Annotated in this window: 35 protein-coding genes; 16 read left to right on the top strand and 19 right to left on the bottom strand. The window is 72.2% G+C overall.

What is annotated here, in order from left to right:
• Positions 1-600 precede the first annotated feature (600 nt).
• Both GRC12_RS09565 and ptsP read left to right on the top strand, forming a co-directional pair.
• Positions 601-1050, top strand: a complete 450-nt coding sequence (locus GRC12_RS09565; protein ID WP_133044767.1) for a PTS sugar transporter subunit IIA — start codon at positions 601-603, stop codon at positions 1048-1050.
• A 78-nt stretch (positions 1051-1128) separates the two neighbouring features.
• Positions 1129-2799: a phosphoenolpyruvate--protein phosphotransferase gene (gene ptsP, locus GRC12_RS09560; protein ID WP_208778763.1), complete on the top strand. Its 1671-nt coding sequence runs from the start codon at positions 1129-1131 to the stop codon at positions 2797-2799.
• 68 nt (positions 2800-2867) lie between these two features.
• Here the strand turns inward: ptsP and GRC12_RS09555 are convergent, their stop codons facing one another.
• On the bottom strand, positions 2868-3761 hold the full coding sequence (locus GRC12_RS09555) for a hypothetical protein (RefSeq protein ID WP_208778762.1): 894 nt from the start codon (positions 3759-3761) through the stop codon (positions 2868-2870).
• A gap of 22 nt (positions 3762-3783) precedes the next feature.
• Positions 3784-4992: an MFS transporter gene (locus GRC12_RS09550; protein WP_208778761.1), complete on the bottom strand. Its 1209-nt coding sequence runs from the start codon at positions 4990-4992 to the stop codon at positions 3784-3786.
• Between the two features lie 111 nt (positions 4993-5103).
• Here GRC12_RS09550 and GRC12_RS09545 point away from each other — a divergent pair, with 111 nt between their 5' ends.
• A complete protein-coding gene (locus GRC12_RS09545) occupies positions 5104-6423 on the top strand; it encodes a GntR family transcriptional regulator (protein ID WP_208778760.1) in 1320 nt (439 codons plus the stop codon).
• Between the two features lie 3 nt (positions 6424-6426).
• Here GRC12_RS09545 and GRC12_RS09540 read toward each other — a convergent pair whose 3' ends face one another.
• Complete coding sequence (locus tag GRC12_RS09540) at positions 6427-8394, bottom strand: acetoacetate--CoA ligase (protein WP_208778759.1); 1968 nt, start codon at positions 8392-8394, stop codon at positions 6427-6429.
• A gap of 213 nt (positions 8395-8607) precedes the next feature.
• On the opposite strand from GRC12_RS09540, the gene GRC12_RS09535 reads away from it, so the two are divergent.
• Positions 8608-10986: a glycoside hydrolase family 31 protein gene (locus GRC12_RS09535; protein ID WP_208778758.1), complete on the top strand. Its 2379-nt coding sequence runs from the start codon at positions 8608-8610 to the stop codon at positions 10984-10986.
• Here the strand turns inward: GRC12_RS09535 and GRC12_RS09530 are convergent.
• Complete coding sequence (locus tag GRC12_RS09530; RefSeq protein WP_208778757.1) at positions 10977-11513, bottom strand: NUDIX domain-containing protein; 537 nt, start codon at positions 11511-11513, stop codon at positions 10977-10979. The two genes, GRC12_RS09535 and GRC12_RS09530, sit on opposite strands and share 10 nt — an antisense overlap.
• Positions 11514-11560: 47 nt before the next feature.
• Positions 11561-12370: a M15 family metallopeptidase gene (locus GRC12_RS09525; protein ID WP_208778756.1), complete on the bottom strand. Its 810-nt coding sequence runs from the start codon at positions 12368-12370 to the stop codon at positions 11561-11563.
• A gap of 98 nt (positions 12371-12468) precedes the next feature.
• Here GRC12_RS09525 and GRC12_RS09520 point away from each other — a divergent pair, with 98 nt between their 5' ends.
• The 4 genes from GRC12_RS09520 (at position 12469) to glpK (ending at position 17782) form a co-directional block, all read left to right on the top strand.
• On the top strand, positions 12469-12894 hold the full coding sequence (locus GRC12_RS09520; RefSeq protein ID WP_208778764.1) for a Zn-ribbon domain-containing OB-fold protein: 426 nt from the start codon (positions 12469-12471) through the stop codon (positions 12892-12894).
• On the top strand, positions 12891-14081 hold the full coding sequence (locus GRC12_RS09515) for a lipid-transfer protein (protein WP_208778755.1): 1191 nt from the start codon (positions 12891-12893) through the stop codon (positions 14079-14081). Before GRC12_RS09520 ends, GRC12_RS09515 begins: the two co-directional genes overlap by 4 nt.
• A 134-nt stretch (positions 14082-14215) precedes the next feature.
• Positions 14216-15865, top strand: a complete 1650-nt coding sequence (locus GRC12_RS09510) for a GGDEF domain-containing protein (protein ID WP_208778754.1) — start codon at positions 14216-14218, stop codon at positions 15863-15865.
• A 405-nt stretch (positions 15866-16270) separates the two neighbouring features.
• Positions 16271-17782 (top strand): glycerol kinase GlpK, encoded by a 1512-nt coding sequence (glpK, locus tag GRC12_RS09505; RefSeq protein ID WP_208778753.1) that lies wholly within the window; start codon positions 16271-16273, stop codon positions 17780-17782.
• A gap of 77 nt (positions 17783-17859) precedes the next feature.
• Here glpK and GRC12_RS09500 read toward each other — a convergent pair whose 3' ends face one another.
• Genes GRC12_RS09500 through GRC12_RS09480 form a run of 5 tightly spaced genes read right to left on the bottom strand, consistent with a single transcriptional unit; the run spans position 17860 to position 25848 of the window.
• Complete coding sequence (locus tag GRC12_RS09500) at positions 17860-18465, bottom strand: GTP-binding protein (RefSeq protein ID WP_208778752.1); 606 nt, start codon at positions 18463-18465, stop codon at positions 17860-17862.
• On the bottom strand, positions 18446-22063 hold the full coding sequence (locus GRC12_RS09495; protein ID WP_208778751.1) for a hydantoinase B/oxoprolinase family protein: 3618 nt from the start codon (positions 22061-22063) through the stop codon (positions 18446-18448). The genes GRC12_RS09500 and GRC12_RS09495 overlap by 20 nt, the downstream gene beginning before the upstream one ends.
• Positions 22064-22087: 24 nt before the next feature.
• A complete protein-coding gene (locus GRC12_RS09490; RefSeq protein ID WP_133044779.1) occupies positions 22088-22483 on the bottom strand; it encodes a DUF742 domain-containing protein in 396 nt (131 codons plus the stop codon).
• A 9-nt stretch (positions 22484-22492) separates the two neighbouring features.
• Positions 22493-22927, bottom strand: coding sequence for a roadblock/LC7 domain-containing protein (locus GRC12_RS09485; protein WP_208778750.1), 435 nt, complete (start codon positions 22925-22927; stop codon positions 22493-22495).
• A complete protein-coding gene (locus GRC12_RS09480; RefSeq protein ID WP_208778749.1) occupies positions 22924-25848 on the bottom strand; it encodes a sensor histidine kinase in 2925 nt (974 codons plus the stop codon). The genes GRC12_RS09485 and GRC12_RS09480 overlap by 4 nt, the downstream gene beginning before the upstream one ends.
• 418 nt (positions 25849-26266) lie before the next feature.
• Between GRC12_RS09480 and GRC12_RS09475 the strand changes: the two genes are divergently transcribed.
• A complete protein-coding gene (locus GRC12_RS09475; protein WP_244372505.1) occupies positions 26267-26797 on the top strand; it encodes a hypothetical protein in 531 nt (176 codons plus the stop codon).
• Between the two features lie 80 nt (positions 26798-26877).
• On the opposite strand, the gene GRC12_RS09470 is transcribed toward GRC12_RS09475, so the two are convergent.
• The 4 genes from GRC12_RS09470 to GRC12_RS09455 form a co-directional block, all read right to left on the bottom strand.
• Positions 26878-31503, bottom strand: a complete 4626-nt coding sequence (locus GRC12_RS09470) for a hypothetical protein (protein ID WP_208778747.1) — start codon at positions 31501-31503, stop codon at positions 26878-26880.
• Between the two features lie 36 nt (positions 31504-31539).
• Complete coding sequence (locus GRC12_RS09465) at positions 31540-32430, bottom strand: hypothetical protein (protein ID WP_208778746.1); 891 nt, start codon at positions 32428-32430, stop codon at positions 31540-31542.
• A gap of 31 nt (positions 32431-32461) precedes the next feature.
• The gene (locus GRC12_RS09460) at positions 32462-33988 is read right to left on the bottom strand and encodes a hypothetical protein (RefSeq protein ID WP_208778745.1); all 1527 of its coding nucleotides are present in this window, start codon (positions 33986-33988) and stop codon (positions 32462-32464) included.
• 145 nt (positions 33989-34133) lie between these two features.
• The gene (locus GRC12_RS09455; RefSeq protein ID WP_208778744.1) at positions 34134-34835 is read right to left on the bottom strand and encodes a GntR family transcriptional regulator; all 702 of its coding nucleotides are present in this window, start codon (positions 34833-34835) and stop codon (positions 34134-34136) included.
• Between the two features lie 130 nt (positions 34836-34965).
• On the opposite strand from GRC12_RS09455, the gene GRC12_RS09450 reads away from it, so the two are divergent.
• Genes GRC12_RS09450 through GRC12_RS09430 form a run of 5 tightly spaced genes read left to right on the top strand, consistent with a single transcriptional unit; the run spans position 34966 to position 39397 of the window.
• Positions 34966-36261 (top strand): MFS transporter, encoded by a 1296-nt coding sequence (locus GRC12_RS09450; RefSeq protein ID WP_208778743.1) that lies wholly within the window; start codon positions 34966-34968, stop codon positions 36259-36261.
• Positions 36258-37103 carry a putative hydro-lyase gene (locus GRC12_RS09445; RefSeq protein ID WP_208778742.1) on the top strand — a complete coding sequence of 282 codons (846 nt, stop codon included), beginning with the start codon at positions 36258-36260 and terminating at the stop codon, positions 37101-37103. Before GRC12_RS09450 ends, GRC12_RS09445 begins: the two co-directional genes overlap by 4 nt.
• Before the next feature lie 55 nt (positions 37104-37158).
• The gene (locus GRC12_RS09440) at positions 37159-37917 is read left to right on the top strand and encodes a LamB/YcsF family protein (protein ID WP_208778741.1); all 759 of its coding nucleotides are present in this window, start codon (positions 37159-37161) and stop codon (positions 37915-37917) included.
• Positions 37914-38531: a 5-oxoprolinase subunit PxpB gene (gene pxpB, locus GRC12_RS09435; protein ID WP_208778740.1), complete on the top strand. Its 618-nt coding sequence runs from the start codon at positions 37914-37916 to the stop codon at positions 38529-38531. The genes GRC12_RS09440 and pxpB overlap by 4 nt, the downstream gene beginning before the upstream one ends.
• Complete coding sequence (locus GRC12_RS09430; protein ID WP_208778739.1) at positions 38528-39397, top strand: biotin-dependent carboxyltransferase family protein; 870 nt, start codon at positions 38528-38530, stop codon at positions 39395-39397. The genes pxpB and GRC12_RS09430 overlap by 4 nt, the downstream gene beginning before the upstream one ends.
• A gap of 119 nt (positions 39398-39516) precedes the next feature.
• Here GRC12_RS09430 and GRC12_RS09425 read toward each other — a convergent pair whose 3' ends face one another.
• The 5 genes from GRC12_RS09425 to GRC12_RS09405 all read right to left on the bottom strand — a co-directional run bounded on the left by GRC12_RS09425 (position 39517) and on the right by GRC12_RS09405 (position 44948).
• On the bottom strand, positions 39517-40362 hold the full coding sequence (locus GRC12_RS09425) for an SGNH/GDSL hydrolase family protein (RefSeq protein WP_208778738.1): 846 nt from the start codon (positions 40360-40362) through the stop codon (positions 39517-39519).
• The gene (locus GRC12_RS09420) at positions 40359-41516 is read right to left on the bottom strand and encodes a glycosyltransferase (protein ID WP_208778737.1); all 1158 of its coding nucleotides are present in this window, start codon (positions 41514-41516) and stop codon (positions 40359-40361) included. The genes GRC12_RS09425 and GRC12_RS09420 overlap by 4 nt, the downstream gene beginning before the upstream one ends.
• A complete protein-coding gene (locus GRC12_RS09415; RefSeq protein ID WP_208778736.1) occupies positions 41513-42649 on the bottom strand; it encodes a glycosyltransferase family 4 protein in 1137 nt (378 codons plus the stop codon). The genes GRC12_RS09420 and GRC12_RS09415 overlap by 4 nt, the downstream gene beginning before the upstream one ends.
• Positions 42650-42835: 186 nt before the next feature.
• Positions 42836-44254, bottom strand: coding sequence for a HEAT repeat domain-containing protein (locus tag GRC12_RS09410; protein ID WP_208778735.1), 1419 nt, complete (start codon positions 44252-44254; stop codon positions 42836-42838).
• 301 nt (positions 44255-44555) lie between these two features.
• Positions 44556-44948, bottom strand: a complete 393-nt coding sequence (locus GRC12_RS09405) for an ankyrin repeat domain-containing protein (RefSeq protein WP_208778734.1) — start codon at positions 44946-44948, stop codon at positions 44556-44558.
• A gap of 258 nt (positions 44949-45206) precedes the next feature.
• On the opposite strand from GRC12_RS09405, the gene GRC12_RS09400 reads away from it, so the two are divergent.
• Together GRC12_RS09400 and GRC12_RS09395 are read left to right on the top strand one after the other, a co-directional pair.
• Entirely contained in the window at positions 45207-45401 is a 195-nt protein-coding gene (locus GRC12_RS09400) for a hypothetical protein (protein ID WP_208778733.1), read from the top strand.
• Positions 45402-45441: 40 nt separating this feature from the next.
• Positions 45442-46891, top strand: a 1450-nt coding sequence (locus GRC12_RS09395; RefSeq protein WP_208778732.1) for an ATP-binding protein, incomplete at its 3' end; no start/stop codon positions are given.

Below are 46891 nucleotides of genomic sequence, written 5' to 3'. Positions count from 1 at the left end.
CCGCCAGCGTTCGTCCTGAGCCAGGATCAAACTCTCCGTGAATGTTTTCCCGTGATCGGGAGCAACACCACGAGAGCGGAACCACCGGAGGAATGATCCAGTGGTTCACAGCGTCCTCGCTGTGTTTGTTTCAAAGGAACCTCGCCCCGGACCGAAACCGGCCGGGAACGGGGTATCAACATATCTGGCGTTGATTTTTGGCACGCTGTTGAGTTCTCAAGGAACGGACGCTTCCTTCGTACTCACCCTTCCGGGCTTTCCTCCGGGCGCTTCCCTTCGGTGTTCCAAACTCTATCAGCGTTTTTCCGTCCCCCTGACCACTCTCCTGCGGGCATGCAGAAGGCGACCCCGAGATAGGATCTGACGAGTTTGGTTACTGCTGATCAAGCGCGCTCGTTCGCGTCGCTCGGCCTCAAGCAGGAGTACGACTGTACACGGGGCCTCGAAGGGCGTGCAAATCGATAGGGTTGGTGGTCTAGACCTCTACCCGGTACCTTCATGCGGAACCGTCACTTCGTCTGACATACGCTGCTGCACAGCGTGCCGTCAGGGACGGACAGTGACGGCCCCTGTATGCAACTCCACTCCGGGAGGCTTCCCATGACCACCGTGACGTCCCCGCTGGCCGGACGCGCCATCGGACTGGCGGCAGTGCCTGATCCGGTCTTCTCCGGGGCCATGGTCGGCCCGGGCACCGCCATCGACCCTGTCCGTGAGCCCTCCGAGGCCGTCGCCCCCGTGGACGGGGTCATCGTCTCCCTCCATCCGCATGCCTTCGTCGTGGTCGACGAGCAGGGGCACGGCGTCCTCACCCACCTCGGCATCGACACCGTGCAGCTCAACGGCGAGGGTTTCGAGCTGCTCGTGAACAAGGGGGACACCGTCACCCGCGGTCAGGGTGTCGTGCGCTGGAACCCGGCCGCCGTCGAGGCCGCCGGCAAGTCAGCGGTGTGCCCGGTCGTGGCGCTGGAAGCCACGGCGGAAGCTCTCTCCGATCTTCGTGACAGCGGCGAAGTGAAGGCCGGCGACAGTCTCTTCCTCTGGAAGTGACGTCAGTGCCGTCCCATGACGGCGAGTAGGACAACCACCGCGGCGGCGGGACCCGCCGCACTATCGGAGACGGGTGAGATGGAGACAACGCTGCGAGGCGTCGGCGTGAGCCACGGTGTGGCGATCGGCGAGGTTCGGCACATGGGAACGGCGGTGCTGGAGCCGCCTGCCAAGCAGATCCCGGCGGAGGACGCGGAGCGGGAGCAGGGGCGGGCCCGCCAGGCGGTGGAGGCTGTGGCGGCCGATCTGATCGCGCGCGGCAATCTGGCGGGCGGTGAGGCTCAGGCGGTGCTCGAGGCCCAGGCCATGATGGCGCAGGACCCCGAACTGATGGCGGACGTCGAGCGGCGCATCGCCGTCGGCAGCACGGCGGAGCGGGCGGTGTACGACGCGTTCGCCGCCTACCGTGCCCTGCTGGCCGGTGCCGGCGAGTACCTCGCCGGTCGCGTGGCCGACCTGGATGACGTGCGGAATCGTATCGTCGCTCGGCTGCTGGGAGTGCCGATGCCCGGCGTCCCGGACAGCGACGAGCCGTACGTCCTGATCGCGCGTGATCTCGCGCCCGCGGACACCGCGCTGCTGGATCCCGCCCTGGTCCTCGGTTTCGTCACCGAGGAGGGCGGGCCGACCAGTCACAGCGCGATCCTCGCGCGGGCGCTCGGTGTGCCGGCCGTGGTGGCACTGCCGGGGGCCGGTGAGCTCGCCGAGGGGACGTTGGTCGCCGTCGACGGCAGCACCGGTGAGATCTTCGTGAACCCCAGCGAGGAGAAGAAGGCGCAGTTGGAGGCCGCGGCCGCCGAGCGGAAGGCCGCGCTGGCCGCCGCCACCGGGCCGGGTGCCACCTCCGACGGTCACAAGGTGCCGCTGCTGGCCAACGTCGGTGGCCCGGCGGACGTGCCGGCCGCCGTCGAGGTGGGCGCCGAGGGCGTCGGTCTGTTCCGTACGGAGTTCCTCTTCCTGGACGACAGCAAGAACGCCCCGTCGGAGGAGAAGCAGGTCGAGGCCTACCGGCAGGTTCTCGAGGCGTTCCCCGAGGGCCGTGTCGTCGTACGTGTCCTGGACGCGGGGGCGGACAAGCCGCTGGACTTCCTCACGCCGGCCGATGAGCCGAACCCCGCGCTGGGCGTACGGGGCCTGCGGACGCTGCTCGACCACCCGGAGGTGCTGCGTACGCAGCTGACCGCGCTGGCGAAGGCCGCCGAGGGTCTGCCGGTCTACCTCGAGGTCATGGCTCCGATGGTGGCTGACCGTGCCGATGCCAAGGCTTTCGCTGACGCGTGCCGTGAGGCGGGGCTGCGGGCGAAGTTCGGGGCGATGGTCGAGATCCCGTCGGCCGCGCTGCGGGCCCGGTCGATCCTGCAGGAGGTGGAGTTCCTGTCGCTGGGGACCAATGACCTCGCTCAGTACACGTTCGCCGCGGACCGTCAGGTGGGTGCGGTGTCCCGGCTGCAGGACCCGTGGCAGCCAGCGCTGCTCGACCTGGTGGCGCTGTCGGCGGAGGCGGCCAAGGCCGAGGGCAAGAGCTGTGGTGTGTGTGGTGAGGCCGCGTCCGATCCGCTGCTCGCGTGTGTGCTGACCGGTCTGGGTGTCACCTCTCTTTCCATGGGTGCGGCGTCGATTCCGTATGTGCGGGCGGCGCTGGCGAAGTACACGCTGGCCCAGTGCGAGCGGGCCGCCGCGGCCGCCCGGGCCACGGAGAGCGCCGAGGAGGCGCGCAACGCGGCTCAGGCGGTGCTGTCGGGCGAGTAGCCGGGCCGGGTCGGTCGCCGGCTGTCGGCGAGGGGCGCTTCACCTGTGGGTGGGGCGCCCCTCACCTGTCAGTGGTGGTGACCCGGTGTCTGTCCTTCCTCTCCGAGGTCGGGCGGTACGCAGTAGTCGACGTCGGATTCCGGGGAGATGATGTCGCCGGATTCGATGTCGGTGCAGTAGGCGTCGAAGACCTCGCCGGCGGTGAGGGGGCGCAGACCGTCTCCACGCAGGCGCCAGCCGTAGACGCGGTCGGTGGTGCCGGGGCCGCTGGTGCGGATGACGAGTCCGCCGGGGCTCTGGGTGGCGATGCCGAGGGCGAGGACGGTGGTGAACTCGAGCGCTTCGGCCTCGTCCAGTTGGAGGGCGCCGTGCTCGTCCTCTTCCGCGTGGAGAACGGAGACGAGCGTTTCGGCCGGTGCCGAGACGCTGCACACGAGGTGTCGGTTGCCTCCTCCGGCGGTGTCGAGGATGCGGACGAGCAGGCGGGACGCTCGTGTGAACGCGGCTCGGCCGATGTCCTCGCCACAGGAGGAGCAGGCTCCCAGTCGGGCGAGGAGCGTCGAGGCGTACTCCCAGGTGGCCTGGCGTACGGCTTCGTCGACGAGGGCGGGGACGAGGTCGGACAGGGGCTGGCCCTCGTAGGGAAGGACGGGGCCCGTGCTCGCCGATTCGGCGGTGAACCGGGTGCGGCTGGACGGGATGTCGGGGTCGAGGTCCGCGTCCGCGCAGAACTCAGCGTATTCCTGCGGGTCGAACAGGGCCACCGTGGTGTGGCTGCCTTGGGAGGCGCGGACCTTGAGAAGCGCCTCGACCTGTTGGAGATAGGTCTGGTGGTCGTCGAAGGTGAAGCTGCGGTACCGCCGCATGGCGCGGAAGTCGTGCTCGTCGGTCAGCAGACCGATGGTGCCCGCGATTTCGCGGCGCAGGACGCGTCGCATGGTCTGGTGGTCGGTGTGCGCCATCTTTCCCCCTGTGCACGGTCGATCAATGCTCACTCACAGTAACGGGCGGCACTGACAACGGGGTCCGAGCAAGACGATCGCGGACCAGGCGATGCTGGATGACGCAGGTCAGCGCGATGAAAGTGCCGAAGGCGGTCCAGCCGACCGGGCCGGTGGCGATGGCCGCGGTGACTGCGAGTGGCCCGATGCTGCGCTGGGCGGACTGGGCCAGGCCGTGGACGCCGAGGAAGGCGCCCTGGGCGGCGCCGGGTGCGAGGGCGACGGACAGTTCCCAGGAGACGGTGGCGTGCAGCATCTCGGCCAGGGTGAAGGCGGCTGCGGCGGCGATCAGCAGGAGGGTGGCGGTGACGGCTCCCCCGCCGGCGGAGAGGGCCATGGCGATGCCGCCTGTGGCGAAGGCTGCGGACAGCGGGAGCAGCAGCCTGCGGGCGGCTGGGGTCGTGGTGCCGAACCGGGCCAGCGGGACTTGCAGGACGACCACCATCACGTTGTTGAGGACGATCAGCAGGGGCGCGAGGCCGTGCGGTGCGTCGGTCGCGTGGGCGATCCACAGGGGCAGCCCGACCTTGAAGACCGCGTCGTCGAGGAAGAGGACGGTTTCGGTGGCGACGTACGCGAGGTAGGTGCGGTCGCGCCAGGGGGTGGCCGGCCTGGTCGAGGGTGCGGCGTGCCGCGAGGTGGTGACGACGCGGGAGGCGGACGGGGGTTCGCCGCAGCGCAGGGTGAGGAGCGCGGAGGCGAGGAAGGACAGCGCGTCTCCGGTCAGGAGCCACTGGTAGGCGGTGGTGGTGCCGAGGGCGAGGGCGGCCGCCGCGGCGAGACCGCCCAGGGCCCAGCCGGCGTTGGCGACGGTGCGGTGGATGGCCTGGTAGTGGACGCGGTCGGGTCCTGCGACGCGGGTGGCGTAGAGCCTGGTGAGGACGCTCGCCGCGCGGTCTCCGAGGCTGCCGACGGCCGAGAGGGCGAGGAGGAGGGCGTAGTCGCCGGTCGCGAGCAGTCCCAGGGAGGAGACGGCTCGTAGGAGTTGGACGGCGATCACGACGCGGGTGAGGGGAAATCTGTCGGCGATGCGTCCGGCCAGGGGCGCCCCGGCGATGCCGATGGCTCCGGCGGTCGCGACGAGGGTGCCGACCTGGGCGATGGAGAGGTGGGAGACGTAGGTGAAGTACAGGACCGAGACGGACGCCCACAGGCCGCTGCCGACGCGGTCGACGAGGGCGATCGCGAGCATTCTGCGGCCGTCCGGCCCTCCGGGTATCCGGTCCGACCATGTGGCTGCGCGGCGCATCGGATGCACTGCTCCCCCTTGCCTTCAGTTATGTACTGATACATACTTTCCGACGTGGCAACACAATATGGGATCACTGGTACGACGGCCAAGGGAATTGCGGCGTCCGTCGAACGGGCCGTGGCGGAGGGTGCGCTGGGCCCCGAGGCGGCCCTGCCTCCGGTGCGCCGGCTGGCGGAGGACCTCGGGGTGAGCCCGGGCACTGTCGCGACCGCCTACAAGGAGCTGCGCGCCCGCGGGATCGTCGTCACACGAGGTCGTGGCGGGACGGTGGTGGCGCCGGCTCCCTCGGTGGCGTCTCGGCGGCCGCCCAGGGTCCCCGAGGGGCTGCGTGATCTGTCCGGCGGCCACCCGGATCCCGCGTTGCTGCCCGCTCTCGTGCCGCCGTCGCGCCTCTCCCCCGGCGTCCGCGCCCACCGCTCGACACCCAGGCTGCCGCGACTGGAGAAGGCCGTACGGGACTGGATGGGGCCGGACGGGGTGCCCGTGGAGCAGGTGACCTTCGCGCACGGAGCGCTGGATCTGATCGGCCGGCTGCTGTCCGTGGAGCTGCGGCAGGGGGACGCCGTGGCCATGGAGGATCCCGGATACCACCATCTGCTGGACCTGGTCACGGCGCTGGGACTGCGCAGCGTGCCGGTGGCCGTGGACGAGGAGGGGATACGTCCCGAGTCGCTGCGCGGGGCGCTGCGTGCCGGGGTGCGGGCCCTGGTGTGCAGTCCGCGGGCACAGAATCCGTACGGCGGCTGCTTCTCCGAGGCGCGCCGGGACGCGCTCGTGGAAGTGCTCCGGGAGGAGCCGGACGTGCTGGTCGTGGAGAACGACCACGCGTCCGCCGTCGCGGGTGTCCCGCTGCGCACGCTGACGGTCGGCGGCCTGACCCGCTGGGTGCACGTCCGCACGGTGAGCAAGTTCCTCGGCACGGACCTGCGGTGGGCCGCCGCGGCGTGCGACGCGACCACCCTGGCCCGCCACGACGGCCGGCTGCTGCTGACGTCGGGCTGGGTCAGTCATCTCCTTCAGGAGATCGTCCACGGCCTGCTGACCGACGACGGCACGCGCGCGTTGACGGCCCGGGCGCAGGAGGCGTACGCGTTGCGCCGCGGCACGCTCCTCGCTGAGCTCGCGGACCGCGGGATCGGCGCGCGGGGTGCGAGCGGGATGAATCTCTGGGTTCCGGTGCGGGACGAGTCGGCCGTCGTGAACGGTCTGCGGTCGTACGGCTGGTGGGTGGCGGCGGGGGCCAGGTTCCGGCTGTCGTCGGCACCGGGCGTACGGATCTCCGTGGCCGAGTTGGAGCCCGCCGACGCGGCACGGCTGGCCTCGGACTTCGCCGCGGTACTGGGTGAGTCCGAGGCCACCTACGGGGGCTGACCGTCAGGCGCGCTTGCGGGCGAGTTCCTCGTAGAAGTGCAGCAGGTCGAGGTTGTCGATGGAGCCCGGGTTGACTGCCTTCTCCATCGGGGTGCCCTGCAGGAGGCGCTTGACCGGGACCTCGATGCGCTTGCCGGTGAGGGTGTGCGGCACGCCGGGCACCTCGATGATCTCGTCCGGCACGTGGCGTGGGGAGAGCTGTTCACGGATGGTCTGCTTGATACGGCCCAGAAGGTCCTCGTCCAGGGTCGCGCCGGGCACCAGGTGCACGAACAGCGGCATCCAGTAGCCGCCGTCGGGCTGCTCGATGCCGATGACGAGGGACTCCCTGATCTCCGGAAGGCGCTCGACAGCTTCGTAGATGTCCGCGGAGCCCATGCGCACACCCTGGCGGTTGAGCGTGGAGTCGGAGCGTCCGTGGATGACGACGGAGCCCCGGGAGGTGACCGTGATCCAGTCGCCGTGCCGCCACACACCGGGATACGTGTCGAAGTAGCTGTCGTGATAGCGGCTGCCGTCGGGGTCGTTCCAGAAGTAGATCGGCATGGACGGCATGGGATTGGTGACGACGAGCTCGCCGACCTCGTCGATCAGGGGCTTGCCGCTCGGGTCCCAGGACTGCAGATCGGTGCCGAGGCCGGGGGCCTGGAGTTCGCCGATGTGGACCGGGAGGGTGGGTACGGCCCCCGCGAAGCAGGAGCACACGTCCGTGCCACCGCTGACGGATGCGATCCACAGGTCGTCGCGGACCTCGTCGTGCAGCCAGCGGAAGCCGTCCGGCGGCAGCGGTGATCCGGTAGTGGCGACGCACTCGACCTGGGAGAGGTCGAAGTCGCGCGCGGGGTGCACGCCGGCTTTTCTGCAGGCCATGACGTACGCGGCCGAGGTGCCGTAGAGGGTGGCGCCGGTGCGTTCGGCGATCCGCCACTGGGCCGCCGTGTCGGGGAATCCGGGGCTGCCGTCGTAGAGCACGATCGTGGTGCCGGTGAGCAGGCCGGAGACGAGGAAGTTCCACATCATCCAGCCGGTCGAGGTGTACCAGAAGAAACGATCCTCGGGGCCGAGGTCACAGTGCAGGCCGAGCTGCTTGAGGTGCTCGACGAGGATGCCGCCCTGGGACTGGACGATGGCCTTCGGCAGACCGGTCGTGCCCGAGGAGTAGAGCACCCACAGCGGGTGGTCGAAGGGGACCTGTTCGAAGACGGGTTCGGTGTCCGCACCCGTCAGAGCCGACCACTCCAGGGCGCCCTCGGGCGCGTCGGTGCCAAGGAGCGGGATGTGGACGACGGCACGCAGCGTGGGCAGTTCGCGGCGCAGCTCGGCGACGACCTCCCGGCGGTCGTGCTCCTTGCCGCCGTAACGGTAGCCGTCGACGGTGAACAGGACGACCGGTTCGACCTGCTGGAAACGGTCCAGGACGCTGCGGGCACCGAAGTCGGGGGCGCAGGACGTCCAGACGCCGCCCACGGCCGCCGTGGCGAGCAGGGCGACGACGGCCTCCGGGATGTTCGGCAGATAGCCGCTGACGCGGTCTCCCGGGCGTACACCGAGGGCGCGCAGCTCGGCGGCCAGGGAGCCGACCTCGCGGCGGAGCTGCGACCAGGTGACGGGCCGTGCTTCGTGGGTCTCGTCGACATACAGGAGGGCCGGTTCGTCCGCGCGGGTCGCGGAGGCGCGCAGGGCGTGCTCGGCGTAGTTGAGGCTCGCCCCGGGGAACCACTGGGCGCCAGGCATCGAGCGGTCGCCGAGCACGCGCGCGTAGGGCGTCGAGAAGCGGACGTCGAACCACTCCGTGACGGCCTGCCAGAAGGTCTCCAGCTCGGCCACGGACCAGCGGTGCAGCGCCGCGTAGCCGCCCTCTGCCGGAGCGCCGTGGCGTTCGGCCGCCCAGGCCTGGAACCTGGTGACCTGTGCCTGCTCGATACGTTCCGGATCCGGCTGCCAGAGCGGCTGGGGGTTCACGGTCGACATGGGGCGGCTCCAGGACTGTGCGCGTCGTGTGCGTCGGTCGCGCACGGGCTGGGGTGTGCGCGTGACGCGGCTGACAGGGACGATGCCATGTGATCGACTTCTACACCAGGGTGCGCCCCACATAGTCCGTGTCGTAAAGATGTGCTCCCAGCACGGGTGAACGGCAGTTGAACGGCACGCGCGCGTGGGGTGGTCAGTGGCAGGGTGAGCAGCATGGACGGTCGTGACCTGGTGCGTTCGATAAGGGTGGTCGGTTCGGTGGGGGCGTCCCAGGGGTTGCGGGCCGTGAAGGCGGCATGGCGCAGGAGGCGCGCGGACGCCACCGCGCTGCCCCCGCGGGGTGCCGAGCGCGCGCGGGTGCCCGGCCGCGTGCGGGAGGTGGAACCGGCTGCGGGTGGCGGTGTCGTGCGGTTCGGCCGCTCGGAGCTGAGGATCGTGGTGACCGTCAACGGGGCGGTGTTCTGGGGCTGGGACGGGGCCGGTCCTGAGCCGTCGTACGCGCTGGCGGGCCGCTGTCCGGAGCCCGATCCCCGGGCGGTCCTGGAGCCCGACAAGGACGGTGGCTGGCGGGTGGTGGCCGAGCGGGTGACGGTCGTCGTCTCGCGGCACGGCGCGGTCGAGGTGCGTACGCCCGGCGGGGTGACCCTGCGGCGGGATCTGCCGCCCCGGTGGTGGGAGCCGGTCGATGGCGGGCCCGCGCGCTGGATGCAGCGCTCGGAGCTGCCGGCGGACGCGCGGTTCTTCGGGCTGGGGGGCCGCTCGTCGGGGCCGCGGCTGCGGGAGGGGACGTACCGGCTGTGGAACACGGACCCGGGCGGCAGCTTCGCTCCCGGGGACGATCCGCTGTACATCACCATGCCGGTACAGATGGTGGTGTCCGACGCGGCCACTCATCTGGTCTTCCACGACTCCTCCTGGGACGGCACGGTGTCGCTGCGGGAGGGCGAGGAGGGCGCCGGTTCCGGGCACGACCGGCCGGGCATGAGCGAGCTGCGGATGGACGGCGGTCCGTTGCGCTGCTGGGTGATGGTGGGCACCCCCGCGCGCGTGCTGCTCGCCTGGGCGTCGTTGACCGGCGCGCCGGCGTTGCCGCCCGCGTGGGCGCTGGGACATCACCACGCGCGCTGGGGCTTCGGCAGCGAGCAGGAGGTCCGGCGGATCGTCGCGGGCTACCGAGAGCGCGGGCTGCCGCTGGACGCCGTCCACCTGGACATCGACCACTACGACGAGCACCAGGTGTTCACCGTCGACCACGAGCACTTCCCCAAGCTGCCGGTGCTCGCGGAGGAGCTGCGCCGGGAGGGGATCAGGCTGGTGTCGATCGTCGACCCTGCCGTCAAAGCGGAAGAGGGCAACGCCGTGTACGACGGCGGCACGGCCGAGGACGCGTTCGTCCGGGACGCCTCGGGACGGGTCGTGCACGGAGTCGCGTGGCCGGGGGAGGCCGCTTTCCCGGACTTCACGCACGCGCGCGTGCGTCAGTGGTGGGGCGGACTCTACGCGGAGCGGCTGGCTCAGGGGTTCGCGGGTTTCTGGCACGACATGAACGAGCCCACGTCGTTCACCGCGTTCGGGGAGAAGACGCTGCCACGCTCGGCCAGACACTCACTGGAGGGGCGTGGCGGCGATCACCAGGAGGCGCACAACGTCTACGGCCTGTGCATGGCCAGGGCGGGCTACGAGGGTCTGCTGGAGCTGGCTCCGGGTGAGCGGCCGTTCCTCTTCTCGCGCTCCGGCTGGGCCGGCCTGCAGCGCTACGGTGGCACCTGGTCCGGCGACGTGGCCACCGGCTGGCCGGGACTGCGGGCCTCGCTGTCGCTGGTCCTGGGACTCGGACTGTGCGGGGTGCCCTACTCCGGACCGGACATCGGCGGCTTCGACGGAAGCCCGTCTCCGGAGCTGTACCTGCGGTGGTTCCAGCTGGGCGCGTATCTGCCGCTGTTCCGTACGCACGCCAGTCTGCGCGCGGGGCGGCGGGAGCCCTGGGAGTTCGGTCCGGAGGTGCTGGAGCACGCGCGCGTGGCGCTCGAGGAACGCCGGCGGCTGCTGCCGTACCTGATGACGCTGGCGCATCTCGCGCGGCGCACCGGAGCACCCTACGTACGGCCTCTGTGGTGGAACGCGCCCGAGGACCGCGCGCTGCGTGACTGCGAGGACGCCTTCCTTCTGGGCGACTGCCTGCTGGTGGCACCGGTGCTCGACCCGGGCACGGACCGGCGTGCGGTTCAGCTGCCGCGGGGCCGCTGGTACGACGCGGTCACCGAGCAGGTGTACGAGGGGCCGGCGCAGGTGCTCGTCGACGCCCCCCTGTCACGGATCCCGGTGCTGGTACGCGCGGGTGCCGTCCTCCCGGTGCGCGGCAGCGACGGCGGGCTGGAGCTGGAGGCATGGGCGCCGGCGCAGGGTCGCACGGGCGGCGGGCTGGTCGTGCCGGACGCGGGTGACGGGTGGGACGAACCGGAACTGGAGCGCTACGTCACCCGTTGGCAGGGACGCGGGCCGGTGGTCGAGCTGGAGGGTGAGGGCGGCCCGTCCGAGCCGCCCTATCCGGTGCGTGTACGTGGCCTCGGGGAGGCCGGAGCTCAGACGTAGCGGCCCTCGAACCAGGCGCGCACCGCCAGCGTGTGCAACGGGAAGGCGAGTTCCTCCGGCCGGCGCAGGAGGTGCCAGCCTTCCGTCTCGTCCGTGGCCGCCGACTGCGGCAGCCCCTCCGCGGGCCGTTCGGGGAGCAGACCGAACAGCAGCAGATGGCCGTCGGGCGAGCTCATGGCGTCGACGAGGCGGACGTCGCGGCCGGCCGCGTCGATGCCGGTCTCCTCCTTGAGCTCGCGCACGACGGCCTGCCGCCAGTCCTCCCGGTCGTCGATGAACCCGCCGGGCAGGGCGATACCCCCGCGCGCGGGAGCGACGGTTCGGGTGATGACGACCAGGGCGGTGCCCTTGGTGTCGTACACGGGCTGGAGTGCGACCGCGACCGGCAGCGGGTTGCGGTAGGCCACGGTGTGGCAGGCCGGGCAGGTGCGCGGCCAGCCGGAGACGCCCTCTCCATAGGGCGCTCCGCAGCTCGAACAGTGTGAGTCGGGCGCGGAGTTGGCGGTGGAGGCTTGAGTTTCGGACACGAAGCGGAATGTATCCGATCGGGGGAACGGCGTCTCGCGGAGGTTGCTCAACGGCGGCCGACGAGCGACTTCCAGGACACGGGGAAGTTGAAATAGGTGTCCGGGTAGGGCTCGGGCCGGTACGTGTAGTGCCACCACTCCTCGGCGAGGTTGACGAAGCCGAGGCTCTCCATGGTGCTCTTCAGCAGCAGACGGTTGGCGCGCTGTCGGCCCTGGACACGCGGGTCGAGGGTGTGCGCGAGGGTGTCGAAGCAGTCGAAGCCGGTGCCCATGTCGACGGAGTTGTCGGGGAAGCGTTCGTCCTTGGGTGCGAAGCAGGGCACGAGCGGCTCTCCAGGGTGGTAGGGCCGGGTGGGCCTCGCCGGGAGCCTCACGATGGTGAGGTCCATGGTCGAGCCGCGGCTGTGGCCGGACTTCTCCGCGATGTAGCCGTCCGCGAACAGCCGGGTCTTGTCGACGTTCGGATAGAACTCGCCCTTCGTCGCCTGATCGTCGAGGTCCTCGGCCCAGCGCACGAAGTGGTTCACGGCGCGCTGCGGCCGGTAGCAGTCGTACACCTTGAGCGTGTAGCCCTCGCGCAGGAGCTTTTGCTGGACCTTGTGGAGGGCTTCGGCGGCGGGGCGGGTGAGGATGCACACCGGTTGCTCGTAGCCGTCGATGCGTTCGCCGACGAAGTTGTGCGGGGTGAAGTAGCGCATCTCCTGGATGATCGTCGGGTCCACGCTTCTCAGGGCCACGAAGTCCTTCGGCGCCTTGGGGTCCGTCTCGGCCCGGACGGGTGCGGAGGCGGCGGTCACGGCCAGCAGGGCTGCGAGGGCGGTGACGAGACCGCGTACTGCACTGGTGAGTCGTGTCATGTCTCCTGCACTGCCCAATTCCGGACGCGCGTGACACACTTCTGACGTTCCGTCAGATTCGGCGTCGGGGAGGGATTGTGACTCGAGCACGAACACCTGTGGTCGACGGATGGTTCACCGGGGACGGTGACGACTTCAGACTCCTCGGCACCCGCTGCGCCGCCTGCGCCTCGGTGTTCTTTCCCCGTGAGGACGGCCACTGCCGCAATCCCGGGTGTCCCGGCGGAGACCTCGAGGAGGTGCCCCTCTCACCGCGCGGGCGGATCTGGTCCTACACGGACAGCCGGTACCGGCCCCCGTCACCCTATGTGACGAATCCGGAACTTCCCTGGGAGCCGTACGCGTTGATCGCTGTGGAGCTGGCGGCCGAGCGGATCGTGGTGCTGGGCCAGGCGGTTCCCGGGATCACCGTCGCCGATCTGACGGTGGGCATGGAGGTGGAGGTCGTCCCCGGTGTGCTTCACGAGGACGCGGAGACGGCCTGGACGACGTGGCACTGGCGGCCGACGGGGGGTGGGGCATGACGGGCGAGGTGGCGGTGCTCGGAGCGGGGATGCATCCGTGGGGCAAGTGGGGGCGCAGCTTCGTCGAGTACGGGGTGGCGGCGGCCCGGGCGGCGCTCGCCGACGCGGGGATCGACTGGCGTGACGTCGGCTCCGTGGTCGGCGCGGACACCGTGCGCGGCGGCTATCCGGGCCATGTGGCCGGGGCGACCTTCGCGAAGGCGCTGGGCTGGCAAGGAGCGCGGGTGACGAGCGTGTACGCGGCGTGCGCGTCGGGAGCGCAGGCCGTCAACACCGCGCGGGCGCAGATCCTCTCGGGCCTGGCCGACGTGGTCCTCGTGGTGGGCGCGGACGCTGCGCCCAAGGGGTTCTTCCGGCCGGCGGGCGGCGACCGGCCCGACGACCCCGACTGGCTGCGTTTCCGGGTCCTGGGCGCGACGAACCCGACGTACTTCGGGCTGTACGCGCGTCGGCGCATGGCCGTGCACGGGGACACGCCCGAGGACTTCGCGCAGGTCAAGGTGAAGAACGCGGCGTCGGGGGCGCTCAATCCGAACGCCCGCTACCGCAAGCGGGTCACCGCCGAGGAGGTCGCCGCCTCCGCGGTGGTGGCCGATCCGCTGCGGCTGCTCGACATCTGCGCGACGTCGGACGGCGGGGCGGCCCTGGTGCTGTCCAGCATGGAGTTCGCGCGGCGGCACGGGGTGGCGGAGCCGGTGCGGATCAGGGCGGTGTCGACGGTGACGCCGCGCTACCCGAGCACCGTGCTCGATCTGCCGGACATCGCGACGGACTCCGCGGTGGCCGTCGAACCGGCCGCCGAGACCTTCCGGGCCTCGATCGCCCTCGCCGCCTACGAGGAGGCGGGCATCGGACCGGAGGACCTCTCCCTGGCCGAGGTCTACGACCTGTCCACCGCGCTGGAGTTGCAGTGGTACGAGGACCTGGGGCTGTGCGGTGAGGGCGACGGCGCGAAGCTGCTGCGGGAGGGCGCGACGGCCCCGGGCGGTCGTATACCGGTGAACACGAGCGGCGGTCTGGCCTCCTTCGGGGAGGCGGTACCGGCTCAGGCGATCGCCCAAGTGTGCGAGCTTACCTGGCAGTTGAGGGAGCGAGCCGGTGACCGCCAGGTCGCGGGGGCCCGCGTCGGGATCACGGCCAACCAGGGGCTGTTCGGGCACGGGTCGGCGGTGATCGCTGTGCGCTAGCAGGCGAGCCGCGAGTGCCGGCGGTGAGGCCGGACGCAAGCCCTGTCTCGCACGCTGCGTGATCACCCCGGAAGCCTGCGTGAACGTCTCATGAACTGGGCTTGGGCGTGCGCCGGTGGAGTCATCATGCTGCCGTGCGCTCCTGGACGGACACTCTGCGCTTCGCCTTCCAACCAGTGGTCAACTTGGCGACCGGTGGAGTCGCGGGGTTGGAGATACTCGCCCGCCCGGAGACTGGGGACATCCTGGCCGAGGCCCGTCGCGATCCCGAACTCGACGGCCGTCTCGCGGTGTTGGCGATCCGCGCGGCGGCGAGCAAGGAAACACTGCTGCCGCTGCACGTCAACGTCTTCGCGGGTACCCTCGCCGACCTCGGCGGCCTGACCCCGCTGCACGACGCGGTGCGCCAGGCGGGACGGCTGCCCTGGGAGGTGACCATCGACGTCGGACCGCCCTACACGCACGTGCCCCAGCCGGCCCTGCTGGAGGCGGTGGGCGCGGTTCGGGCCCAGGGCTTCCGGATCAGCGCCGACGGCATCGGGGACGGGGACGTACCCCTGCGGCTGCTCACCGACCTCGCGCCCGAGCTGGTGAAGCTCGACGCCTCACTGCTGGTCCGGCCGGCGGCCGTGCGGGCGATGCGGACACTGTGCGAGGAGCTCGGGGCCCTCCTGTCCGTCGAAGGCGTGGAGACGGAGCTGCAGTTCGCCGCCGCGGTGACGGCCGGTGCCCAGCTGGCCCAGGGCGACCTGTTCGCGCCGCCGACGAGGCTGCCCGCAGCGGACGTATACGTTCCGCCCCGCTCCCCCGGCGCCGTGGCGGTGCCGCGGTCCGGCCCTTCGGTGCGCGAGTTCGTGCGGCCGGCCGCCCTGCTGCCCGCGACCGCGACCGCGGGCCAGGTACGGGCGCTGCTGACCGGGGCTCCCGAGGTGTCCGGGGTACTGCTCGTGGACCCGCACGGCGTCCCGGTCCGCTCGGTGCACCGCTCACGCTTCCTGCTGTCGATGTCGGGCCGCTACGGACACGCCCTGTACGCCGACCGTCTCGCCGCCAAGCTCGGCGATCCCCCGCGGACGGTGGGCGTCGACGCCACCGCCTGGGAGGTGCTGGACGTGGTCGCCGTCGGCGCCCGTGACCGCACGTCGGACGACGTGGCGGTGGTCGACCGGTACGGGCGGTGCGTGGGCGTCGTACGCCTCGCCGACCTGGTGCGGGCACTGGCCGAGAGCCGAGTCGAGGAGGCCGCCGGGCTCAATCCGCTGACCCGGCTGCCCGGGTCGGACGTGATCACCTCGGAGGTGGACCGGCGCATCGCGGACGGCCGGGCGTTCGCGCTCAGCTGGCTCGACGTGGACCACTTCAAGCAGGTCAACGACGGGGCCGGGTTCGCGGCGGGCGACGAGCTGATCCGGTCGGTGGGAAGGGCACTGCAGCAAGCGGCGACCGGCAGCACGCGCGTGGGCCATATCGGCGGCGACGACTTCCTGGTGCTCGCCGATCCCGAGCGGCTGGATCCGCTCGCCGCAACCGTGCTGGACGTGCCGTGGTCAGCGGGCGGGCGACCCGTCACGCTGTCCCTGGCCACGGTCCTGTGCCCGCCGGGCAGCGTGGCGGACCACCGGCAGGCCGCGGCCGCCCTGGCGCCACTGAAGAAGGCCGCCAAGGCGCTGCACGGGGCCAGCTGGGTGCTGGGGCAGGCGGGCCTGCCCGGTCATGAGATCGTGCGCGGCACGGGGGCGCCCGCCCCGGCGGGCTGCGCGGTGGCGGAACCCGGCCTAGGCTGATCTGGTGTCGCCTCGCCGAAGCGTCTGCCGTACGGACGTTCAGGCGGCTGTCACCGTTGGTGTCCGCGACCTTGACGCTCTCTGGGCGCCGGTGAACACTTCCGGTGTCGGCCGACATCGCCGTACATAGACGGTGTAACCAGGCACACGCCGCGCGGGCCCCGCCTGCAGAACAGGCCCATTCCCCCACGGGCGATTCGGCTGCGACGGCACGCTCGTCACCGCACCCTGCGCGCAGGGCCGGGGCCTAGGAGCCGACATGAGCAACGGAAACGCGGTCGTACCGAGCCACTGGGTCGTCATGGCGTGCGACCGGGGCTTCGGGGCGCCGACCCGTGCACTGGCTCATCCTCCGCGCAGCCTTCTCATCGAGCAGCCTCCTGAAGGAACGACGAAGGGGACGTCATGACGGACAAGTTCGTCGCCGCTATCGACCAGGGCACCACCTCGAGCCGTTGCATCGTCTTCAACCAGGACGGCGCGATCGTCGCCGTCGACCAGCGCGAACACCGCCAGATCTTTCCCAAGCCCGGCTGGGTCGAGCACGACGCGACCGAGATCTGGTCGAAGGTGCAGGCGGTGGTCGCGGGGGCGATCGCCAAGGCCGGACTCCGTGCCGACCAGCTCAGCGCGCTCGGCATCACCAACCAGCGCGAGACCACGCTCCTGTGGGACCGCGCGACCGGCAAGCCCGTGCACAACGCGATCGTCTGGCAGGACACCCGCACCGACGCGCTGACCAGGCAGCTCGGCGGATCGGACGGGCAGGACCGGTTCCGCGAGCAGACCGGACTGCCACTCGCCACCTACTTCTCCGGCCCCAAGGCGGCCTGGCTGCTCGACAACGTGCCCGGTCTGCGGGCGCGCGCGGAGAACGGCGAGATCGCCTTCGGCACCATGGACTCCTGGCTCATCTGGAACCTGACGGGCGGCACCGACGGCGGGCAGCACGTCACCGACGTCACCAACGCCGGCCGGACGATGCTGATGAACCTGGAGACCCTGCAGTGGGACCAGTCCATCCTCTCCGCGATGAACATCCCCGAGGCCGTCCTGCCCGAGATCAAGTCCTCCGCCGAGGTGTACGGCACCGCCGTGGGCCAGCTCGCCGGGGTGCCCGTGGCCTCGGCGCTCGGCGACCAGCAGGCGGCCGTGTTCGGACAGGCCTGCTACGACGTGGGCACGGCGAAGAACACGTACGGCACGGGCTCCTTCCTGCTGCTCAACACGGGCAACCGGCCGGTGGCGTCGAAGAGCGGCCTGCTGACGACGATGGGCTACAAGATCGGCACCGAGGCGCCGGTCTACTGCCTGGAGGGCTCCATCGCGATAACGGGCGCGCTCGTCCAGTGGTTCCGCGACCAGCTCGGGATCATCCGCACCGCGGACGAGATCGAGCCGCTGGCGGCGAGCGTCGAGGACAACGGCGGCGCCTACATCGTCCCCGCCTTCTCCGGCCTGTTCGCGCCCTACTGGCGCTCCGACGCCCGCGGTGTCGTCACCGGTCTGACCCGGTACGTCACCAAGGCGCACCTCGCGCGGGCCGTGCTGGAGGCGACGAGCTGGCAGACGCGCGAGGTCGTGGACGCCATGTACCAGGACTCCGGGGTGCACATCACCACCCTGAAGGTGGACGGCGGCATGACCAAGAACAACCTGCTCATGCAGCACCAGGCCGACGTGCTCGACGTTCCGGTGGTCCGTCCGAAGGTCTCCGAGACCACCTGTCTCGGCGCCGCCTACGCCGCCGGACTCGCCACGGGCGTGTGGAACGACCTCGACGAGCTGAAGGCCCACTGGCAGAAGGACGTCGAGTGGACGCCCTCCATGGACGCCTCCGTCCGCGACCGGGAGTACCACAACTGGCGCAAGGCCGTGGAGAAGAGCTTCGGCTGGCTGGAGGACGAAACGAACTGAGCACCCACGCGCGCGCGTGCCCGTGACTACGGCCCGTACCCCGGTCGGCGGGGGTACGGGCCGTACCCGTGACCGTCTCAGGTGGTGACGGTCTGTCGTCGCTCGGCGGCGTGGTCCATCGCGTGCCGGACGACGCCGATGAGGATCTCCTTGACCGACTCGCGGTCCCGGGCGTCGCACAGCAGGAGCGGCACGTCGTCGTCCAGGTCGAGCGCCCGGCGGATGTCCTCGGCCGGATAGCGGGCGGCGCCCTCGAAGCAGTTGACACCGACCAGGAACGGTATGGAGCGCCGCTCGAAGTAGTCGACGGCGGCGAAGCAGTCCTCCAGGCGCCGCGTGTCGGCCAGCACGACGGCCCCGAGGGCGCCCTCGGACAGCTCGTCCCACATGAACCAGAACCTTTCCTGCCCGGGCGTGCCGAACAGGTACAGCACCAGGTCCTCGCGCAGGGTGATACGACCGAAGTCCATGGCCACCGTGGTGGTGCTCTTGCTCTCCACACCGCTCGTGTCGTCGACCGGACGTCCGGCCTCCGTGAGCAGTTCCTCGGTGCGCAGCGGCCTGATCTCGCTGACCGCGCCGACCAGGGTGGTCTTGCCCACGCCGAATCCGCCGGCCACCAGGATCTTGAGCGTGACGGGCTCGACCGGGGGCTTGCCGCGCTCAGAACGCCCGAAGATCATCGATCTGTTCTCCTGCTTGATGGGGGTGGGGCGCCGGTGGGCCGTAGCCTCCGCCGCCAGGGGTTTCGACGACCAGTACGTCGCCGGGAGAGACGTCCGCCGAGTCGCTGCCGGCGAGGACGGTGACCGTGCCGTCCGCGCGCTCCACGCGGTTGGCGCCCAGCGCGCCGGGTTCGCCGCCCGCCATGCCGTAGGGCGGAACTCTGCGGTGCTGGGAGAGGGTGGAGACCGTCATGGGCTCGTGGAAGCGGATCCGGCGTACGGCGCCGTCCCCGCCGCGCCACCGCCCGGCGCCTCCGCTGCCCCGGCGGACGGCGAACTCGTCGAGTTGCACGGGCAGCCGCCACTCCAGGACCTCGGGGTCGGTGAGCCGCGAGTTGGTCATGTGGGTCTGTACGACGGGGGCGCCGGGGAATCCGTCGCCGGCGCCGGACCCGGAGGCGACGGTCTCGTAGTACTGGTAGCGGTCGTTGCCGAAGGTGACGTTGTTCATGGTCCCGGAGCCCTCGGCCTGGACGCCGAGCGCCGCGTACAGGGCGCCGGTGATGGCCTGCGAGGTCTCGACGTTGCCCGCGACCACGGCCGCCGGTGGCTCCGGCGCGAGCAGGGAGCCGCGCGGCACGACGATGTCCAGGGGGCGCAGACAGCCGTCGTTGAGCGGGATGTCGTCGGCCACGAGGGTGCGGAAGACGTACAGGACGGCCGCGTTGACCACGGCGAAGGGGGCGTTGAAGTTGCCGGCCAGCTGGGGTGACGTGCCGGTGAAGTCGACGGTGGCGGAGCGGTTCTCACGGTCCACGCGCACGCGTACCCGGATGACGGCGCCGGAGTCGGTCTCGTAGGCGTACTCGCCGTCGTCGAGGGCGTCGATGACCCGGCGCACCGCCTCCTCGGCGTTGTCCTGGACATGCTTCATGTACGCCTGGACGACGTCGAGTCCGAAGTCGTCGATCATCCGGGCGACCTCGTCGACGCCCTTCTGGTTGGCGGCGATCTGGGCGCGCAGGTCGGCGAGGTTGGTCGCGGGGTTGCGGGAGGGATAGGGCGCCTCGGTGAGCAGGCGTCGGGTCTCCTCCTCGCGGAAGCGGCCGTCCTCGGCGAGGAGCCAGTTGTCGAAGAGGACGCCCTCCTCGTCGATGGTGCGGCTGTTGGCGGGCATCGAGCCGGGGGCGATGCCGCCGATCTCCGCGTGGTGGCCGCGGGAGGCGACGTAGAAGAGGATCCGGTCACCCTCCGTGTCGAAGACGGGGGTGATCACGGTGACGTCGGGCAGATGGGTGCCGCCGTGGTACGGGTCGTTGACGGCGTAGGTGTCCCCGGGCCGCATCGACGGGCCGCGCCGCCTGATGACCTCCTTGACGCTGGTGCCCATGGAGCCCAGGTGGACGGGGATGTGCGGGGCGTTGGCCACCAGGTTTCCGTCCGGGTCGAAGAGGGCGCAGGAGAAGTCCAGGCGCTCCTTGATGTTGACGGACTGCGCGGTGGACTCCAGCCGGGCGCCCATCTGTTCGGCGATCGACATGAAGAGGTTGTTGAAGACCTCGAGCAGAACAGGGTCAGCTGCTGTGTCGAGATCGGAACTCTGCGTAATCGCCGCACGTTCCATGACCAGATGCCCGTCGTCTCGCGCCACGGCCCGCCAGCCGTCGTCGACGACGGTGGTCGCGCCGGCCTCGGTGATGATCGCCGGGCCGGTGACGGTCTCGCCGGGAGGGAGGTCCTCCCGGCGGTGGAGGGGTACGTCGCGCCAGGCGCCGCCCGTGTGGAGACGGACGGTGTCGGTGGCGGCGGGTCGGCCTTCGTACGGGGCGAGGGCGGAGAGATCGGGGGGTTCGGTGATGCCGGTGGCTTCCACGGAGAGGGCTTCGACGACGATCGGGCGGTCGAGCGTGAAGGAGTACGTGGCGCGATGACGCTCTTCGAAGGCGTGACGCATGGTGCCGGGCTCTGTCAGCTCGACGGTGAGGGTGGTGTCGGTGCCGTCGTAGCGGAGCTGGGCGCGGCGGGTGACGCGGATGCGGGTGTCGGGGACGTCCTCGGCGAGGAGTTCGGCGCGGGCCGCCCCTTCGAGGTCGTCGGCCGTCTTGAGGACGGCGGGCATGGAGGCGGGCTCCAGGGGCGCCTCGACGGACTGTTCACGCATGGCGGTGGTGTCGGCGAGGCCGATGCCCAGGGCGGACAGGACGCCGGCCATGGGCGGGACGAGGACGGTGCGGATGCCGAGCGAGTCGGCGACCATGCACGCGTGCTGGCCGCCCGCACCACCGAAGGTGGTGAGGGCGTAGCGGGTGACGTCGTGGCCCTTCTGGACGGAGATCCGTTTGACGGCGTTGGCGATGTTGGCGACGGCGATCTGCAGGTAGCCCTCGGCGACCTGCTCGGGTGTGCGCTCGTCGCCGGTCCGCTCGTGGATCTCACGGGCGAGCGCGGAGAAGCGGTCCCGGACCAGTTCCTCGTCCAGGGGCTGGTCGCCTTCGGGGCCGAACACCCGGGGGAAGTGGCCGGGTTGGATGCGGCCGAGCATGACGTTGGCGTCGGTGACGGCGAGCGGGCCACCTCCGCGGTAGCAGGCGGGCCCGGGGTCCGCGGCCGCCGAGTCCGGCCCCACGCGGTAGCGGGAGCCGTCGAAGTGGAGGACCGAGCCGCCTCCGGCCGCGACGGTGTGGATGTCCAGCATGGGCGCGCGCAGCCGGACACCGGCGATCAGGGTCGTGAAGACCCGCTCGTACTCGCCGGCGAAGTGCGAGACGTCGGTGGAGGTGCCGCCCATGTCGAAGCCGATGACGCGGTCGAAGCCGGCCAGCTGCGACATGCGGGCCATGCCGACGATGCCTCCGGCGGGCCCGGACAGGACGGCGTCCTTGCCCCGGAACTGTCCGGCCTCGGCGAGACCGCCGTTGGACTGCATGAACATCAGCCGCACGTCCTCGAGTTCGCCGGCGACGTGCCGCACGTAGCGGCGCAGCACGGGCGACAGGTAGGCGTCGACGACGGCGGTGTCGCCGCGGGGTACGAGCTTCATCAGCGGGCTGACCTCGCTGGAGAGCGAGATCTGCGGAAACCCGATGCGGGCGGCCAGTTCGCCGACGGCGTGCTCGTGGGCGGGGTGCAGATGACTGTGCATGCAGACGACGGCGACGGCGCGGATCCCGTCGTCGTACGCCTCCTGCAGGGGCCCCGCGAGGGCTCCCAGGTCGGGGGCGCGCAGGACGGTGCCGTCCGCGGCGATGCGCTCGTCGACCTCCACGACCCGCTCGTGGAGCAGTTCGGGGAGCTCGATACGGCGGGCGAAGATGTGCGGCCGGTTCTGGTAGGCGATGCGCAGGGCGTCGCGGAAGCCGCGGGTGACGACCAGGAGGGTGCGTTCGCCCTTGCGCTCCAGGAGGGCGTTGGTGGCGACCGTGGTGCCCATCCGGACGGCGTCGATCGGCTCCCGGGAGCCGTCCAGCAGGGCGCGTACGCCCGCCACGGCCGCGTCGGAGTACCGCGCGGGGTTCTCCGACAGCAGCTTGTGGGTGAGGAGGCGGCCGTCCGGGCGTCGCGCGACGATGTCGGTGAACGTACCGCCCCGGTCGACCCAGAACTGCCAGCCAGTCACGTCAGTACCCCGCTTCCGCGCCGCTCACAGCGCCCGGAGGCCGTTGATCACGTCGCGCAGAATACTCTCGTCCACCAGCTCGGCAGGGGGTACGGGCCGGTTCACATGGACGAATTCAGCCGCCACGAGGTCGCCGACGAGGACCCGTACCACTCCGATGGGCAGATCGAGCCCGGCGGCGAGCTCGGCGACCGACTGGGGGGCGTCACGGCACAGGTCGACGATGTCGACGTGCTCGGGGGACAGCGTCGCGTCGGCGTCCGGGTCGTCCGCCTGGGGTTCGGCGACGACCACCGCGATCAGGTCGAGGCGGTGCTGGCCGGGACTGGAGGTACGGCCGCGCGTCATCGCGTACGGACGGACGACCGGTCCGGCCTCGTCGTCGAACCAGTGGCTTCTTCCCTGACCGTCTGCGCTCATGACATCCCACTACCCGCCTGCGGGCAGATCGGTGCGCGGGGCGGTGCCCAGATGCACGCCGACCCGCTTCACGAGCAGCGTCATCTCGTACGCGACCTGGCCGACGTCCGAGTCGGCGTCCGAGAGGACGGCGAGGCAGCTGCCGTCGCCGGCGGCCGTCACGAACAGGAAGGCGTCGTCGAGCTCGACGACGGTCTGCCGGACGTTGCCCGCCTCGAAGTGCCGGCCGACGCCCTTGGCGAGGCTGTGGAAGCCGGAGGCGACGGCGGCGAGGTGCTCGCTGTCCTCCCGGCTGAGGTCCTTGGACACACCGGTCGGCAGGCCGTCGCCGGAGAGCACGAGGGCTTTGCGGATGCTCGCGACGCGTTCCACCAGTTCGTCCAGGAGCCAGTTGAGCTCGCCGGAGTTGGTCGCGGTGTGGCCGGTCGCCTTCGGTGCGGTCATCGACCGTCCCCCTTTGTCGTTCCGTGTGGTGCTGTGCCGCTGTGGGCGTCATCGCCCGCGGCGTTCTCCTCGCGGCCGCGCTGCCAGCCGCGCTGGAGCGAGGCCATGCGGCTGCGTACCTCGTCGGCGTCCCGCTCCGCGAAGTCCGTGCTGTTCTGCTCGGGCCGGCCGGCGCTCTGCTTGAGCTGCGGTGCCAGATTGGCCTGGCGTACCCGCCGGGGCAGCGGGCCGATGCCGCCGCCCGAACCGCCCGGCGGTCGTGCACCGGGCCGCCTGCCGCTGGTGTCCGCCCCGCCCGGGGTGATGGATGCGGGACGGGCGTGTGCCGGGAGGACGGGGGCCTGCGGTGCCTCACCGATGCCCTGGTCGTCGGGTGTCTGGGCCGCGCCCGTCTCGCCGAACCCCTCGGAGCCACCCACGCCCGGGCGCAGCGGTGAGGCACCGCGTCGACGGGTCGGCAGCGGCGGCGCGCCGTCCTGGCCCGGCCGGCCGTGGCCGTCGGCCGCGAGGGGGTCATCCCCCCGGCGACGGGTCGCCGGGGACGCCGAGCCCTGGAGGTCGGATCGGCGAGCCGCTGCCGGCGACTCGTCCGGCGCGTCCTCGCGGCGGAACCGCTGCTCGGTGACCGGACGCCCGTGCGAGCTGACCAGCTTGGGGGCCCCGCGCCGGGGCAGCGATACCGGGGCGCCCAGCTGGTCGTCCGCGCCGTCCCGGGCATGGCCGGCGTCGTCGCCGTGGAGGTGCTCGCCATGACGGCCGGTGGCCTCGTCCTCCACGCGGGCGATGGAGCGCCGGGGGCGGAACAGGCCGCCCTCCTCGCCGTCCTCCTCCAGCGCCGCCGGGAAGTCGTCGACGGCGTCGAGGTCGACGGGCGCCTCCAGCTCCACCGGGCCGTCCAGGAGCGAGGCGGGCAGGCCGGGCAGTTGCTCGGGCACGCGCGGAAGCGCGGTCCGGCGACCCTCCTCCAGCTCGGCCTCCTTGGACGGGTGGGGCCGGTCGAGGCGGAAGCCGATGCCGTTGGTGTCGGGCACGTCGTCCGTGAGCAGGGCGTCGGGGATGAATACGACGGCGGTGGTGCCGCCGTAGGGGGACGGCTGCAGGGAGACCCGGACGTTCTGCCGCTGGGCGAGCCGGCTGACCACGAAGAGGCCGAGCCGGTCGGTGTCGGACAGCTCGAACTCGGGGGTCTCGGCGAGCCGGAGGTTGGCGTCCAGCAGTGCGTCGGCCGCCATGCCGAGACCGCGGTCATGGATCTCCAGCGTGAAGCCGTTGGCCACCCGTTCGCCCACGACCTGGACGGCGGTGTGCGGCGGGGAGAACACCGTGGCGTTCTCCAGGAGTTCGGCGACGAGGTGGGTGAGGTCGGCGACGGCCGGGCCGGTGACGGCGACCCGGGGCAGCCGGCGGACCTCGATGCGCTCGTAGTCCTCCACCTCGGCCACGGCGGCCCGTACGACGTCCATGAGCTGGACGGGCTTGCGCCACTGCCGGGACGGGGCGGCCCCGGAGAGGATCACCAGGCCCTCGGCGTGCCGGCGCATACGGGTGGTCAGGTGGTCGAGCCGGAAGAGGTCGGCGAGTTCGTCGGTGTCCTCGGTACGCCGCTCCATGCTGTCCAGCAGGGTGAGCTGCTTGTGCAGCAGGACCTGGCTGCGGCGGGCCAGGTTGACGAACACCTCGGAGACACCGGCCCGCAGTTCGGCCTGTTTGACGGCCGCCTCGACGGCGGCCCGCTGCAGGGTGTTGAGGGCCTGGCCGACCTCGCCGATCTCGTTCCTGTCGTACTCGAGGCGGGGGACCTCGGTCTCCACGTCGACCTGTTCCCCCGCGGACAGCCGGCGCATCACGCTGGGCAGCCGGACGCCGGACGCCTCGTGCGCCTCCAGACGCAGTTGGCGCAGGTCGCGGATGAGGGTGCGGCCGACGCGCACGGACAGGAACAGCGAGAGCAACAGGGCGACCAGACCGAGGACGCCCGCGATGGCGGCCTTGGCGATGACACCGACGGCGACCGGGCGGACGCGGTCCTGATAGCGGTCGCTCGCCTGGTCGTTGAGGGTGGCGAGCTTGGCGAGCACGCTTCCGGCGGCGGTGTCCCAGCTCTGCGCGGTGACCTCGCCGGGCCTGCCCGTGGTGGAGGAGATCGCCGCCTGTTCGTCCGCACGCAGCGGGGCGGTGGTGGCGTTCTTCCAGAAGCGCTGGTAGCGGTCGCGTTCGGACGAGGGCAGCAGCGGCAGGTTGACGTCGTACATCAGGCCCCGCTGGGCCACGAGGTCGGTGATGTCACGGACTTCGTCACGGGTGAGCTTGCCGACGATCAGGGAGGAGCCGAGCAGGGCGTCCTCGCGGGAGAGCAACTCCCGGGCACGCGCGAGGTTGACCAGGGCGCGGTACTGCTTGTCCATCTCGACGTTGTCGACGACGTGCAGATTGGCGAGCAGGACGTAGCACGGGTCGACCAGGCTGTTGTAGAGGTCGAGGGCGTGTGCGCGGTCGACGGTGCCGTCCTCGACGCTGCGGCGCAGCGAGGCGAGACCGTCGAAGGTGTCCAGCACGGTGCTCAGGCGATCGCCCGTCGCTTGGCCCATGGCGTCACGGACGTCCGGGTTCTTGGAGTTCCGCCGGATCTCGGCGATGGCCTCGTCCGTGGCGGCCCGGCTGCGCCTGAGGTCCGACAGACCGTCGGAGGCCCGCGGATCGGCGAGGTAGACCAGGGACTGACGGCGTTCCTGCTGCACGACGCGGACGGTGTCCTCGATCGGGTACGCGACCTTCTCGACCACGTCGGAGACGTTGAACAGGTCCTCAGCCTGACGGCCCGTGAGTACCGTGGCGAAGCCCCAGATGGCCGTCAGGGACACCAGCGGCACGAGAAGCAGCGCCACGATCTTCCGGCGGATGGACTTCCCGCGAAAGCGCATGGCCTCCCCCAGCTCGACCCCCGCCGGCCGGGGGTACACATGTACGTCAACAAACGGCGCGAGCCTACTACCGACACACAGGTAACTCGAAGAGCCGTCCGGAGGGTGAACTTCCGCGCGGGCGACGAGACATGGCGAGTTGTCCGGCCATTGGGGGAGATTGCGTCCCTGTTTGCCCGCTCGGTGACGGGAACTCATCCACCGGACGCACATGGTCTGTTGGCCGAAATTTTTCGCTTCTCGGGAATCTTCGGGGCAGGTCGTTCGTCCTTCTTGACGGGAAACGGGGACGGAATCGGCCACATGAGCCGCATCCCGCACCCGGGCGGCGTAAAACAGCGCAAGCCGGGCAACCACAGGGGAGCCGTGCCGTCGGGCACGGACGAGCGGTCTGCTGGCGGTGGGGAGTGACACGTTGATGGGCACGGCGGAGCGGCGCGAGGCGCCCGGGGACGGCATGGCGGCGAGCCTGGTCGAGGACCGGGTTCCCGAAGCACCGGATCCCGACATTCCGGCAGCCAGGAGCAGGATCGAGCGAGACGAGGAGCGGGAGCGGGGCTATCGGCCCCTGTGGGTCGAGGAACCGGCCAAGCGACGCCGGCTGCCTGATCCGGTGCGTACGGCGGCGGTGCGGGCGGGACTGATCATCGCCGTGACGCTGCTGCTGGCGATGGTGGCCTTCCTGTGCACCATGGCCGGGTCCTGGCCGGCCTTTCCCATGGTGATCAGCGCTGTCGTGAGCACGGTGGTGGCCACCTGGAGCGCTCTCGACGTCTGGGTGACCCGCCAGGTGTGGAACCAGCGCAACGGCGTGGTGTCGACGCCGAGCAGCACGGCCCGGGCCCTGCGCCGCGAGAAGCGCCGGACCCGGCGACAGGCGAAAGCCACCGAGCGGGCGCAGGCGCGAATACGCCGCAGCGGCGGCACCGGACAGCTCTCGCACCCCTGAGGACCGCCGGTTCGTTTCGGCGTCGTCGGCGCCGGGGCGGCTGGGACGCGGACCGGCTACGGCGAGGGTCGGCCAAGGCGCTAAGGCGCGGCCGGTGCCGGGCGCTTGAACATCCGTGTCGCGGTGATCTCGCTGTGCCCGGCCTCCCCCGCGGGAGCCTCGCTCGGCAGTCCCGGCCGCAGGTGTTCCTCCACGCTGATGTACTTCAGCCCGGCCCGTAGGTCGGCGTCGTTGCGCAGCCGGATGACCAGGGGGAACTCGGCCAGCGCGGTGGTGTCGAACAGGCCGGTGGTGTACAGGAGCTGGACGCCCAGCGCGTCGGACACCGCGCGCTGGAGCTCCAGCAGATACGTGGCGTTGGCGCGGCCGATGGGGTTGTCGAGGAACAGCGTGCCGGCGTGCCGGTGCTTGTCGCGGCCCCGGTCGTTGGAGCGCAGTGCCGCCATCGTGCAGTACAGGGCGATGGCGGCGGTGAGCAGCTGGCCGCCGGAGAACACGTCGCCCATCTGCCCGACGGGCACACGCTCGGCGCGCAGCACGGCGTCCGGCTTGAGGATCTCCACGGAAACGCCCTTGGGCTGCAGGGCCGCGCCCACGCCTCGCAGCAGCAGGGACATGCCGTCGCGGCGCAGGTCGGAGTTCTTCTTCACGGCGGCCCGGGTCGCCTCGTCGATGACCTCGCCGAGGCGCTCGGTCAGGGTGGCCTGGTCGGGTTCCTCGAAGCGGATCCGCAGGAACTCCTGACCGGACCACTCGCCGAGCCCCTCGGGCAGCCGGGAGAGCCGCTGGGCGGAGCGCAGGGTCGCCAGCGCCGACTCGACCAGCCCGCGCAGCCGGTCCACGATCGAGTCGCGGTTGCGCTCCAATTGAGCCAACTCGTCGGTGAGGACCCGCAGTCGGGGGGCGAAGGCGTCCGCCCACTTCTGCGCGTGCTCCGGCAGTGCGGAGGCGGGCAGTTCACGGATCTGCTGGCGGGCGGGGGTGCGGACCTGTTCGTAGCGCGTCGAGTTTGCGTGCCGGACGAGGACGTCGCTCGCCTCGCGGACTGCGGCCTCGGCGGCGGACAGGTCGGCGGCACAGCCGCGCAGCGACCGCCGGGCCTCGGCGGCCGACTGCCGGGCCTCGTCCAGGGTGCCGGGGTAGGGCTCCGGTTCCTCCTGGTCGTCCTCGAGGGCGTGCTCGCGCAGCAGGTCCCGCAGCATCGCGGCCGTCTCGTCGAAGCCGCCGGCCGCGTCCTCTGCCGCGCGATGGGCGTCGAGCAGCTCGGCGTGGGCTTCCCTGGCCTGGGTCAACGCCTCGGAGCGGGAGGCGAGTTCGGCGGTCGCTGTGCGCAGCAGGGCCTGGGCGTGCTCGGCGTCGCGCGGCTGGAGCTCCTCGGGCAGCTCGGTGTGGGCCTCGCCGTCCTCGGGGGCGTGCCGTTCGGCCTCGCCGCGCAGCCGGCCCAACTGCTCGCTCGCGCTGGACATCCGGGTCTCCAGGAGCTGCACGAGCTCCTCGGCACGGGCGGCGGCGGCCTGCCGGGACGGCCCGTCGGAGCCGTCCGGTGACTGCAGCAGCTGCTCCGCGCGGGTGCGGACCTTGTTGCTGAGCCGGTCCAGTTCGGCGCGGGCCGCGCTCTCGTCGCTCTCCGCGCGCGCCTGTTCGGCCCGCAGGTCGGCGCCGACGCCGACCTTCTCGTACACCTGGGAGGCGGCCCGGTAGGCCTCGCGCAGGGCGGGCAGGGACGCCTTTGGAGCGGCGGTGTCCGCGTCGGTGTCGGGTACGTCGTCGGGGGCGCCGGCGATCTCGGAGCGCTCGGCGCGCAGCGCGCGGGCGGTGCGGCGGGCGTCGTCGGCGGCGCGCTGGGCGGCGCGCCGGTCCTCGTCGGCGGCGCGGGCGCGTTCCAGGCAGGCCTGCGCGCGGGCCTCGGACTCGGCGCCCTCGTCGGCCAGTTCGCGCAGCTTCACCTGCCAGCCGGCGCGCTCGCGCAGCCGGAAGGCGAGCCCGGCCAGCGCGTCGGCGGCGCGGCGGGCCTTCTGCGCGGCCTCCTGGCGCTCGTCCCGGACCTGCGCGGCCTCGGCGGCCGTCTCGTCGGCCTCGGCCCGTACCGCGCGTGCCTCGGCCAGCTCGGCTTCGGCCTCTTCCGCGAAGGTGCGCGCGTCGTGGGCGGCCTGTGCCAGTTCGACCAGCCGTCCGGCCGGGCAGCCGGTGCGCCAGGAGGCGAGGCGTGCCGCCAGCTCGCGGTCCTTGCCGAGGCGGGCCGCGAGCGCCCGGATCTCCTCGTCCCGCTCGGCCGCCCGGGCCCGCAGGGCCTGTCGTTCCTCGTCGGCGGCGTGTTCGTCGTGCATGGCCGGGTTCGGCGGGACGAGGAAGACGTCACCGCTGCGGGTGTCGGGGGCCGGGGTCGGTGCCAGCAGGGCGGCGGCCGTGCCGACGGCGACGGCGGAGCGCGGGAGCAGGGCCGCGTCGGTGAGCGCGTCGCGGGCACGCGCGTGGGTGGCCGGATCGGTGATGATGACGCCGTCGACCAGCTCCGGTCGGGCCGCCAGCACCCGTGCGTGGTCGGCCGGGTCGACGGCCTGGGCGAGGTAGCGCCAGCCGGGCAGGGCGGGGATGCCGTGCTCGCCGAGGAACTCGACGGTGGCCAGCACGTCCGGCCCGGGTGGCAGCAGCCCGCCGTCGCCGAGCGCGCCGAGGATGCGGGAGTCGTCGGCCGCCGCGGTCCGCAGTTCGAAGAGCTGGCGTTCGGCGGAGGACACGGAGTCGTCGAGCAGTTCGCGCAGTTCGTCGGCGAAACGGTCCAACTCCTCGGGGGCGAGCGCCGCTTCGTCGTCGTCCGTGTCGTGGCGGGGCTGCGGGACGGAGGAGCGCGTCCGGCCGCCGCCGGACAGGCTCAGCAGTTCCGCCAGCCGCTCCTCGGCGGCCAGCGCCTCGGCGATGCGCAGTTCGGCCTCGTAGGAGCGCTGGGTGGCCGTGGCCGCGTCCGCCGCGCGGGCGGCCGTCAGCTCGGCGCGGGACTCCGCCGCGGCCGCCTCCCGGGCGTGCTCCGTGGCCTTGCGGGACGCCTCACGGGCCGCGTCCCAGGCGGCGACGGCGCTCTTCTCGGCGTCGCTGGCCGCGAGGGCGGCACGGGCCGGGTCGGCGTCGGGCGCGCTGTCGTCGAGCCAGCCGGCGCGCACCGCCTCCGCGGTCTCCTGTTCCACCTCGCTGAGGCGCTGGCGGAGGTGGCCGATCTCGCTGCGGGCCCGTTGCGCCTCCGTGGCGGCGGCGGTCGAGTCGCGGTAGGCGGCCTCGCCGGCCTCCTGGAGTGCGCCGGAGCGCTCCTCCTCCTCGTTGGCGAGGGTCTCGGCCCTCTCGGCGGCCGCCTGCAGGGCCCGTACGAGGTCCACGGCGGCCCTGGCGCGGGCGGCGAGCGCGGGGGCCGCGTCCCGCTCGGCCTCCTGGATCGCGGCGGCCACGCGCGCGACCCGGTCGGCGGCGGCGCGGTGGCGCAGCACCGCCTCGGCGGCCTGCCAGGCGGAGTGCAAGGTGCGCGCGTCGGCCAGCTCGCGCTTCTGCCCGGCGGCGGACTTCTCGGCGGCGGCCAGCGCCAGGGAGGCGTTGCGGAAGGCGAGTTCAGCGGCGATCAGCGCGCTGCGCTCCCGGGCCGCCTCGGAGTGCGTGACCGCGTACGCGGCGGCCGTGACGCGCTGGGCGAGGTCGGCGGCCCGGACCCGCTCCTGACCGCTGCGAGCCGACAGACGGCGGGCGAGCGTACGGGTACGGCGTTCGGCGCCGGCGTGGATGTCGCGGGCGCGTGCGCGGGCCTCGGCGGCCTCGACGATCCGCCCGAGCAGGTCCACCGACCCGGCGGTGAAGTCCCGTTCGGCGATCAGCTCGGCGCGGCGGCCCAGCTTATTGCCGAAGCCGCTGACCAGGTCGGCGAGTCCGTCGGTGTCCCGGGTGTCGGTGACGGCGCGCAGCAGCAGGTCGGTGAAGTCGGAGTCCTTCTTCACCGCGAAGAGGCCTGCGGCCTCACCCTCGTCGGCGTTCATCTCCCGCTGGTAGCGGAAGAGTTCGGGGTCGAGGCCGAGGTCGCCGAGGTGTTCGATCCACCGGTCGTGGATCTCCTCCCAGTGCACCTCCAGGTGCGGATACGCCTTGCCCGCCTCGGTGATGGCGTCCCGGAAGCCCTTCATGGTGCGCCGACGCCCCTGAGCGGCCGACTGGCCCTCGGCGGGGGGCCGTACCGAAGTGGCCTCGGCGACCGGCAGGTTGTCCAGGGACAGCCCGGGTCCGGGCCGGAAGGAGTACCAGGCCTCGGCGAACTTCCGCGGGTCGCTCGAGACCTGGCGCCCGCGCCACTCGCTGACCTTGCCGACGACGACGCACTCGCCGGTCAGCGTGTGCTGCCACTCCAGGGCGACGTGCCCGCAGTCGTCGGCGAGCAGGAACTTGCGCAGCACACCGGAGCTGGCGCCGCCCAGCGTGTTGCGGTGACCGGGCAGCATCACCGAGAAGATCAGCTTCAGCAGCACCGACTTGCCGCCGCCGTTCTCCAGGAAGAGCACGCCCGCGGGCGCCGGGCGGCGCGGCGGGCCGACGGGCTCCTCCTCGAAGAACTCCGCCTGGGTGGGCGCGGGGTCGGGCACCGGCTCGCCGACACCCCGCAGGTCGAGCACGGTGTCGGCGTAGCGCGCACCGGCGGGACCGATGGAGTAGAGGCGGATCCGGGACAGCTCGTACATGGCGGACTCTCGTAGGTCTTCGGCAGGTCGGGGGGTTCAGGAGGGCGTGGAGGAGTGGAACGGCAGCCCGGCGTCGGCCGCCAGGTCCAGGTCCTCACCGTCCTGGGGCGGCAGCAGGGTGGGGGTGCCGTCCGTCACCGGGACCACGCCCAGCTCCAGCAGTTCGGCCATCGCGGCGCTGCCCGCCATGTCCCGCACCTGGAGCTGGTAGCGGGCCGTGGTGCGGTAGGTGCCGCCGTTGTCGTCGCCGGTGCGCTGCAGGAAGCCGGAGTCGGTGAGGAAGGCGACCGCCTTGCCGACGATGCCGGTCGTGGAACCGGCGAGTCTGCGGGCGTCCTTGGTGGCGCCGGCCGCGCTGCGTCTCACCCAGATCCGCCACGCGGCCTGCAGGCCGGGCGCGTCCGTGGCCGGGTCGGTGTTCTCGCCCTGTTCCTCGGCGCGTTCCTCCAGCCGCCGGCACGCCTGCCGTACGAAGGCGTCGACGCCGTTGACCGTCACGCGCCCGATGTACCCGTCGTCGGCGAGGTCCTCCGGGCGCGGGAACGCCATGGCGGCGACGGCGAGATGGGCCAGCCCGTGCAGGAACCGGTCCCCGCCGTCGGCGGACGTACGACGCGCGTAGTCACCCATGCGCACCGCGAACACCGAGTCCTCGGCGGCCGTCACGGCCATCCCCGCGCGCGGGGAGACCTCCAGCACCACCAGCCCGAGTCCGGCGGCCACGGCGTCCGCGAGCCGCGCGAACGCCGGGTCCTCCCGGTAGCGCCGCAGCAGTTCCGCGTACTCCTGGTCCCGCGCCGGCTGCAGTTTGGGCTGCAGCCCGAAGGCGACGAGCCGGGCCGCGTCGGCGGCGTCGGCGGGCGTGACGGCACTCGGGGCCGACGGGGCCGGGGCCTCCGTGTCACTCCACTCGATGTGCTCGGTCACTGCTCGGGCTCCTTGTCGCGCTGTCGTCCACTCATGCTGCTTCCGTCCGGTCCGCCGCCATTCCGGCCGCGTCCAGCAGGGCCGTCCCCACGATCAGGTCGGCGCCGCCGAACTCGGGATCGTCCAGCTCCGTCCCGTCGTCCACGGCGAACAGCAGCTTCTCCTCGCCCTGCCGGTAGGCGGTTCCGACCGGCGGACTCGCCGCGTGCACCGCCAACAGGGCCACCAGGTACGGCAGTTCCGGGTCCAGCCGACGCGCCTCCGCCAGCAGCCCCGACAGCCGGCGGGGCGCGTCGGCCGGCAGGTCCAGCAGCTCCGTCGCCGCCGCCAGTTGCTCCTCGCTGAACCGGCTGTCGTCCGGCGTCGCGATCAGATCCGGCTCCGGCATCTCCGCGCCGAGGTGCTCCCGCTCCACCGGAGGCGTCAGCAGTATGTCGACGAGATCGCCCACCCGTACCGACACCGGTGTCCGCAGTCCCGTTCCGCGTGCGAAGAACGCGTCCGTGACCCGGACCGCCTGCTCCAGCGGCAACGGCAGCACGGGGGCGACCAGGTGGCCGTAGAGGTCGATCCCGGAGGACGCCATGGGCGTCGCGAACGCCTGCCGGTCCTGCTCGGCGCGGAAGAGCGGGCCCGCCTCCAGCAGTCGCGACTGCAACTGCGTGTGCCGTCGGATGCAGTCCTTGACGATGTCGACGAGTTCGGCGGCCCGCCGCTTGTGCTCGGCCTCCTCCGTCTCGTCCCGCGCCTTGCGGATGTTGGTGAGGATCGCGTTCTCGTGGCGGTAGCGGTCGGCCACGTGGTCCAGCGCCTCGGCGATCATGTCGGGCACGGAGTTGAGCCAGTCCACCGCGCGGACGTTGCGCCGGGTCGCGTCCAGGGCGCGGCGCAGGGTCTCCGAGTACTGCACGGTGCGGTAGCGGGCCTGTTCGGCGGCGAGCTGGGCGTCCGCCAGCCGCCCCCGGTTGATCAGGACCTCGAGCTTGACCTCGGCGGCGATCTGGGCGCTGGTGACGTCGGTGTCCAGGGCGCCGACCAGGACGTTGACCGCCTCGTCCGTGGTGCGGAGATAGACCGTGCCGCCGGGGCCTGGCACCTCCTCGATCAGTTTGAAGTCGTAGTCACGGCGGACATAGCTGCCGTCCGTCGTGAACGTGCCGTACACCGCCCGGAAGCCGCGGTCGACGCTGCCGACGTTGATCAGGTTCTCCAGGACCCAGCGGGCCACGCGCTCGTGCTCGGCGACCGGCCGCTGCGGGGCCTGCGCGGCGATGCGCGGGATGAGCCGGGCGACGATCTGGTCGTGGTCGGCGCCCGTGTCGAAGTCCATGTTCAGGGTGACCAGGTCGATGGCGGCGAGGGCGACCTCCGCCATGCCGTACACCGAGTACTCGCCCGCCAGGTTGGCCTTGCGCGCGTCCAGGTCGTGCAGCGGCGCGGTGCAGGCGAGCGCGCGCAGCCGCCGCGCCAGTCCCTCGTCGGCGGCCGGGCCCGGCGCGGGGCGCGGCCCCGCGCTGAACTGGGGCGGAACGCTGTCCGTCGATGCAGGCGAAGTCACGGTGCACAGACTAGGTGGTGGGTCTGACAACTCCCCAAACGACGAGTACGGCCACCCGGCGCCTCCCCTCGTCGTGACTGCTCCGCAGCACCGGAGGCGCCCTGGAGGTGCCCTGGAGGTGCCTTGGAGGGCGTCCTCCGCGGCCTTAGAGGGCGTCCTCCGCGCCGACCCTTCTCCGGTACACCTCGACCACTCGTTCGAGTGAGTCGGCGAGGTAGACGGCGAGCAGTTCCTCCGCCGACGCCCTCTCGCCCGCCTGGAGCGCCCGCAGGATCTGTTCGTTGCGGGTGAGGTACGGCTCGTGGAGGGCCCTGGGGTCGTCCACGACGTGGAAGGCGAGGCGGAGTTCGGCGAAGACGCTGCGCATCAGTTCGTCGGTGCGGGCGCTGCCGGCCAGGGACACCAACTCGCGGTGGAAGTGGATGTTGGCGGTACCCACCGCTTTCCAGTCACCTTCGCGCGCCGCCCGCCGCCCCTCGTCCACGGCCTGGGCGAGCGCGTCGAGGTCGTACGGCGGGTCGCCGAGGCCGCGTACGACGGCGCACTCGACAAGAGCGCGGGTGCGGTAGATGTCCTCGACGTCCTCGACGGTGAGCACCCGGACGAAGACGCCCCGGTTGAGTTCGTGGACCAGCAGGCGTTCGTGGGTGAGCAGGCGGAACGCCTCGCGCAGGGTGTTGCGGGAGACCCCGAGGGCGCCGCCGATGCTGTCCTCCGACAGCCGGGTGCCTGGCGGGAAGAACCCCTCGGCGATCCGGCTCCTGAGGATGTCCGAGACCCGTTCGGCGGTACTGGTGCGACCGAGGAGGGCGCGGTCGTCGGCCAGTCCGCTCAGCTGCTCTGCCATGCCCGGAATTCAATCGCACACAGGAGAACGAAACAACGCGGGTATTGAAGGATCGTTGAACGATCCTCTACCTTACTGCTCACCGCACGGCTCAGCTCCGCACCCTCCGTCCTCCCTCTGCGAGGTGCCCATGAGCACGACCCCTCCACCGCAAGCCCTGTCCACCGGCGCGTCGGGTGCCGAACTCACCGAGCACGACGGCGCGTTGGGCTGGCTGCGCGCCCTCGGTCCGCGCGGCCGGCGTGCGTTCGCCGGCGCGTTCGGCGGCTATGCCCTGGATTCGTACGACTACTTCACGCTGCCGCTGAGCATGGTGGCGCTGGCCGCGTACTTCGGTCTGGACAGCGGGCAGACCGGCCTCTTCACGACGGTCACGCTGGTGGTCTCCGCGGTCGGCGGCGCCGTCGCCGGCGTGGTGGCGGACCGGTTCGGCCGGGTCAGGGCCCTGATGATCACGGTGATCACGTACGCCGTCTTCACCGTGGCCTGCGGATTCGCGCCCACCTACGAGACGTTGCTGGTGTTCCGGGCTTTGCAGGGCCTCGGCTTCGGCGGCGAGTGGGCGGTCGGCGCGATCCTGGTCGCCGAGTACGCGAGCGCGAGGCACCGCGGCCGCACCCTGGGGGCGGTCCAGAGTTCGTGGGCCGTGGGCTGGGCGCTGGCCGCCGTCGTGTACACCCTGGTGTTCTCGTTCGCCGGAGACGACCTGGCCTGGCGGATCATGTTCTGGACCGGTGCGCTGCCGGCCCTGCTGGTGATCTGGATGCGGCGCCGGGTGCACGACGCCCCACAGGCGGTCGCGGTCCGGGAGAGGAGCGCGGAGAAGGGTTCGTTCGCCGCGATCTTCAAACCCGGTCTGCTGCGCACCACGGTCTTCGCCGGACTGCTGTCCACGGGCGTGCAGGGCGGCTACTACACGCTTGCCACCTGGGTCCCGACGTACCTGAAGACGGACCGGGGCCTGTCGGTGGTCGGAACCGGCGGCTACCTGACGTTCCTCATCTCCGGCGCCTTCCTCGGCTATCTCACCGGCGGCTATCTCACCGACCGGCTGGGCCGCCGGCGCAACATCTGGCTGTTCGCGCTGCTGTCGGCGATCTGCATCCTGGCGTACGCGAACATCCCGCACGGCGCCAACACGCTGCTCCTGGTGCTCGGTTTCCCGCTCGGGTTCTGCATGTCGGCGATCTTCAGCGGATTCGGCTCCTATCTGAGCGAGCTCTACCCGACGGCGGTGCGCGGTACCGGACAGGGCTTCACGTACAACACCGGGCGCGCGGTGGGAGCCGTCTTCCCCACCGCGGTCGGTTTCCTGGCCGACAGCTGGGGCGTGGGCGGTGCGCTGGTGTTCGGCGCGATCGGTTACGGCCTCGCGGCGCTGGCGCTCCTGGGCCTGCCGGAAACGCGCGGGAGGGAACTGGCGTGAACCGGACCGAGAACCTCACCTCGACCGTGACCGACGACCGCCCCCTGGTGCTCATCGACGAGCACGCGCACGCGTGGAGCCCGCGAACCGCCCGCGCCCGCTTCCGGGAAGGGCTCTGCGGCCCGACCGCCGGGGTCGCGGCCGGCTACACCCAGGTCAACCTGATCTCGCTGCCCGCCGACTGGGCGTACGAGATGCTGCTGTTCGGCCAGCGCAACCCCAAGCCCTGCCCGGTGCTCGAGGTCACCGACGCCGGGTCCTGGACCAGCACCCTCGCCGAGGGCGCGGACCTGCGCACCGATCTGCCGCGCTACCGGGTGTGGCGGGACGGAGAGTTGGTGGACGAGCCGACGGACGTGCGCGGGTACTGGCGCGAGGACCTGGTGTCCTTCCTGATCGGCTGCAGCTTCACCTTCGAGTGGGCGCTGGCCGAGGCAGGCGTCCCGATCCGCCATGTCGAGCAGGGCCGCAACGTCCCGATGTACGTGACGAGCCGTCAGTGCCACCCGGCGGGGCGGCTGCGCGGCCCGATGGTGGTGTCCATGCGCCCGGTGCCGCCCGAGCACCTGGCGGCGGCGATCCGGGAGAGCAGCCTGCTCCCGGCCGTGCACGGCGGCCCCGTCCACTGCGGTGATCCGTCGGCGCTCGGCATCGAGGACCTCGGCCGCCCCGACTTCGGCGACCCGGTGGATCTGGCACCGGACGACATCCCGGTGTTCTGGGCGTGCGGTGTGACCCCGCAGGCCGCGGTGACGGCCTCCCGCCCACCGTTCGCCATCACCCACGCCCCGGGGCAGATGTTCCTGACCGACGCCCGCGACACGCAGTACCGCGTGCTCTGAGAAATCCGCCCGCTCCACGGACCAAGCGTCCACTCCGCGAGAAAAAGAAGGATCCATGGCCTCGATCGATCTGAACGCCGACCTCGGCGAGGGCTTCGGCCGCTGGCGGCTGACCGACGACGAGCGGCTGCTGTCCGTCGTCACCAGCGCCAACGTGGCCTGCGGCTTCCACGCCGGGGACGCGGCCACCATGCGGCGGGTGTGCGAGCTGGCCGCGGAGCGCGGTGTGCGGGTCGGCGCCCAGGTCTCCTACCGGGACCTCGCGGGCTTCGGGCGGCGCGCGATGGACGTGCCGCCCGCGGAGCTCACGGCCGAGGTCGCCTATCAGATCGGCGCCCTGGAGGTCTTCGCGCGCGCTGCGGGCACGCGCGTGTCGTACGTCAAACCGCACGGCGCGCTCTACAACCGCGTCGTGCACGACGAGGAGCAGGCCGGCGCGGTGGTGGACGGCGTACGGCTCGCCGACCCGTCCCTGCCCGTGCTCGGCCTGCCGGGCTCGCGGCTGCTGGAGTACGCCGGCAAGGCGGGTCTGCCGGCCGTCACCGAGGCGTTCGCGGACCGCGCCTACACCGCGGAGGGCACACTCGTCCCGCGCGGCCGGGACGGTGCCGTGGTGACCGATCCGGAGGCCGTGGTGGAGCGCTCGGTGGGCCTGGCCCGCGACGGAGCGGTGACCTCGCACTCCGGCACGCGCGTGGACGTACGCGCGCGTTCCCTGTGTGTGCACGGGGACACACCGGGCGCGGTGGACCTGGCCCGGCTGGTCCGGCAGCGCCTGCAGGAGTCCGGCGTCCGGGTGGAGGCGTTCGCATGAGGGCGCTGCCCGTGGGCGACGACGCCCTGCTCGTCGAGGTCACCTCCGGCGAGGAGGCCCAGGCCCTGCACGCGGACCTGCTGCGCCGCCGCGCGGAGGGCACGCTGTCGGTCCGCGAGATCGTCCCCGCTGCCCGCACGGTCCTCCTCGACGGCCTCACCGACCGCTCCCGCCTGGCCGCCGAACTGACCGCCACCGAGGCCCTGGCCGCTCCTCCACGCGCGCGTGAGGTCGTCGAGATCCCGGTGCGGTACGACGGCCCCGACCTCGCCGATGTCGCCGCGCACTGGGGCGTCACCGAACGGGAGGCGGCCCGCATCCACGCCGGCACCGAGTTCAGCGTCGCCTTCTGCGGATTCGCCCCCGGCTTCGGCTATCTGACCGGTCTTCCGCGGCGCTACGACGTCCCGCGCCGGGCCACCCCGCGCACGTCTGTGCCGGCGGGCTCGGTGGCGCTGGCGGGCCCCTACACGGGCGTGTACCCGCGGTCGTCACCGGGCGGCTGGCAGCTGATCGGCCGTACGGACACCGTCCTGTGGGACCAGGCGCGCGTACCGGCCGCACTGCTCTCACCCGGCACGCGTGTCCGCTTCGTCCCGGTGTCCGGCTCATGACCGACCGCGCGCTCGTCGTCGTACGGGCCGGGGCCCTGACCACCGTCCAGGACGAGGGCCGTCCCGGACACGCCCAACTCGGCGTCCCCCGCTCCGGCGCGCTCGACGCCCCCACGGCGGCCCTGGCCAACCGCCTGGTCGGCAACCCGCCGGGCGCGGCCGTCCTGGAGACCACGGTCAACGGCTGTACCCTGCGCCCCCGTTCGACGGTCACCGTGGCGGTCGCCGGGGCCCCCTGCCCTGTCACCGTGGACGGCCGCCCGGCCGCGTGGGGCGCCGCGGTGCGCGTGCCCGCGGGCGCGCTGCTGGATGTCGGAACCGTCGTCTGCGGAGTGCGCGGTTACGTGGCCGTCTCCGGTGGCGTCGCCGTGGAGCCGGTGCTGGGCAGCCGTTCCACGGACCTCCTGTCGGGGCTGGGGCCGCCGCCGCTCACGGACGGCACGGTGCTGCCCCTTGGCACGCCCGGTGCCGTCCCCGCGCGCGTGGACGTGGCTCCCCAACCGGCGCCTCCGGCGGAACTCGTGCTGCGGGTGTCCCTGGGTCCGCGCGACGACTGGTTCACGCGCGAGGCACTCGACACCTTCACGTCCCGCACCTACCGCGTCTCCCCCGCAAGCAACCGCATCGGCCTGCGCACGGAGGGCCCCGCCCTGGAACGGGCCCGCCCGGGCGAACTGCCCAGCGAGGGCATGGTGCTGGGCGCGGTCCAGGTCCCTCCGGACGGCAGGCCGGTGGTGTTCCTGGCCGACCATCCGACGACCGGGGGCTACCCGGTGATCGCGGTGGTGAGCACGCGCGACCTGCCGATCGCGGCCCAAGCGGCGTCGGGGACCCCGGTCCGTTTCGTGGCGGTACGTCGGCATTGACATCGTCCTGGCGGTACGCTGGCGTTGACATCGTCGTGGCGGTACGTCCACCTCGACGTCGTGCAGAAGCGCGCCGGCCGGCCACGACGGCCTCTCAGCGCACCACCGGCCGGAACGGTTCAGGCGACATCCGGCTCCGAGATCGACACCGCGGCCAACGCCGCCGACACCGCGGCGGCGGCGCGCACGTCCAGCCGCGCGCTCGTCCCCCGGGCCCGGTGCCGCATCTCGTCCGCGGCCAGCCGCAGCAGTTGCGGCAACAGGTCGGTACACCGGCGGGCGACCCACGCCGTACCCGCCGTGGCCAGCCACAGCAGGCTCGCCGACCTGGTCGGTACGGGGAACTCCGGTTCGGGCGAGGGGGCGATCCCCGTCGCCCGGTCCGTCTCCGCCAGCAGGGCGTGGAAGCGCAGGGCCAGTTGCCGGTGCCCCTGCTCCCCCGGATGCAGCCGGTCCGCGCTCCACATCGCGCGGTCCGTGATCCACTCCTCCTCCGCCGCGTGCAGATGGACGGCGCCGTAGCGGTCGGAGAGGGCGTGCACCACCCGGTTCACCGCCCGCTGCCGCCGGGCCAGCGGACGGGCGAGGGAGCCCGGCAGGCCGAGCATCGAGCCGGGGTCGGGCAGGCAGGCCGTCAGCAGTGTCGCCCCCTGCCCGGTGAAGGCCGCGTACACCTCGTCCAGCCGCTCGGTGACGGCATGGATGTCGAAGGTGCAGCGCAGCGTGTCGTTGACGCCGATGACCACGGACACGACGTCCGGCTTCAGCTCGAGAGCGGCCGGAGTCTGCACCTCCAGCACCTCCCGGGTCTGCGCGCCGCTGACCGCCAGGTTGGTGAACTCCACCGGCTCCTCGGCCAGCCCGCCGGCGAGCAGCGCGGCCCAGCCGCGCCACCCCTCGCCGACGGGATCGCCCACGCCCTCGGTCAGCGAGTCGCCGAGGGCGACGAAACGCACCGCTCTCATCCCACGCCCCCGGGCACGAAACGACGCGCCGGTACCGTCGCGTCGTGTGCGGCGAGGAAGGCGTCCACCGCGGTGCTCCAGCCGAAGCACTCCGCACGCGCGCGTGCCGCCCCCCGCCGCTCCCGCTCGGGGATCCCGAGCGTCATGTCGACGGCGTCGGCGAAGGCTTCCCCGTGGTCGGCCGCGACGGCGCCCGCCGACCCGACGACCTCGGGCAGCGCGGACGACGTGCTCACGACGACGGGCGTGCCACAGGCCATGGCCTCGAGCGCGGCCAGCCCGAACGTCTCGGCGGGCCCGGGGGCCAGGCACACGTCGGCCGAGGCCTGCAGAGCGCCCAGCGCGTCGCGGTCGGAGACGTGCCCCAGGAAGGTCACCGGCAGTCCGCGCTCGCGCGCCCGCAGTTCGAGCCGCGCCCGCAGCGGCCCGTCCCCGGCCACCACAAGTACGGCCTTCCTGCCGCGGCGCAGCAGCGCCTCCAGGGCGTCCAGCGCGGTGCCGGGCCGCTTCTCGACGGACAGCCGGGTGCAGGTGACCAGCAGCGTCTCGTCCACACGCGCGTACCGGGCGCGCAGTTCCGGGTCGTACAGCGCGGGGTGGCGCTCCACCAGGTCGACGCCCAGCGGGGCGCGCACGACGTTGCGGGCGCCGATCCGTACGAACTCCCGCTCGGCGAACTCGGTGGTGCACACCACGCGCGCGTACGTGTGTGCCGTACGGACGTTGAGGGCGTCGGCGGCGCGCCGGGCCGCGTTCTCGGGCAGGCCCCAGGTGCGCAGGACGCCGTCGGCGGTCTCGTGGGAGACCATCACGGCGGGAACCCGGGCCCGCCGCGCCCACTTGCCGGTCCAGCGCAGGGTGGTCCGGTCGGAGACCTCCAGGCGGTCCGGGTCCAGTTCCTCCAGCAGCCGGGCCACGCGCCGCTTGTCGGTCAGGACCCGGTAGCCGCCGGTGCCGGGCAGCAGCGGCCCGGGCAGGGTGATGACGCGGCCCTGCTCGGTGTCCCGGTCGTCGGCGCGCTCGCCCGGCACGATCAGAACGGGTTCGTGTCCGGCGGCCTTGTAGCCCTTGCCCAGCTCGCGCAGAGCGGTGCGCAGACCGCCGGACGCGGGGGCCACGAAGTTGGCCAGTCGCACAATGCGCAGGGGGGTCATGCCGCCACCGCCGTCTTCCGGCGGGCACCGAGGACCGCCCCGTAGTGACCGATCAGCTGGTCGCCGACGGCGGCCCAGGTGCGCCCCTCGACGGTGGCGCGCGCGGTGGCTCCGAAGGCGATCCTGCGCTCCGTGTCCGCCGCCAGCAGGCGCACGGCCTCCCGGACGGCGTCGGCGTCGCGCGGCGGGACGAGCAGCCCGGTGCGGTCGTGGGCGACCAGGTCCAGGGGGCCGCCGACGGCCGGGGCGACCACCGGGACACCGCTGGCCATGGCCTCCTGGACCGTCTGGCAGAAGGTCTCGAAGGGCCCGGTGTGCGCGAAGACGTCCAGGGACGCGTAGATCCGGGCGAGGTCGTCGCCGGTGCGGCGGCCCAGGAAGACCGCGCCCGGCAGCACCTCCTCCAGGCTCGGCCGGCTCGGGCCGTCACCGACGATCACGACCTTCACGCCGTCCAGTCCGCAGACCCCGGCGAGCAGCTCGATGTGCTTCTCGGGGGCGAGCCGGCCGACGTAGCCGACGATCAGCTCCCCGTTCGGGGCGAGTTCCCGGCGCAGGGCGTTGTCGCGCAGGTCCGGGCGGAAGCGGACGGTGTCCACGCCGCGGGGCCAGAGCTTGACCCGGGGCACGCCGTGGGTCTCGAGGTCGTGCAGGGAGGCGCTGGAGGGGGCCAGGGTCAGGTCGGCGGCCGAGTGGACGGAGCGGATGCGCCGCCAGGCGGCGGCCTCGCCGGCGCCCATGTAGGTGCGGGCGTATCCGGCCAGGTCCGTCTGGTAGACGGCGACGGCCGGGACGCCGAGCCGGGCGGCGGCCGCCATGCCGCGGACACCGAGGACGAAGGGGCTCGCCAGGTGCACGATGTCGGCACGGTGCTCGACGATCGCCGCGGCGAGGCGCCGGCTGGGCAGCGCCACGCGGACCTGGGGATAGCCCGGGAGCGGTAGGGAGGGGACACGGACGACGGGGCACGGCGCCGAGGCGTCGGGCCGCTTGCCGGCGGTGGGAGGCGGGGCCGGCGCGACGACGAGCGGGGAATGACCGCGATCCACGAGGTGCCGGGCGGTCTGGAGCGCGCAGTGGGCCACGCCGTTCACGTCGGGGGGAAAGGATTCGGTCACGATGACGACACGCATACCCGTGTTCTCGCCGGGCTGGACGTGGTCGCGTCAACGTGGATCTTTGCGAACGATGAACGTACCGTGAGCGTTCCTTCGCACACCCAAGCAGGTCAGACCGCGTCCATGACCGTCTGACCCGCGGGTCACCCGTCGTTCACCTACCGGCCCTGGAACGGCCCGGTGAACCCCTGTGCGGCCACCTCAGACGGGGGGCCCTTCGGATGCGATGCGGCTGCGTACCGCCGTCTGGACCTCGGCCTCCTCGGCCGGGTCGGCGGCCAGCCTGCGGAGCTGTTCCACGACCCTGGCGTCGCCGGTCTCGGCATGCCGGGCGGCGATCTCACGGGTGGACTCCTCGCAGTCCCAGAGGCATTCCACGGCGAAGCCGGCGGGGAAGGAGGGGTCGGTGGCGGCGAGGGCGCGGGCGGCCCTGCCGCGCAGATGGGAGGAGGCGGTCTCGCGGTAGATGTGGCGCAGGACGGGAGCGGCGCAGACGATGCCGAGCCGTCCGGTGCCGTCGACGAGGGTCCACAGGGTCGGGGCGTCGGGCCCCTCGCCCCGTACGGCCTCGCGCAGCGCCCCCAGGACGAGGTCTTTGTCCTCGGTGCCGCCTCGGCAGGCGAGCATGCGCCCGGCGGCGGCTCCCAGGGCGTCGGGCCGGTGGGCCCAGCCGCGCGCGCGGTCGACGGCGGCGATGCTGCGCATCCGTTCGAAGGCGTCGACGGCGGCCTCCACGACGACCGTCGAGCCGGTGGTCACGGCACCCTCGATCAGGTCGAGGGCGCTTGGATCATTGCTGTCGGCGAGGTAGCGCAGGGCGGTGCTGCGGGCTCCGTCGCTGCCGTCGACGGCGGCCCGCAGGATCTCGGGACGGTCCTCGGGGCCGGCGACGGCGATGAGGCAGCGGGCGGCGGGGACGTGCAGCGCGGCACCGCGCTCGACGCCCTGCTGGGCCCACTCGAACACCGCCTGGACGCTCCACCCCGGACGGGGCCCGGTTGGTCGCATCTGGCGTTGCCATCGGTCGAAGCAGCCTGCCTCCTGGGCGGCACGCACGCGTGTGGCGATCGACTCGCGCGGGTCCTCCGCCCACAGCCGCCAGGGCCGTGGCTCAAAAGCGTCGCGTACGGCGACGGCCAGCTCGGCCTCGCCCTCGGCGTCGGTGGCGAAGCGGGCGAGCACGGGGGCGGCGAGGGCCCGTAGGCCGGCGTCGTCGTCGCGCAGCGCCAGCTCGTCCAGGGCCCAGGCCCAGTTGGAGCCGCTCGCGGCGTACCTGCGCAGCAGCGCGAGCGCGTCCAGACGGCCGTAGGAGGCCAGGTGGCCGAGGACAGCCAGGGCGAGGCCGGTGCGCGACTCCTCGGTGTCGAAGGCGTCCTCGACGTCGAAGAGGTGGGCCTCGATCTCGTCCAGCTCGCCGTTCAGGTCGAGGTAGAGACGGGCGTAGTACAGGGAGCGGTTCTCCACCTGCCAGTCGTGGCGGGGATCGCGCAGCACGCAGTGGTTCAGGGCCGCGAGCGCCTCGGCGCGCGGGGCGGTGAGCGCGTGCAGCGTGCCGTCGCCGCGGCCCCGCTGGAGCAGGCCGAGCAGCGTACCGCTGGGCGCTATGACCGGTTCGAACATGGGAAACAGCCTCACATCAAGCGTCGACGCAACCGGGGGTCCTGCTTCACCTGGCCGCGTGACAACACGTCGGGGCGCCCGCCGTTTCCTGCTTGCTGTAGACCATCTTCCTCTGCCTCTCGTCAGTGGCCCGTGCGGACCGCATCACGGTCCGCGCGGTGCGGCAACCTCTGCCCTGCCATCGCGTCCGTGAATCACGACGTCATGATGACTCGGCACTTCGACCTGCCGCGACCGAAATTTCGGCGGCCGTGTACCGCCTCCCCCGTTTTCTGTGTTTTCGCTGGTCAGAACATGCGTATCAGTGTGCGCCGAACAATTCGAGCAGATCTGTCTTGCCGAACATCCGGGCCGTGTCGACGGCCGACGGAGTCCCCAGGGAGGGGTCGGCGCCCCCTTCCAGAAGGACCTTGATCACGTCCGTCTCCCCCTTGAAGACGGCACCGGCGAGCGGGGTCTGACCCCGGTCGTTGACCTCGTCGGCGGGGGCGCCCCGGTCGAGCAGCGCGCGGACCGCCTCGGCGTGACCGTGATAGGCGGCGAGCATCACGAGCGAGTCGCCCCGGTCGTTGGTGAGGCTGGCCGGAACACCCGCGTCGACGTACGCCACGAGCGCGTCGGTGCGCCCCTGCCGGGCCAGATCGAAGATCTTGGTCGCCAGCTCCACGACCGCGGGGTCGGGGGCTTCAGTCATCGGCCGGACCGCCTCTCATACAACCGTTCAGGTGAATCGCAAGGGTACTGGTTGGCGCCGCACATGACCCGATGCGCCGGAGGTAAAGATCACCGCAGACCCGGTCGGACGCAAGTGTCCTGCTCACCGGCCCGGAAGAGCTGGGCCGATCGGGGGAAATCTAGCGAATTTCACCCAGTTGCACCTTTTATCGTATGGATACATCCTGTGATCCTGGAAGTACTCATGGTGACTGTCCCCACGAACCAGGAGATCCAAATGATCCTGTCCATCTCAGGCGTGGTCCTGCTCGGCATCATCGTCTTCCTCTTCTTCCGCAAGGACGGCCTGAAGGCGTCGCACGCGCTGATCTCGGCCCTCTTCGGCTTCTACCTGGCGAGCACGGCGATCGCCCCGAGCATCAAGGCCGGCGGCGAGAGCCTGGCCAGCCTGCTCGGCGGCATCAGGTTCTGACGCCGCCCGTCCCGTCCGTACGCACCATCAGGAGACAGCCGTGGCCCGCCGCCCCCTCCCCCGCATCCTGAGCACAGGCAGCGCGCAGATCGCCAAGAGCCGGGAGCTGGCCCGGACGGCGGCCGACAGCGCCACCGACGTGCTCCATCCGCTGATCACGATCACGCGCGGTCTGCGCCGGCTGGCGGGGGCCGGGCGGCGCAGATGGGCCGAGACCCCCAAGGACAAGCGCGGACCGCTGCTGTTCCTGGTGGCGTCGGTGGTCCTGGTCGTGGCGCTCGTGCCGTACGGCCCGCTGCTCGCCGCCATCGTCGTGATGGCGGCGGCGGCCTGGCAGGGCCGCGACCGAAAGCCGCCCGCTCCGGACGGCCCCGACGAGTCGCAGACGGAGCGCCTCAAGTCGCTCTACGAGGCCCTGGTCCCCTACTTCTCGACCCCGGAGGACCCCGCCCCCCTCTACGCCCACGGCGGCGAGTGGGAGAAGGCCTTCCCGACGTACGAGTTCGACGAGTCCGGCCGGGTCACCGAGCTCGTGATCCGCTATCCCGCCTACTTCCCGGACGGCGAGTCCGAGGCCCGCGCGCGGATCGAGCAGTTGCTGCACGCCAAGTCGGGCCGCGGCCGCGAGTACCGCTTCGCCTGGGACGAGGAGGGCAACCAGCTCACGGTCACCGTCCTGTCCCCGCTGCCCACCGGCCTGTGCGCCCAGCGCTTCGTCACGGCACCGGGCGAGACGGTCCTCGGCTTCACCGACCCCTCCCAGGTCCAGCGCACGCTCCCCCTCACCTACGGTGAGGAACAGCGCGACGTCCCCCCGGTCGTCTGGCGCACCGGCGTCCGCTCCACCGAGCCGCACCTGCTGGTGATGGGCCAGCCGGGCAGCGGCACCTCGACCCTGCTGCGCTCCATCGCCCTGCAGGCCCTGCAGCACGGCGACATCGTGATCGTCGACGGGGGTGGCACCGGCGAGTACGCGTGCCTGACCGGCCGGGACGGCGTGCTCGCCGTCGAGTGCGGGCTGGCCGGGGCGCTGGCCAGCCTCGAATGGGCCGCCACGGAGACGGAGCGTCGGCTGATCGCCGCCAACCGCGCCCGTCAGGCCGGGCACCCGCCGCCGGAGGACACCAAGCGCCCGCTGTGGGTCCTGCTGGACCACCCCACCGCCTTCACCCACCTCGCCGCCGCGGACGGCCGCAAGGACCCGCAGGCCCTGCTCCAGGTCCCGCTCCGGCACGGCCGCGCCGCCAACGTCACGGTGGTGGTCGCCGACCAGTTCGACAACAAGGACACGCTGACCGACGCGGTACGGCAGCACACGCGCGCGCGTGTCGTGCTCGGACCGGCGACGTCAGCGCAGCTGGCGGCGGTGCTCGGCGCACCGCCGCACACGACCCCGGTCGCCGACGTCCCGCCCGGCCGCGGCTACGCACGCCTGGGCGCCGGACCGGTGCACCGGCTCCAGGTCCCCGCCACCCCGGACCCCTACGACG

Origin of the sequence: Streptomyces griseorubiginosus (genome assembly GCF_017614965.1) — a bacterium.
Classification (GTDB): Bacteria; Actinomycetota; Actinomycetes; order Streptomycetales; family Streptomycetaceae; genus Streptomyces; species Streptomyces griseorubiginosus_B.
Note: the sequence above shows the minus strand (reverse complement) of the source record. Positions and strands in the feature narration are given on the sequence as shown.

Excerpts from the sequence above, each read along its gene's own strand:
- GRC12_RS09550 (WP_208778761.1), bottom strand. The coding sequence starts at position 4,992 with ATGCTCGCGATCGCCCTCGTCGACCGCGTCGGCAGCGGCCTGTGGGCG.
- GRC12_RS09440 (WP_208778741.1), top strand. The coding sequence starts at position 37,159 with ATGGCCTCGATCGATCTGAACGCCGACCTCGGCGAGGGCTTCGGCCGC.
- GRC12_RS09480 (WP_208778749.1), bottom strand. The coding sequence starts at position 25,848 with ATGCGCTTTCGCGGGAAGTCCATCCGCCGGAAGATCGTGGCGCTGCTT.
- ptsP (WP_208778763.1), top strand. The coding sequence starts at position 1,129 with ATGGAGACAACGCTGCGAGGCGTCGGCGTGAGCCACGGTGTGGCGATC.
- GRC12_RS09410 (WP_208778735.1), bottom strand. The coding sequence starts at position 44,254 with ATGTTCGAACCGGTCATAGCGCCCAGCGGTACGCTGCTCGGCCTGCTC.
- glpK (WP_208778753.1), top strand. The coding sequence starts at position 16,271 with ATGACGGACAAGTTCGTCGCCGCTATCGACCAGGGCACCACCTCGAGC.
- GRC12_RS09485 (WP_208778750.1), bottom strand. The coding sequence starts at position 22,927 with ATGACCGCACCGAAGGCGACCGGCCACACCGCGACCAACTCCGGCGAG.
- GRC12_RS09415 (WP_208778736.1), bottom strand. The coding sequence starts at position 42,649 with ATGCGTGTCGTCATCGTGACCGAATCCTTTCCCCCCGACGTGAACGGC.
- GRC12_RS09565 (WP_133044767.1), top strand. The coding sequence starts at position 601 with ATGACCACCGTGACGTCCCCGCTGGCCGGACGCGCCATCGGACTGGCG.
- GRC12_RS09420 (WP_208778737.1), bottom strand. The coding sequence starts at position 41,516 with ATGACCCCCCTGCGCATTGTGCGACTGGCCAACTTCGTGGCCCCCGCG.
- GRC12_RS09535 (WP_208778758.1), top strand. The coding sequence starts at position 8,608 with ATGGACGGTCGTGACCTGGTGCGTTCGATAAGGGTGGTCGGTTCGGTG.
- GRC12_RS09515 (WP_208778755.1), top strand. The coding sequence starts at position 12,891 with ATGACGGGCGAGGTGGCGGTGCTCGGAGCGGGGATGCATCCGTGGGGC.
- GRC12_RS09430 (WP_208778739.1), top strand. The coding sequence starts at position 38,528 with ATGACCGACCGCGCGCTCGTCGTCGTACGGGCCGGGGCCCTGACCACC.
- GRC12_RS09400 (WP_208778733.1), top strand. The coding sequence starts at position 45,207 with ATGATCCTGTCCATCTCAGGCGTGGTCCTGCTCGGCATCATCGTCTTC.
- GRC12_RS09475 (WP_244372505.1), top strand. The coding sequence starts at position 26,267 with ATGGGCACGGCGGAGCGGCGCGAGGCGCCCGGGGACGGCATGGCGGCG.
- GRC12_RS09455 (WP_208778744.1), bottom strand. The coding sequence starts at position 34,835 with ATGGCAGAGCAGCTGAGCGGACTGGCCGACGACCGCGCCCTCCTCGGT.
- GRC12_RS09540 (WP_208778759.1), bottom strand. The coding sequence starts at position 8,394 with ATGTCGACCGTGAACCCCCAGCCGCTCTGGCAGCCGGATCCGGAACGT.
- pxpB (WP_208778740.1), top strand. The coding sequence starts at position 37,914 with ATGAGGGCGCTGCCCGTGGGCGACGACGCCCTGCTCGTCGAGGTCACC.
- GRC12_RS09470 (WP_208778747.1), bottom strand. The coding sequence starts at position 31,503 with ATGTACGAGCTGTCCCGGATCCGCCTCTACTCCATCGGTCCCGCCGGT.
- GRC12_RS09450 (WP_208778743.1), top strand. The coding sequence starts at position 34,966 with ATGAGCACGACCCCTCCACCGCAAGCCCTGTCCACCGGCGCGTCGGGT.
- GRC12_RS09405 (WP_208778734.1), bottom strand. The coding sequence starts at position 44,948 with ATGACTGAAGCCCCCGACCCCGCGGTCGTGGAGCTGGCGACCAAGATC.
- GRC12_RS09490 (WP_133044779.1), bottom strand. The coding sequence starts at position 22,483 with ATGAGCGCAGACGGTCAGGGAAGAAGCCACTGGTTCGACGACGAGGCC.
- GRC12_RS09525 (WP_208778756.1), bottom strand. The coding sequence starts at position 12,370 with ATGACACGACTCACCAGTGCAGTACGCGGTCTCGTCACCGCCCTCGCA.
- GRC12_RS09555 (WP_208778762.1), bottom strand. The coding sequence starts at position 3,761 with ATGGCGCACACCGACCACCAGACCATGCGACGCGTCCTGCGCCGCGAA.
- GRC12_RS09425 (WP_208778738.1), bottom strand. The coding sequence starts at position 40,362 with ATGAGAGCGGTGCGTTTCGTCGCCCTCGGCGACTCGCTGACCGAGGGC.
- GRC12_RS09500 (WP_208778752.1), bottom strand. The coding sequence starts at position 18,465 with ATGATCTTCGGGCGTTCTGAGCGCGGCAAGCCCCCGGTCGAGCCCGTC.